We start from the raw sequence: 55913 nt of genomic DNA, 5'->3' as shown, positions 1-55913 counted from the left end.
GCTGGAGGTCATCAGCTCCACGTATTGCGGTGATGGTTACATGGTGCGGGTCACCACGGGTGAAAACACGCTGACCGCACGATCACTCGTTGCTTTCGCCCCCGGCCAGCGTGTGGACCTGCATATCGAGAACGGGTCCTTGTTCGTATATTCGGATGCGGGCGCGGGCACCGGCCCCGTGACTGACTTCTTCGTTGAAAGAGACAGCGTGGCCGAGGGGGTCTCAGAGTGATCTCCACATTGGAGTTGGAGGAATACCTGCGCGACGCCGCCGACTTGCGAGTTGCTCTCGGCATTCCAGTCGGTGTCGAACTCCCTCTCACGCCGATCGGACAAGGCGAATACAACGCGAATTTCAAGTTCACGCATCCAGTGAGCGGCCAACATCTTGTGCTGCGCGTCAATATGGGTAGCCAGATGCATCTGGACGACCAGATCGGTTACGAATTCAAGGCGCTACAGCTGCTGGAACACAGTGGCCGCACGCCACATGCTTACTACGTGGACGGATCACGTTCGCGTCTGCCGTATGGCGTGCTTGTGATGGAGTTCCTGCCCGGCAGGCCGCTCGTGTACGAGACGGGCATCGTGCTGGCAGCCGAAATCCTTGCCGACGTGCACAGCGTGCCCGTGCCGGCCGAGTGCCACCTCGTGCGTCCTGAAGACCTCCCTGACGCGATAGTCCAAGAGAGTCGTGACATGCTCGCCGTCTACACGGACTCGCCCTTCGCGACTCCGCACATCTCGGCAGCACTCGAACAGCTCGCGAAGAAGGCCGGCCGACTCGCGCACATGGCAACTGGCCATGGCATTCCCGAGACGGAGCGGCATGTCGTCAACACGGAACTCAATGCGGCGAACTTCCTCGTCAACGGGCCGGCCCGACCCAACTATCTGGTCGACTGGGAGAAGCCCATCCTAGGCGATGTAGCGCAGGACATAGCTCACTTTCTCGCTCCCACGACGACGCTGTGGAAGACCGAGACCGTCCTGACTCGCGAACAGATGGCCGAGTTCCTCGGCCTGTACTGCACCGCGGTCAACGGACGTTTCTCCACCCATGCGCTCGAATCGCGCTTCGAACAGTATCTGTCCATCACCTGTCTGCGCGGCATTGCCTGGTGTGCGATGGCATACGTCGAGTACCAAGACCCGCGGCGCACACTGCGCAACGAGTACACCTACGAAAAGATCAAGGCGTATCTCGCACCCGAATTCCTCGATTGCATCGATACCGAGTTCTTCGGATGAAGAACGCGGTGGTGAGCATCGGAGCCTACGCGCGGTTCTCCATCTCGTCGACAACCTCGGTCTTGATCTTGCGCACCAGTTCCTGAAGCGCCCCGAACACGTGCTCTCGGATGTCTCCAGCCACCAGCGCGTACATGATGTCGTCGCCCACCTGAAGCGTGCCGCTGTTCACCCATGCGCGCACATACGCAACGCCATCCATATGCGAGACCTGTTCAATCACCTCACCGAGGCGATCCGGGTTGTACGACAACTCCATCCCTGTGACGACAGCGCCACTCCGGGAGGTTCCCCTCACAATACCGTTGTGTATGAGGCACATGCCAACACCCGGCGCTTCAGGTCCAGTTTTGACTTCGGCAAGCCACGCGTCGACAGAAGGTCGCTCTCTCTGCATCATCCGCTCCATTCCTTCATTCACTCCGTTGATTGCGGCCGCTCATGTGCCACGGCCACGTTGCTCCTGCACGTCTGTCGGCTCTCTTAGTCTTCAACGCGGTCCAATTCGAGCACCGGCCGGATGACCGCCTGCATCGCCTCCGCTGTGGGCGATGCGGCGAAGTGCTCGACGAAAGCACGACCGCTGTCGCATGCGTCCGCGATCTGAGGATCCATTGGAATCGCCCCCAAGAATCGGACACCCATATCTTGAGCAATCTCCCGGCCACCGCCGGAACTCAGGATTGTCGTGACCTCACCGCAGTGAGGACAAGCGAATCCGCTCATGTTCTCCACGATCCCAAGCACCGGAACCTCAAGCTTCCGACAGAATGTGATGGATTTCCGCACATCGACCGAGGCTACCTTCTGTGGTGTGGTGACTATCACCGCCCCGTCGATATCTCCGATCATGTGGCAGATTGACAGCAACTCGTCTCCCGTTCCGGGAGGAGTGTCGATGATGAGATAGTCCAGATCCCCCCACTCGACATCGGCAAGGAACTGCCTGATGATCCCTGTCTTCACAGGGCCTCGCCATATGAGTGCATCGTCGTGATTACGCAGCATGAAACCGATGGACATCACTTTGATCCCGCCCGCATCGACAGGCAGCAATCCATCCTCTGAACCGATAAGGGTGGCTCCTTCGAGACCCAGCATCGTTGGAACGCTCGGGCCGTGGATATCTATGTCGAGCAGGCCGACGCGCTTACCCGCCAGCATCAAGGCGACGGCCATGTTCACGGCGACTGTGCTCTTGCCTACGCCGCCCTTCCCTGACAGGACGGCGACTTTGTGTTGCACGCGACAGAGCCTCGCCTGCAACTTACGCCGGTCCTCGAAATCCTTGTCTCCCTCACCTTGCACGCGTTTGTTGGCAGAGCATGTTGCATCGCTGCATGAGCCGCACGATCCGGCTGTGGCACTTGCAGCCTCCTCTTGGGCACCGTCTTCCACGGTAAGCCTCCTTTGACTCAGTCGAGTCACGGCGAGTACCGTGACGTTCTTGCTCTAGACTAACCGATTATCCCAGCATGAATTGCGGCGTGTACAGCGCATCCGGCGCCGTTACGTCAACCCCAGATGACTCTCCAGTGCGCCCCACGCGATTTCGATTGCGCGCATTCCCTCTCCGTTTGCCGCCGGAATTGCTACGGCAGGTTCGAACGCCATGCGTTCCAACGCGCGACCCAGCGCAGCGTCGAAGGGAATCTCGGCAAGGAGCGGAAGTTCGTGCTTCTCCGCCAACGCTCGAATACGATCCGCGCCAGATGTGGAGAGGTCAGCCTTGTTGAGCACAACCACCACAGGCACGCCGAGTCGGCTCGCTAGATCAACCAGACGCGACAAATCGTGCTCGCCTGAGATCGTAGGCTCGGCAACCGCCACCAGCAGATCGGTGTTCGTGATCGCGGCAATGACGGGGCATCCCACGCCGGGAGGGCCATCGACGATCAGAAGCTGTGCGCTCTCCCGCTCAGCGATTTCCTTTCCGAGCCGGCGCACCTCGGTCACGAGCTTCCCGGAAAGGTCTTCGCCCGGGCCGAGTTGCCCATACGCGATCGGACCCGCCGCACTCTCGCCGAGACACGCTATGCCGGCGCTCGAAGAACACATTCGGACGGCCTCGGCCACGCAGACGCGCGCACAGTAGCCGCATCCCTCGCATGCCCACGGGTCAACCACTCGCAGAGCGTTGGCTCCTTCAGAGATTGCCCCGAACCTGCAGACGCTGTCGCACAGCCCGCAGCTGCGGCACAGGCTCGAATCAATCTCGGCTCGCGCCCCTCCAACAAACGGCTCACGCATGATTTCGTGGGCGTGCAGAGCGAGCGGAAGGTTCGATGCCTCAACGTCGGCGTCGGCAACAGCCACCACCCGTTTGCGCGCAGCAAGGTGGGCAAACAGCGCAGCCAGTGTAGTCTTCCCCGTACCGCCCTTGCCGGATGCCACAACGATTGTCTTCATCGAAGCACTATCTCTCGGTTCGCGTGCGACTTCGCGCCAGCATGCCTGCGTATGCTCCTGAAGGCTTCCGCCAAGACCTCACGCACGCCGGGCACGACATCTACCACAAGCGCGCCGCGGGCGTAGGTCTCGGCGATCCGCCGGTCGAAACGCAAACGACCCAGAATCGACGCGCCATAGCGCTCAGCCAAGCGGTCAAGAGCGTCGGATGGTTCGCCGGCGTCGCGGTTCAAGAAGACGCCCATCGGCAGTCTCAGATCGCTCCCTAGGCGCAAGCTCAACTCCAAGTCGTGCAGTCCAAACGGCGTTGGCTCGGTCACAAGCAGCAATGCATCCGCGTTGCGCATGGAGGCGACCGCCGAACAAGCCACGCCAGGCGGCGCATCCAGCACCACGAACCTGGCGCCGCACGAACGGCCGGCCTCGCGGGCTGCTCTAATCACCAGCGGTGCCTTGACCTGTCCCACATCAAGCCGGCCGGTCACTACCGTTAAGCCGTCCCTAGCGGTGGGTACCCCAACACACACTTCGCCCACACGGCGCGCCACTTCGTGCATCGCCCCCGTCGGGCACATGTCGACGCAGAGCCCACAACCGTGGCACAACTCGTCGAATACGATTGCCGAAGGACCGAAGATGCGCGACGCTCCATAGGCGCAAGCATTTCGGCACACGCCGCACGCCGTGCAGGCCGTCGAGTCGACCTCTGCGACCAACGCGTCGACCCGCAACGTCACCTCGGCGCTCACGTCGAAGAAGAGGTGGTCGTTCGGCGCCTCAACATCGCAGTCGACAAGCGTCGTCGCGAGTCCGCTGGCGGCGACCATTGCAGCAAGATTGCTCGAGACCAGCGTCTTGCCGGTACCCCCCTTGCCCGAGGCCACCGCCAGCGTGAAATGATCGGCTTGGGCGCTCATGCTGCCTCTCACAGCAGCTAGTGGTTTCCGCCGCCGCAGGCGTTGTCCAGCTCCATGACCGGCAACTCGCCTTGCAGAACTCTACTCACGACATCGCCCACGCCCGGCGTCTGGTTGTCGAAGAACACCCTGATGCCCACGTCCTTGAATCCCATGAGTGGACGCGCACCCATACCGCCGGCCACGAGCGCGTTGACGCCGTGGGAGGCGAGAAGATTGACAGGTGCCAGGCAGCCACCCTCGACATGAGGGGGGTTGCCGACAACGGAAACCTCGACTATCTCGCCATTCTCCATGTCGATCACGGTGAAACAGTCGCAGTGCCCAAAATGCCCCGAGCGCTCCGCCTTCAATCCACCTTCGCCAACCGTCGGAACAGCAAGCCTGATTCGGTCACTCATGCGCATATCCTCTCATCTGTCGGTCCGGAGCCATCAGTGGTCCGGCTGAGTTACCCAACGAACTACATCCCCACATGGCTTTCGCCCTCAGAAAGCGGTTCGAGCGAGGCCGAGTTGAACCGATCAATGGCCTCCCTCACGGTCAGGGTTGCCGCGCCATAGCCCCGTACACCTGCCGCTTGCAGGGCCTTGTACGCATTCGGCCCGAGATGACCGGTCAGCACGGCCTCAGCCCCGTGTCCACATACGGCCTCCGCTGCGCCGAAGCCGGCGCCTTTGAGCGCCTGCTGGTTCACTTTGTTGTCGAGGACCTCCAACTCAAGCGTTTCTGTGTCGACAATCAACAGATGCGCTGCCCTGCCAAAGCGTTCATCGACTCTCGACTCGAGTGTGGGCTCCAACGCGCTGATGGCGACCTTCATTGCTGAGCACTTTCTGCCGATCGGTCCCCGTCGTTCTCGACGAGCCCGCTCTCCAGCAGACCAGCAAGCAGGCCCGCCACCGTCTCGCGCTCTCGTAAGTGCTGAATCCAATGCCGCGCAAGCTCAAGACCCTCGCTTGTGAGCTCATAGTCACGACGCCGTGGGCCCGAACCCTCCTCACACCATGCCGATACTGCGTAGCCCTCACCCTCAAGTCGGCGCAACACGCGGTATAGTCCCCCCGCGTCCGCATCGACTTGGCCATCGGTCATCTCAAGGATGATCCGTTGCAGGTCATAGCCGTGGCTCCCCCCGGTAAGGAGGGCCGCAATCGCAGCCGGCTCAACAAGCGTGCCATGCCCTCCACCGCCGCCTGCATGGCCTCGGCCGCAGCAGCGTCGACCCGCACGCTCGTTGTCCTCAACTTCGCAGCATCGCAGATCCTCACCAGTCATACTGTGCGCTCCTAATCCGTCGTGATCCTGCATCCACGCTAGATGTCGACTACTTGCGAGGCAATCAAGCCGTCTTCACCGGATCACAGTATCTCACCCAGCCGCTGGCGATGCGTCCCAGGCACGCCCCATACACTCGTGAATCTCCTCTTCGCTCGGAAGCTCGCCTGAGTAGAAACTCAGAACAGCGGTCCGAGGTACTACCCTGCCAACGACGACGTCGTCGTAGAGTTCGCGCAGACGCGGCATCGCGTCATCCGACCCCACCGGTGAGGCAAAGACAACCCGGGAGGCGCCGTGACGCCGCATGTACTCCGCTGCGGACTGTGCAACGAGATAGGTCTCGGCCATGTCGTCGACGACTATCACGTTGCGTCCTTCGAGGTCCACGAACTCACGGCCTCCTCGGCAGCGGTCGGTCTCACTGCGAAGGTGCTGCGCCAGTTCGCCTCGTGATCTCGTCAGCTCATATCGAGTGAGCTGAGTGTGCGGATCGACTGTAGCAAAGCCGTCGGGATCTATCGCACCCAGCGTGAGTTCGGGAAAGCATGGGACGCCTATGCGACAGACTGGCACGCACTCGTAAGCTACGCCCAAGCCTAACGCGACTGTGGCGCCCACCAAAGCGCCGCCTTTCGGGATTCCAACGACGACGGTGCCGGTCCGGTCCGTTATTTGCGCCAGGGTGTGTGCAAGCCTCTCACCGGCGACGCTCCTATCGACTGACATAGCGCACCTCCAATCCGTAGAACCTGCTGTCCGATTTGTGCCTCTCGATCGACAGGACATCGGTCGATCTACATATAGCTGTTATATGCATTGTATGTTCATCGCATGTATATGTCAACGTTCACGCTTCGCCCCGACTCGCCCTTTCTTGCATGCGGCATCCCCCGGGACCTCTTGTAGTTCCCTAGTGATGTGGCGTGAACAGCTGGTGCGTGTACCATGAGCCTCGAGTAAGACAGCGCTGCGGTGCGGCCCACACAGACCACAAGGGCGAGCCATGCTGCAACCGGAGTTGTCGTCTCCCGTAACCTTGCTCTGCGTCGAAACGTTACCCCCATAGGAACCAGCAGGCAGGAAACCATGTGACGGAGAAGAAGCTCACGCGGCTGATCGCCAGAGCCAAGAAGGGCGATAGCATCGCCTTCGGCAGACTCTACGACGAATACGCCAACAGGGTGTACGCGTTCGTACGATCGCGCACGAGTTCGGCACACGATGCCGAGGATGTGACTGCAACCGTGTTCCTCAAAGTATGGGAATCACTCGGATCGTACGACAACAACGGAGTGCCGTTCTCGGCGTGGCTCTTCCGCATCGCTCGCAACGCCGCGGTCGATGAGTACCGGCGCGGCGAGCGAAGGCCGATCCCCACCGATGGCGCGCCTGACGATACGGTGTGGGCAGACAGCGCCGAAGTGCTCGCGGTAGCGCGCGCGGATGCCGAGATGCTCCGGAGCGCAGTGCGATTGCTCACAGAAGAACAGGCCTCAGTCATCGCGCTTCGCTACTGGTGGGACTTGAGCATCAAGGAGACGGCCGAGTCTCTCGGTAAGAATGAGAATGCTGTGAAGCAACTTCAGCATCGGGCGGTCAAATCGCTCGCTCGCATATTGCAGGAGGATAGCTCATATGGAAACGCATGAGGATTTCGAGCACATGCCTGTGACAGCGCTCCGAACGGCCGCCGAGTCGATGCCGGATCAGGCACGTGCCGATGTGCGTCGGCGCGTGATGAGCACGATTCAGCCACGAACACGGTCTGGCTTCTTCTTGGCGCAATCGCGACGCATCGCGGCGGCGGTGACAGCGGCTACCGTCCTATTCGGCGGTGGTGTGGCGTATGCAGCCAACGGGTCGCTCCCCGGCAGCACGCTCTATCCCGTCAAGCGTGCGGTAGAGAACGCGATCGTCGCGGTGCTACCGACAGGTTCGCTGGAGCGGCAGGTGCTCGTCGGGTTGGCGGAACGGCGGGCTGAAGAGGCAGGCGCTCTCGCCCGCCGGACGGGCGCAACCCAGGCCGATGTTGCGGGTGTGCTTGAGCAGTTGCGCGACAGTGTGCACATCGCTGGCGGTGTGACCGGACTTCAGGAACAGGAACTCTTGCGTATACAGAGCCGTATCGGTGAGGTTCCCGATTGGGCACAGACTGCGATCGAGAAGGCCATCTCGGCCGAGAACGACGCTCAGCAGGGCGCCGGCAGCGCGGGTCCTTCGAATGAAGGCGCCGGTTCTTCTGGCGGCAGCGGTACGCCCCAGGAGCCAGCCCCGGGCTCCGGCTCCTCAGGAAGCGGATCAGGCGGCGGCGTCTCAGGATCTGACAGCAGCACCGGCTCAGCAGGATCCGGCGGACAAATTCAGCAGAACGGCACCCAACGAGGCCTCGGGAATTAGCAGGACCACCCGTAACGCGGTAATGCCTCGGCGCGTTCTCTTGAGTGAGAGCACATAACGCAACGAAGGGACACCCCATGAAACGAACACTGTTTGCCGCACTGACGTTGGTCCTGCTGATGTCCATGACGGTCCCCGCATTTGCCGCAGGCCGCAACGGCACAACGGCAGGCACGGGTACCGGAACCGGAATCTGCACGAACCCCATCGGCGACCAAGTCCCTGACTGCATACAGGATCGTCTGCAAGATGGCACTGGTTTGCAGGTGCCGGCGACGGTTCCGGGCGTTCAGTCTCAGGGACAGAATCAGGTTCGCTCGCAGGTAGCAAGTATGCAGCCTGAGCCGGCCATGACCCCCGCCAACCCATCCGCCTATGCCCAGCGCGTGCTCGCACAGAACGAAGTGTGCATCGGAAACGACACCAACGTGCCGGCGGAGATCAGCGCCAGAATTAGCAATCTTTTCAACAACTTCGTTGAGCGCTTCAGGGGGTTGTTCGGCCTGCGGTAAGATCAGGGCCGTTCCTCCGATAGAGGCGTACTCACAAGAAGGGCACCCCACGGGTACCCTTCTTGTTTGATCGGCACGGGATCAGCTGCAAACCGATGTCCCGGTCACGTCCGCCGCACGTCACGCCACCTGACTGCGCGACCGGCGGGGAGAATGATGCCGCTCGCTATGTCGCGATTCTCGCAGATCTCTCATGGGTAGGTAAGACAGGCAGGGTCGCTTGGCTCGGCGGAGAGTGCAACACGCAGGAGGTCATGATGAGTGCCCAGAAGAAGGTGCCCGCCAAGGGCAAGCACGCGGCAGGGATAGGTGCCCGCGAAACCGGTAACGCCGGTGAGTTGCACCAACACGCCGGAGGAGAACACCCTCCGCTAACGACAAACCAAGGCGTCCAAGTGTCGGACGACCAGAACTCGCTGCACGCCGGAGATCATGGGCCGACATTGCTCGAGGACTTCGTCCTCCGAGAGAAGATCATGCACTTCGACCACGAGCGCATCCCAGAGCGCATCGTACACGCGCGTGGCACGGGAGTGCACGGCTTCTTCGAGCTTACGAACTCGCTGAGCAAGGTCACGACCGCGAAGATCTTCACCCAGGTCGGCGTCAAAGTCCCGGTCTTTGCTCGCTTCTCAACCGTCGCTGGCGGATCGGGATCAGTCGACACTCCCCGCGACATACGTGGCTTCGCCGTTAAGTTCTACACAGAGGAAGGCAACCTGGACCTCGTGGGCAACAACGTTCCGGTCTTCTTCATCCAGGATGCCATCAAGTTCCCTGACTTCGTCCACGCCGTGAAGATGGAGCCGGATCGTGGGTTCCCGCAGGCCGCAAGTGCACACGACACCTTCTGGGATTTCGTCTCGCTCACGCCTGAGTCGATGCACGCGGTCATTTGGGCGATGTCGGACCGCACGATTCCCCGCTCCTTGCGCATGATCGAGGGATTCGGCGTCCACAGCTTCCGGTTCATCGACCGTTCGGGCTACAGCACGTTCGTTAAGTTCCATTGGCGCCCCAAGCTCGGGCTGCAGTCCACCCTCTGGGATGAGGCAGTCAAACTCGCCGGCGCGGATCCGGACTTCCACCGCCGCGACATGTTTGACAGCATTCAAGCTGGCGCGTTTCCCGAGTGGGAGCTTTTCGTCCAGCTGTTCACGCCGGAAGAGGCGGACGGCTTCCCCTTCGACCATCTCGACCCCACGAAACTGATCCCGGAGGAACTCGTGCCGCTCACGCCCGTCGGGCGCATGGTGCTCAACCGCTGGCCCGACAACTTCTTCGCCGAAACCGAGCAGGTCGCCTTCTGCCCCGCCAACATCGTGCCGGGCATGGACTTCAGCAACGACCCGCTCCTGCAGGGTCGGCTTTTCTCCTATACCGACACGCAGCTCTCACGTCTTGGCGGAGTGAACTTCCACCAGATCCCGATCAACTCACCCAAGTGCCCCGTGACCAACAACCAGCGCGACGGGCACATGCAGATGGCGGTGCCAAGCGGCCGAACCAACTACGAGCCGCAGTCACTCGAGCCAGATCGGCCCCTCGAGTCCCCCCACGGATTCGCTAGCGCCGCGGTCTCCATCGATCACGGGCTCAAGCGCCGCATTCGGCCGGCAAGCTTCGCCGATCACTACAGCCAACCCCGCCAGTTCTACCGCAGCCAGAGCCCCGCGGAGCAGGCTCACATCGTATCGGCGTACGTGTTTGAACTGTCCAAGGTGCAGACGCCACACGTGCGAGAAGCGATTGTCGGACACCTGCGCAACATTGACGCCTCACTGGCCAAACGCGTCGCCACCGGCTTGAATATGGCTACGCTTCCGGCAGCTCCTCAAGCGGCAGCCCACATTCAAGACTTGGCGAAATCGCCCCCGTTGGGCCTCATTAGCAAGATGAAGGACACGCTCAAGGGTCGTTCAGTGGGCATTCTCATTGCCAACGGATCCGACAGCGCGGCGATTGACGCGATCCGGAAGGCGGCGCACGCTGCCGGGGCCGTCGTCAAGGTGGTGGCGCCCAAGATCGGCGAGGTCAAGCTCGGAGGCGGCAAGTCCGAGGTTATCGAGAACCAACTCGCCGGGACGCCGTCGGTGATCTTCGACGCGGTGGCGGTGATCCTGTCCGACGTAAGCGCGAAGCAGCTTGCCAAGGAAGGTGCCGCGGTTGACTTCGTGCGGGATGCATTCGGCCACCTCAAGGCCATCGCCGCCGACGAAGGTGCCAAGGCACTCCTCAAGACCGCCGGCGTCACTGCCGACGCAGGCGTCATCGACGCCGCCGACCCCAAAGCTTTCATCAAGGCAGCAAAGACTCGCCAGTGGGCGCGCGAGCCGAAGGTACGCACACTGCCGTAGGCGGAGACCCACTTGGTGAATCGCGCCCGTCGAGGAAGAACTCGGCTCGGGTTCATCGGCGCCACGACGAAGCCGTCGCGTAGAATCGATGAGCGCAAAGGCCGGAGGAAGCTCTCCGGCCTTTGCGTGATCACATGCGATGCCCTCTTCTCACGCGAGGGTTCGCGCAACGATGTATGGTCGCCTTCGACGAACAGCGCCAGACTATCCGCCGCGCTCTTGATGCCAACCAGCGCCGGTCCGCTGCCCTCTTGAATTCATTGCTGGATGCCGTAATCGACAAGGCGACATACACCGCGAAGTCCGCCGAACTCGAAACCGAGAGAGTCACTTTGGAACGCCGTCTTTCGGCGCTCTCAGAGAAGCCTGTCGGACTGACTGCGCAGGTTGAAGGCTTGGCTCGGCAAGCGGCATGCGCGCATATCGACTTTTCCTGCGCTGATGAGGAGACAAGGCGCGAGATCCTCGCTGGGGTACTTTGTAACCTGCTCGTACAAGACGGTCACATAGCGTCCTACCAGTGGAAAGACCCTTTCAGCGTCCTCGAAATGGACTCCGAAAGGGCCTTCATTTGCACATGGTCGGGCTGACAGGATTTGAACCTGCGACCCTCTGCTCCCAAAGCAGATGCGCTACCAAGCTGCGCTACAGCCCGAATTGCCCAAACCGCCGACCTCTTGGCGAGGCGAGCATCGAACAGTATAGGGAGAGGGCTGCTCAGGGGCAAATGCTAGTTGACGCCAAACATCCCCATGGCTATCTGGTAGCCGATCTTCCGGGGGTCTCCCGACACCACCAGCATTGGAACCGCTTCAGCGCCGACAGCAATCTCCTGCCCGCTCGAAAGCGTCAGCAGATGCGTATCACCGTCGTGGAGTACCGAGACCACATGATCCAGGTTGACAGTCCAAGACTGCCCGCGCTTATCGGTGAACTTCACGAACATGCTTCGACCCGTCTTCCTGCCGATTTTCCTATCGGCGCAGCATACCATTCCCAACAGGAGAATCGCCGCGGTCTCAGCCGCGCTTGAGCTTGGCGCGCAGATCGCGCAACGCCGCCCCGCGGTGACTGATAGCGCTCTTCTCGGCGAGTGAAAGCTCGGCCATGGTGTGACCGGGGATGGCGTCGGGCAGAAAGAGCGGGTCGTAGCCAAAACCGCCGTCCCCACGTAGCTGAAAGCCAATCTTCCCCTCGCAGGTTCCGTTCGCGACGACCTCTGATCCGTCGTCCTCCACGAGCACCATCGTGCACCGGAAGCGAGCGCTCCTCTCGGCTGCGGGAACCTCCTTGAGCGCGAGGAGCAGGCGCGCGTTGTTCTTGGCATCGGCGGCGCACTCGCCGGCATAGCGGCTTGAGTAGACGCCGGGCTCGCCGCCGAGCGCGTCGACTTCGAGACCGGAATCGTCTGCGAGCGCCGGCATGCCGAAGCGCTCGAACGCCGCCCGGGCCTTGATGCGCGCGTTGTCCTCAAAGGTGGTGCCGGTCTCGTCGGGACTTGGCCACTCATCGGAGAGCTCGTCGGCGGAGACGAAGCGCCAGCCCTCGAAGTTCAGTGCCGAGCGGATCTCGGTAAGCTTGCCGCGATTCGATGTGGCGACGACGACCGTTAGCGTGGAGCCGTCAGGATTCGTAGACATCCAGGTCCTCCGAAAGAACGTGCTGCTGGATCTCCAGCAGCCGCCCGATCCCTCCGGTGGCCAGATCGAGCATCGCGTCGAGGCGCTTGCGGTCGAACGGCGTCTGCTCGCCGGTGCCTTGCACCTCGATGAAGCGCCCGCGGCCGTCCATGACGACGTTCATGTCGACCTCGGCAATGGAGTCCTCAGCATACTCGAGGTCGAGCAGGAGCGTGCCGTCGACCATGCCCACACTTGTGGCGGCGATCTGCTCCAGAAACGGCAGGCGCGCGATCTTGCCAGCCGCCATCCACTCCGAGAACGCGTCGTGAAGCGCGATGTATGCGCCGGTGATCGACGCGGTTCGAGTACCGCCGTCGGCCTGCAGGACGTCACAGTCCACGGTCACCGTCACTTCGCCACCGAGAGCGCCCATGTCGACTGCGGAGCGCAGCGAGCGGCCCACCAGGCGCTGGATCTCCTGCGTGCGGCCTTTGGGGCCGCCGGAGGAGCTCTCGCGGCGTGAGCGGGTGTGCGTGGCCGCCGGCAGCATCGCGTACTCCGCCGTCACCCATCCAAGCCCGCTGCCGCGCCTCCACGACGAGACGCCCTCCTGGATCGACGCCACGCACAGCACGCGCGTGTCGCCGAGCTCGAAGATGCAGCTCCCCATCGCGTGCTTCAGGTAGCGGCGCGTGATCCGCACAGGGCGCAGCGCATCGGGCGCGCGGCCTTCAAGTCGGTTCGTCATCTAGTCGTCCTTTCCGCCCACAGGCGAGATCTCGAACACATCCAGTTCGTTCGCGACGACCACCGGGCCGTCGAATACCGCGGCAGCATAAGTCACCATCGCCGCGCGGTCGTTTGTCGGCCACACGTGGGCAAGCACGAGCGCTCTCACGCCTGCGTCTCGAGCGAGCGCCCCCGCCTGCGATGCCGTCATGTGCGGCCCAAACCCGGCATAGGCCTCCGGAAACGTCGCCTCGGCGAGCAGCAGATCGGCGCCCAGCGATACGGCGAACGCAGCGGGGCCGGGCGCCGTGTCAGCGGTGTAGACCAGCCTGGCACCGTCGGCCTCGGCCACCAGCGCATACGTAGGCTCGATGTGGTCGACTCGGCGCGGTGTGATCGTCAGATCGCCGACAGCCACGCTCTCGCCATCGACAAGCAGCACCGGCACAAACGCGAGAGCCAGATCGGTAGCGATGCGCGTGTTGACGGGGCCGCAGAGCGCCTCCCACAGTCCCTCGGGCATGTAGAGCGCGAGCGGAGGCCGTGGACCCTCGGGGGCATAACGGAGGAGGGAGTTCAGTGCGTAGAGATCAGCGAAATGGTCAGGGTGAGCGTGCGTGACAAAGACTGCATCGAGCGCGAGGGGATCGGTCACCTTCCCGAGGTTCGAAAGCACTCCGTTGCCGCAGTCCAGCAGCACCCGAGCCCCACCCGCCTCGAGATAGTGCCCCGTGCACGCCTGACCGGGTCCCGCGTAGCTCGCCGCCGAGCCGAGTACCGTCAGTCGCATGAGCCCTCTTTCGCCGTTCCCTCGGCCGCTCCCGCAGCCAGCTGCTCGAGCGCGACATGCTCGACCTCGCCGATTGGCGCGCCGAACACCCGCGAGCCCAGCTGCTCGAACTCCTGCACGTCGCCTGTGGTGGCAAACAGGTGCCGAGGCGGACGGCCATCGGCCAGCGTCAGCTGGTCACGGCGCAGGAGCGTCTCGGCCACCTCGCGTGCCGTCTCCTCGGCCGACGAGATGATGCGTACGCGCGGTCCTACCACGGACCCGATCGCCGCCGAAAGCAGCGGAAAATGCGTGCAGCCGAGCGCGAGGGTGTCGATCCCGGTGCGTTTCAACGGATCGAGGTACTGACGAGCAATCGCGTGGAACGCCGGACGGACGAACACGTCGGCCGAGTCCGCCATCAGCCCCTCGACAGCGCCCACATCGAGCCGCAAGCCTTCTTCGACGATGTCGACAAAACGCGGAGCCGCCACACTGAAGACGGTCACACCGGCGTCGAGCGCACGCACCGCGCGGCTGTACGCGCCCGACTCAATGGTGCCGACCGTGCCGATCACTCCGACTCGGCGGTTCCTGGTAGCCTGCACCGCCGCCCGCGCACCCGGCTCGATGACTCCGATCACAGGCACCGAGAACGACCGTTGAGCCAATTCGAGCCCGGCAGCGGTTGCGGTGTTGCATGCGATGACCAGCATCTTGACTTGGCGGCGTTCCAGCCACGCGCCAATCTCAAGCACAAACCGCCGCACCTCGGCCAAGTCGCGCGGGCCATACGGGTATCGCGCAGTGTCACCAAGATAGACGAGCGACTCGTGCGGCAGCGCGCGCGCGATTTCGCGCGCGACCGTCAGACCGCCGAGACCGGAATCGAAGATACCAATGGGTTGAGACTGCATGAGGCCAGTATAGCTTGTCTACCTCGGCTCACGGGACCGGCGGCTTCTCGGGACCGACGAGCACACGACCGGCTTCAACCGCGACCTCATAGGTGCGCAGAGGCCGAGGGTGCCTGACCAGTTCAGAGATGCCGAGCACGGCACCCGTCCAGTCGGTCCAGCGCACTACATGGCCGTCCGAAAGATCGAACTGCGAGTGATGGAGGGGGCATGTCACAACCGTGCCGTCCAAGACGCCCTTTGCCAGATGGCCGTGGAGATGCGGGCAGCGAGCGTCGGAGATGTAGTAGCGCCCCCCGACCAGCGCTACAAGCAGCTCGTGGTCTTCGACCTCTACGGATGTCATCGTACCTTCGACCAAGGGTGCCGCCAGCGGCACTTCGATGTAGCCTTCCATGTTTGAAGCCCCTCCCATGGTCTCGTCATTGGGTCTCACGGTATATGCCCAACAACGCGAAAAGAACGGCCCCTTTTGAGGGCCGCTCTTCTGAACGTTTGCTATGAAGCCGTTAGACTACTTGGCGTAGACCTTGGTGGCCTGCAGCTTGCCGTTCTGGCCAGTGGTGACCTCGAACGAAACGGCCTGGCCCTCTTCGAGGGTCTTGAAGCCGCTGGTCTGGATCTCGGAAAAATGGACGAACAGATCGTCGCCATCCGTACGCGAGATGAAGCCATAGCCCTTGTCAGCGTTGAACCACTTAACTGTACCTTCAGCCATTCTAAACTCACTCTCCTGCCCCGCAGGGCAAAAAACAAAGCGACGCAACATTCCGCAATCTGCGCGAAACGCCACGCCGCGAAACTGGATCCCCTTCGGATCCTGCGGAGAGTATAGCACACGACTCGCCGATGACGCGCAACCTATATTTCATGGTCCCGAAACAGAGCCGTGTTTCACTAAGCCAATGATGAATGTAGCAGATCCTTCGTCCAACGCCACAGTGGGAACCGTTGAACTCGCGGTGCTGCTCGACGTCAGCCAAGCCATGGCGTCGAGCTTCGACATCGATCGCAATCTCAGGCGATCCATGCGAGTCCTCTCTCAAGGCCTGGGTCTTTCCCGCGCAACCGTGGCGCTCATCCATCCCGAGACCCGCGAACTCAGGATTGCGGCGGCTCACGGACTCACGCGTGCCGAAATCGCGCGTGGGGTCTACCGCACCGGCGAGGGTGTGGTGGGCCAGGTCGCGTCGAGCGGCAAGACGATGGCGATCCCCAACGTCGGCCAGGAGCCCCTCTTTCTGAACCGCACCGGCTCCAGACCGGAGCGGGCCGACATCGGCTTCATCTCTGTTCCGATTGTGCTTCGCGGGAGCGTATTGGGGGTGCTCTCGGCTGATCGCGTATTCGCCGATGAAGATGTGTCCCTCGAAGAAAACATCCGTGTGCTCGAGATTGTGGCCTCGATCATTGCGCATGCGGTTCGGCTGTACTGGATCTACCAGCACGAAGTGGAGGATCGCGACCGGCTCCGAGGTGAGTTGCGCGGGCGGTACTCGCTGCCCAACATCATCGGCGACTCCGATGCCATGCAGGAGGTGTTCAGAATCGCGTCGAAGGTGGCGCGCTCACAGGCCACGGTGCTTCTGCGTGGCGAAAGCGGCACTGGTAAGGAACTGATCGCCCACGCGCTTCACTACCAGGGACTCAAGCCCAAGGGTCCGTTTGTGGCGATCAACTGCGCTGCTCTCCCGGAAAACCTGCTGGAGGCGGAGCTGTTCGGCTACGAGAAGGGCGCTTTCACCGGCGCTATCTCAAGCAAACAGGGCCGCTTCGAACTCGCACGAGGCGGCACCATCTTCCTCGACGAGATAGGCGACGTCCCTCCCTCTCTGCAGGCCAAGCTCCTGCGCGTGCTGCAGGAAAGGACATTCGAGCGGCTCGGCGGCACAAAGACTCTCACAAGCGATGCCCGGATCGTCAGCGCCACGAACCGCAACCTCGAGCAGATGATGCGCAGCGGAGAGTTTCGCGAGGACCTGTACTGGCGCCTGAACGTCGTCCCGATCTTCCTGCCTGCACTGCGTGATCGCCGAGAAGACCTCCCGCTGCTCATCGAGCATTTCCTGAACCGCTTCTCCCAAGCGACCGGAAGCACCATTGAGCTCACACGCGAGACCATGCACATCCTCTTAGAATATGGATGGCCGGGCAACATCCGCGAACTCGAGAACACACTGCACCGTCTGGTGGTCCTAGCCGAGACGGACACAATCCACCCTCGCGATCTGCCAAAGCACCTGCTGCTGCATGACATGGCCGACGAGGGCGGAGATGGGCTTTCGTTAAACGAGGAGATAGAAGCCCTCGAACGCCGTCGCATTCTCATCGCACTGCGCCGACATACCTACGTACAGGCTCGTGCGGCCCGTGAGCTGGGAATCACACCACGCCAATTGGCGTACAAGATGCGCAAGTACGACCTGGAAGGAGCCTAGCCGTGACGCCTTGCAACAGAAGCTCTGCCGTGGACGCTGCGATCGCTCTTATCACGGGCCCCAGTGGCCCGGAATCACGGTTTGCGACGGCCGAACGGCAAGCCGAGTTTGACGCGATCCGCATGATGCTGCTGGCCGAGGCGACGCCCGGTTTCGACCCGGTAGTGACTGACGCCGTAGCTCGAGCTGTCGCCGCGGGGTGTCTCGGCGAACAGCATCTATGGCGCGATCTGGAACTCGCTAACCGGCAGGAGTTGCGAATCCTTCTCGAAACGTGCTTCGAGCCGTTTGCCCACGACAACATCATGGATATGCGCTGGAAGAAATTCATCTACCGGCGGCTCTGCCGTTGGGGCGGGTTCAACACGTGCAAGGCGCCAAGTTGCAGCGCGTGCTCAAGCTATTCGGAGTGCTTCGCCGATGAGGGGTAGCACGCACCGCGAGTTGTGGTCACTCCGGATGCTTTTCGCGTCCGAGATTCGAAGTTCCGAGAGCGGCGGCGACGGCGTTGAGACGCTCTTCCAGTTGGGTAACGCGTCCCGCAAGGCCATCAAAAACGTCGGATGGCCCAGCCGCACCCACCCCGGCCGAGGACGCAACCGTGATCGCGTCCTCCCGTGCAAGCTTGCGTCCGTACACGAACTTCGCATAGCCCAAACCCAGCGTCACTACGAGCGCGAAAACGATGACGATAAACCGCGTGACCGAGTTCCCCGAGAAGATAGTCCAACCCGATCCGTACACCATCGTGAACAACCCGCCGAGCAGTAGTCCGTTTGAGATCACGCGCAGCTGTTCGCTCCGAACCAGAGAGACTCCCATCACCAGGGTCGCAAACAGCACGAGGATGATGCTCGTGCCGCGTGCCCAGTCCTTCATTTCGGCCTGCTGTTTGTTGGTAAGGTCGTCGATCTGCCTCTGGATTGCCTGAACCTTGGCCTGGTCCTCGGCACTCAGCGACGCCCCGCCTGATGATTTCAGGTTGAAGGCCTCCTGATCGCGATACAACTGTTGGATCTGCGTGTTGTACTTCTCATCAGGCGACGGATAGAACGTGTTGACTCCAACGCCAACTACCGCGAGAACCATGAGGCCGAGAAAGAACGAGAAGATGGTCTGCAGTGCGTAGTGCTGACGATCGACTGCTGTGGCCACGCCGTCCTCCTACGTTTTTGGGTGAGCATTAGATCACGTGGCACTATCGTACCCGTTCTCGAGCGCTGTCTCCCCCCAAGGTACAGTAATAGGCGAGCATGAAACCCATCTCCGCTTCAACGGGGCAGCTTCCGCACATGCAACCCCGCTCGGTGACGATACAACGACTCTCTTCATCATCTTCGACGCAGAATGCAAGCCGCTTGTCGCAGTCGACATAGGTCGGACACGAAGGACAGATACAGGCGGATGCCGCCCCTGACTTGTCCACACACGCCTCCCCTGCACCTGCGCCCGTGGTGTTACAGACGCTCAGAGAGAGTGTTCCCGCAACCGGCCGGAAAACGCCGCGTCACTGGCCGCGTTTTGCAGACACGGTGCCGATATCGATCACAAGCACCCGAAAACGTGTATAGACAGCGTCGGCGTCGAGGTGGTTTCGCTCCCAAACCGCAGCCGCATCCTCGGCGGACTCAAGCTGACCGATGAGTGTGCGCATCGCGAGGCGGACATCGTCGGGATCCTCGAGTACGCGCGCCATGCCGGTGAGAACGACCGAGGCGAACGGATGGGCGCACTCGCCGGCCAAATAGCCGAGGTCTTCGACTACCGTAGCGCAAACGCGCGAATTGGCCGCGACTATGTCGAGCTTGCGTCCAATGGGCGCCACGTGGCAGCACAACCGGTGGCGCTCACAATCATAGCCGTAGCTGAGTGTCACGGCGTACGGCTCATCGCCATCGACCATGGCGAGGGTTACGAACCTGCCGGCGGAAAGGATGCGATCAACCTCAGCAGGGTCTGTAATGGCGCGGTCTTGTCGGCGAAGATGGCTCATGAGGGTAGCCTACAGGATCGTCGCCGAGACGTCCAAAACGTCACGACACGGCTTCGAGATAGTCATCCGACAGCCGTGACATAAGCGTTTCGGCTTCCATGTCACGGTCTTGGCCAATGAGCCCGCACGCATCCGCTCGGCATTGGTTGCAGTGCGTCATTTGTGCGAGGTATTCGCCGCACGCCGCGCGCGCAGCATGGATCTGAGAGGGAGACGGCGGCATCACGTCACGGAAGCGCGCCTGCGGAATGAGCGGCAGGATGTTGCCCAAACGCGCGCCCGACTCGGCAGCTAGCAGCGCGAGCGCCGGAAGCTCTGCCTCGTTGACTCCCGGAATCAGCACGGAGTTCACCTTCACGACAAGGCCTGCCGCGACCGCACGCCGCAGGCCATCCCACTGCCGGTCAAGCAGCTCCTCAGCAGCTTCCCGACCTCGCAGCCGTTTCCCGGCCGGGTCTGTGACCCAGGAGTAGACCATCTCCGCAGTCTCGGGCATGACCGCGTTGATGGTAATAGTGAGCGAGCGGACACCCGCGGCGACAAGATCGCGCAGGCGGTCGGGCAGTGCGAGACCGTTGGTCGACACGCACAGAATCGCCTCAGGGTATTCCGCTCGCACAAGGTCAAGCGTCTCGAACGTCGCGTCGTTGGCCAGCGGATCGCCCGGTCCCGCGATGCCCACTGCCGCGATCGCTCCCCCGCCACGCTCTACAACCGCCCTCATACGATCGAGCGCCTCCTCCGGTGAGAGAATCGTGCTCGCCACTCCGGGGCGAGACTCGTTCACGCAGTCGAATTTGCGTATGCAGTAACCGCACTGGATGTTGCACTCCGGCGCAACGGGAAGGTGAATCCGACCCAGTCGCCGATGCACATCCGCCGAAAAGCACGGATGATTCGCCATTACCAGCCGCTCATTTGCCCGAGCGCTGCAAGCTACGTGCGGGATGCCTCCGGTCATCTCTATGCCCTCCGTCCGGTGGCGCTTGACATGTGTGTTGCTTCTCGACACCTATGCTGCAACGTGTACCTGTGCTTTCTTAGCGCAAACTCGCGCGCACGCCCCACATCCGATGCACGCGCCCGGATCGGCGATGCTCATGACCGTGTTGCCGAAGTCGTCACCGTACTCGTCATCGTCGTCGGCCTCGTAGGGCTTGGCGATCGGCGCAAGCACACCCTGCCCGCATACCTTGTAACAACGGCCACAGCCGATGCACGCGTCGTAGTCCACCGAATCGATGTAGCCCGGCCGCCACGACCGTCCGTCCCGCGTGGTAGACGACATCACGCCACCGCCTCGGCGCCGACTTCAAGAGTCCGGATGCGCACTGCCTCGTCGATCACGGAGACGAAGATTTTGCCGTCGCCAAACTGGCCGGTCCGGTTCACGGCGATGATCGCCGAGACAACCTCGTGGGCGGCCTCATCGGGAACGACGACAGTCAACAACCGCTTGGGTACGTAGAGAGCGACCTTGGGCAAGGTGTGCTCGAGTGCGTAGGCCGATGGCGTGGGCCTGAGCTTCACATGGAGTGAGTTGCAGGTTGCACCGTCCTCATCCATATCCTGCAACTGACAGGCGACGTTTCCGCGCTGCTTGCCGCGGCCCTCGACGCTTTGGATGGTCAGAGAGGGGTAGCCGATCTCGGCGAGTGCACTCTTGGTCGCCGGGAGCTTGTCTCGGCGAATGATCGCGGTGATCTCTCTCACAGCCCTGCCTCCCCGGTCCTGATCGTGTAGGCCTCCTCGACCGGCGAGACGAAGATCTTGCCGTCGCCAATGAACCCAGTCCGTGCCTTGTCTTCGATGACGCCGATGACGGCCGCGGTGTCGGCGTCATCGACAACCATCATGAGCAGAGTCTTGGGAAGCTCGTCGTAGTAGATCGGGCCGACCTGCAGCCCCTTTTGCTTGCCGCGGCCAAAGACCGGCATCTTCGTAAGAGAGCCAAACCCGGCGCCCTCGAGAGCCTGAACGATCTCCTGTTCCTTCTCGGGCCTAACGAACGCTCGCACCATCTTCATGTCGGTTACCTCTCTCCGGTCTGGCTGGCGGTTTTTGCTTCGCGCTGGGCATCTGATGCTAGGATCTTGCGCATCCACGGCGCAGGACGGTAACGCATGGTCTCAATGAGATTCTCAGTGAGCAGCTCAATCGAACTCGATCGCTCCACTTTGAGCGGCATGATGCCACGCCGAATCAGCTTCGCGGCCGAGGGGCCGCCTATCTCGGTGAAGTAGACGATCTTGCAGTCAGCGAGTTGATCGACCTTATTGGCAATCGCACTTTCGTGCAGCTCACCCATGCCCCGCGACTCTACGACCGCGACGTCCACGTCTCCCTCTGCAACTCTGCGCAACTCCACGAAGACAGCGGCGTTCGGCGTGATGTCGTAGATAGAGAAGGCGCTGGCTCGGCCGAAGTGCTCGTCTACCGTCGTGCCTCTTGTGCTGGCGAATGCGACTTTCAATTGGATCCCCTTTCTCCGATGACATTCTGGTTTGTTCGATTGGGCGAAAGCAGATTCGCCACGGCATCGACGACCCTTGCTGCGCCCCGGTATCCAACGGAAAGCTGGCGTGACGCGCCATGGGTCTCGAACTGTGGGAACCCGGTCTCAAAGAGAACTGCTCCTGCGGAAGCGGCCGTGCGATGGGCGTGGGAGTTCGATACCAGCAGATCGATTCCCCCGGGTACGCTGGCCAGATCGCCGACCACGACCTCATCGGCGAGAATCCGGGAAGCGACGACGGCTCGCGTCGGGATGATGGCGCATACGGGACGGGCCGCCATCTCGTCGAAAATCGCAGACATGGACATGGCGTGATCGGATTCCAGCGCGAGGCAGACTCGCCTGCCTGAGATGCGCAGGTGTGCGTCGCGCATCGCGTCGATGGCGATGCGCCGATCACGCTCAAAGCGCCCTGCAACCGACCTGCCTGAGAGCAGGACCAGCGCCGCGAGAAGTGAATCGGTCGCTTCGACACCGCACACCGCATCAAACACCGAGAGCGGAGTGCCGAAACGCTCTGCAAGATCGTGAGCGGCTGGTTCGAGCGACGCGCCCAACACCAGCGTGTGCGCAGACGCCGAAAGCCGGCAGATGTCGGCCAGCATGACTCCACCCGCGGCCAGCGCCGAGAAACCCTCCCGACTGCCGTCAAGGGCTGACAGGTCCGGGAGCATTATCGGCCGCAGGCCGAACGACTCCACCATGTCTTTGAGTTCACACACGTCAGCCGGGGAAAGATGCGAACCGGCGAGCACCGTGACTTGTCTTGAGGCCGCTGGTGCCTCGAATGCGGCGTCCTCGGCAAGACGCAGGAGGGAACGGACTGCGGCAAGATAGCCGTCTTCGAGGCTACCGTGATAGTCGGGAGCCCGAATCGCAATGATCGCAGGTTCGAACTGGTGATCGAGTCGGCGCGCCAGTGTCGCGACATCGTCGCCCCGTACCTCGGCCAGGCCGCCGCTGACAAGCGCAATGACATCCGGCCGAGACGAGGCTTCCACAAGCGAGCGGACGACTGTGCTGACGCCCTCGTCGCTACCTAGCACGACATCCTCAGTGAAGAGCTTCGTGGTGGAAAGAGCAATCGGCTCGTTGAAGTGCCGGATAGCCAGGACCTTGCCCAGGAAGGTGCACCCCTGCGCCGCATGCAACACGGGGATTGACCGATCCACGCCCTGCAGCGCCAAGGCTGCGCCCAAAGTCGGAGCGTTTTTGAGCGGATCGATGGACCCGACGCGCTCCTCCGTGCGAACCGGCGTCTGAGCCGCAGGCAAAGAACAGAAGCGGTCACGTCTCTGCCGGTCGTAGAAGGCAACACTCGCCGAAAGATCCCGAGCAAGGTTCACGAGTCCTTCGAAGCCGGCGTAGGCGGTCTCCCGCTCCTGGTTCACGTCGACGAAAGGCCAGCCTTCCTTTGCGGCGAGATAGCGGTTGCGCCCGCCGGCGACCAACAGATCGCCTCGCTCCTCGGCCATGATCTTGCGGATGATGGCCGGCGAGATGTTCTCGATCAGTCGAACGCCGCTTCCTAAGACCTGCTTCACTTTCTCTTCGTCTTCAGCCGAGGACTTCTTGGTGCCGACTGCAAGAATCTCGATGCCCAAATCGGTGAGTGCGGACGCCATCGACCAGCTCTTCACGCCGCCGGAGTACAGGATCGCCCGCTTGCCTTTGAGGGCGCCGACATAGGGCGCCAGACGCTCATCGAGCTCTTCTTGCCGCCGTGCGATGACCTCTTCGACGCGCTGGCGCACACCGACGGCCTCTGGCGACACAAGCTCCAACGCCTCTGCAATCGATCGAAGTGAGCGCACAATCTCGGTCGCCCCGAAGAAGGACACTTCCAGGTATGGAACTGCCCAGCCGCGCTGCAGGCCTACCGCCACATTGATGAGCGCACGGCTGCACACGAGCACCGACAGTCTGGCGCGGTGTGCATGACGCACTTCCTCGAAGGTTGCGTTGCCGGTGATTCGTGACAGAACCCGAATCCCGCACTCATCCAGAAGCGGCTCGATGAGATCGAGGTCACCACCCACGTTGTACTCACCGATGATTACGATATCGGTGGGTGTGGTCACCGTCGGCTCGGCCGTTCCGATGACGTGCTCAAGCAGCGCTTCACCGGCAATCCGATTGCCGAGGTTCTTCGGACCCACAAACCCCGGCGCATTCACCGGAACCACAGAAAGCGCGAGTTCGACCGAAAGTGATCCGCAGACTCCGTCGATGTCTTCGCCAGTGAGTCCGGTCACGCACGTCGAGTAGACGAAGACCGCCTTTGGTTGTTCGCGCCGCACGACCTCGCGGACCGTCTCGGCAAGCTTCTTCTCGGCACCGTAGACGATATCCATCTCGGAGACATCGGTCGTGAATCCACGCAGGTGAAAGTCGCCGGCAGTCGAGTGAACGCCGCGGCCTTCCCACGCGTTGCCGGCGCACGATATGGGGCCGTGGATGACATGCGCCGCGTCTGCGATCGGCATGAGCACAATCGCGGCACCGTCGAACGCGCACGACTCCCCTCCGCGGGAGCGGCACACCTTGTGCTGGGCCTCTGACTGACAGCCGGACTCCAGAAGCTTATCCAGTGAGACTGACATGGGTCCGCTCCTACCGGATCAGATCAAACGACGGAGTATCCATCGCCTTGCGGTCGAGCTCGTCCAGCAGCGTGTTGACGATGTCGGCGAGCAGGTTGATCGCGCCGTTGTACCCGACGATCGGCCTCTTGTGGAGGTGATGGCGGTCAAAGATCGGAAAGCCAACGCGCACAAACGTGGTGCCCGTGTCTCGCCACAGAAACTTGGCGTTCGAGGGCCCAAGCAGCAGGTCGACCGGCTCGGTGAACATGAGTGAGCGCAGGTGCCACATGTCCTTCTTGACCCACACGGTCGCGTCGGAGCCGTAGGGCGAGGATGCCAGAAGCGCATCCGCGGCCTTCTTGAACTTCTTGTCACCGTTGGTCGCGACGATGTGAACCGGCCGGGCCCCCACCTTGAGCAGAAAGCTGATGAGGCCGAGAAGCACGTCAGGATCGCCGACAAGGGCAACGCGCTTGCCGAAGATGTAGGGGTGCGAGTCGAGCATGGCGTCAACCGCACGGCCACGCTCAACCTCCAAACGCTTCGAAAGCTGCCTACCGGTCAGCCGAGTGACCTCGGCAAGCAGCGCGTCGGTAGCGGTGATGCCGATCGGCATCGGGCCGGCAACGAATTCCTGTCCCCACTCGTCGTGCACGAACTCGCCGGTCTTGACGGTCGACCACTGCTGCATCGCGACAGTGGCTTTCGCGTTGCCGGCCTCGCGCACCTCGTTAAACGTCGTGGCACCGGCTGGGTAGAGCTCGTACTCGCCAAACGCCGGGGCGTCAACGACAGCCGAATAGTCGCCGAGCATGGTGTACTTGACACCCATCCAGTCGAGCAGGTGCCGATACTCACGCAAGTTACCTGCGTAGCCATCGAAGCCGGGGATGATGTTGATCGTTTCGTTCTTCTCGGCGGCGCTTCCGCCTGACAATTCCGAGAGGATTCCTCTGGTCATCGCGTCGTAGCCGTTGAGGTGGCTGCCGGTGAAGCTGGGGGTGTGTGCGAACGGCACCGGCACCTCATCCGGAACGGCTCCCTTGTCTTTGGACTGCTTGATGTAGGCGCGCAGGTCGTCACCGATGACCTCGGCCATGCAGGTGGTGGAGACCGCAATCATCTCCGGGTGGTAGAGGGCGTAGGCGTTCTCGAGGCCCTCGGTCATGTTCGAGAGGCCGCCGAAGACCGCCGCGTCCTCCGTCATCGAGCTTGAGACCGCTGCGATCGGCTCCTTGAAATGGCGCGAGAGGTGCGAGCGAAAGTAGGCGGTGCAGCCCTGCGAACCCTGTACGAACGGCAGCGTCTTCTCGTAGCCCAGCGCAGCGAGCACGGCGCCGAGAGGCTGACATGCCTTGCATGGGTTGATCGAAACCGCCTCGCGGGCGAAGTTCGCCTCGCGGTACTCGGCTGACTTGGTCCACTCGGCGACCTCGGCGACCTCGGCGCGGCTCGAACACCCTTCGAACTCGCGCTTGCGCTCGAACTGCTCGATGTACTCGGGCTGTGTGAAGAGATCGTTATGATCTGTCGTTTGCATCCGTGACCTCCTAACCTGCAGCGCGTTCGCTCGCCCACGCAGGCTTGCGTACGAGACCCCACACGGGGCTATTGACGGTCATGTCCATGTCGCGGGCGAATACTTTGAAACCGTCGAAACCGTGGTACGGGCCCGAGTAGTCCCACGAGTGCATCTGGCGAAACGGCACGCCCATCTTATGGTAGGCGTACTTCTCCTTGACGCCGCTGCCGACAAGGTCGGGCTTCAGGCGTTTGGTGAACTCCTCGAGTTCGTAAGGCGTGGCGTCGTCCATGATCACGGCGCCCTCTTTGAGCCTCGGGTGCGTCTTCTTGTAGTCGTCGGCGTGCGCGAACTCGTAGCCGGCGGCGATGATCTCCATACCGAGGTCCTCGTACGCGCCGATGATGTGCCGGGGCCGCAGGCCGCCGACGTAGAGCATCACGGTCTTGCCCTCGAGACGCGGCATGTACTCGGCGATGATGGCGTCCATCTCAGGCCTCATGCGCTCGATGAGCGCCTCGGCGTTGGCCTTGATGGTGTCGTCGAAGTGAGAGGCGATGGCGCGGATCGACGCGTAGATCTTCGTCGGCCCAAAGAAGTTGTACTCCTCCCAAGGCGTGCCCCAGGTCTCTTCCATGTAGCGGCAGATGTAGTTCATCGACCGGTAGCAGTGAACGAGGTTGAGCTTGGCCTTGGGCGCGTTGCCAAGCTCGGCGATCGTCGCGTCGCCCGTCCACTGGGCGATAACACGCAGCCCCATGTCCTCGAGGATGCGGCGGCTAGCCCATGCGTCTCCGCCGATGTTGTAGTCGCCGATGATCGTGACGTCGTACGGCGTCGTCGCGATGTCCGTGCCGACCTTGCCGAATACGTGATCGCGGATCGCGTCATTGGCGATGTGATGACCGAGCGACTGAGACACGCCGCGGAAGCCCTCGCAGCGCACCGGAACGACCGGTTTGCCGCACTCGACGGTCTTGACCTTGGCGACGGACTCAATGTCGTCGCCGATAAGCCCGACCGGGCACTCCGACTGGATGCTGATGCCTTTCGCCAGCGGGAAGAGCGTGTTGACTTCGTCGATGATGACCGCGAGCTTCTTGTCACCTCCGTAGACGATGTCGCGCTCCTGGAAGTCGCTCGTGAAGTGCATGGTGCCAAACGCATCGACCCCAGTGCTGCCGTTGTAGTAGTTGCGGCGAGACCAGTTACTGTATGCCCCGCATCCGACGGGGCCGTGGCTGATGTGAACCATGTCCTTGACTGGTCCCCACACCACTCCTTTGGAGCCGGCGTAGGCGCACCCGCGAACCGTCATAACCCCCGGCCGCGATTTGACGTTGGACTTCACGGCGCAGCTGGAGCACTCCCCGCTGGGATCGTTCGGCTTCACATGCTTTGCGCGGTCTTTGCGAGTCTTCTCGGGATACGCCTCGAGAACCTCGTCTATCAGCTTCTGGGTCTGGTTGATGTCTGGAGAGGGCATGGTGCTAGGCCACCGCCTCAGTCTCGTCGACAGTCTCAGCTTCCATGATGCCGAACTCCATCAGCAGCTCCTCGAGCTCGTCCTGAGTGATCGGCGTGGGAACGACGAACATCTGGTTCTCGGCAATCTTCTTCGCCAACTGGCGGTACTCTTCAGCCTGCACATGCTCGGGGTTGTACTGGATGACGGTTTGACGGCGAAGCTCGGCGCGCTGCACCTCATTGTCACGCGGGATGAAATGGATCATCTGAGTGCCGAGCTTGGCTGCGAGAGCCTCAATAAGCTCGTCCTCGCGATCGGTGTTGCGCGAGTTGCAGATCAGGCCGCCCAAACGAACGCCGCCGGACTGCGCGTACTTCAGGATTCCTTTCGCGATGTTGTTTGCGGCGTACATGGCCATCATCTCGCCGGATGTGACGATGTAGATCTCGCGCGCCTTGCCCTCGCGAATCGGCATCGCGAAACCGCCGCACACAACATCACCAAGAACGTCGTAGAACACGAAGTCGAGGTCCTCCGTGTAGGCGCCTTCCCCCTCGAGGAAGTTGATGGCGGTGATGACACCGCGACCGGCACAGCCGACGCCAGGCTCAGGACCGCCGGACTCGGCACATCGAACGTTCTTGAATCCCGTCTGAAGGACATCGTCGAGTTCGAGATCCTCGACACTCCCGCGCTCGCGGGCCATATCCATGACCGTGGTTTGCATCTTCTGGTTCAGGATCAAACGCGTAGAGTCGGCTTTTGGATCGCAACCGACGATCATGACCCCCTTGCCCGCCTCCGCGAGCGCCGCCACCAGGTTCTGAGTAGTGGTGCTCTTCCCGATACCACCCTTGCCATAGATTGCTATCTGTCGCATGACGCCTCCTTCTCGGTCCGCACCGCGGGGGCAAAATCCCGCATGAGATAGGGGTGTCAAACGCAATCGCCGTGCCAGGACTTACAAGCCCCTGACCTGCGGTTTCATGGAGTTTCAGCAGAGTGTATGCGACACGAATGTAGTGTCATGCGACAACAATGTAGGGTTGTTTCGCGAGCGTTTCCGGATCTGGCTGCTTGGAGCACCGAGACTAGAGCGAACCCGTTTCGAAGCCGGCGATCACTGCGAGAAAAGTCTCCCCATAGCGCTCAAGTTTGACGGCCCCTACGCCGGTGACCTCGAGCAGCTCGTCACGACTTGAAGGCTTGTGCGCTGCCATCTCCGCCAGAGTCGCGTCTGAAAACACGACGTACGCCGGAACCCGCTGTTCGGCAGCTAGTTCTCTGCGACGTTCGCGCAGCCGCTCGAAGAGCCCGTCATCCACGTCCATGCCGGCCAGAGCGCCCGAACGCCGAGGCTTCTTCGCCACCTTGGGCGCCTTGGCGCGCGGGGCGGCGAGGCGCACCGCGACCTCGCCACGCAGCAAATCGCGGGCGGATGCCTGAAGCTTGAGCGCCGAGAAAGCGGCAATGTCCTGCCGCACGTAGTTCAGGTGGATGAGCTGCCGAATGATGCTCGTCCACTCGTCACGTGAGCGTTCCGCACCGATGCCGTACACCGACAACCTCTGGTGGTCCCATTGACGGATCTTGTCGTTGTCGGCGCCCTTGAGTACATCGATGACGTGCCCGATCCCGAACCTCTCGCCCGTGCGGTAGATCGCCGAGAGCGCCTTCTGCGCGTCGACCGTGGCGTCGAAGAGCTGCGGAGGATCAAGACAGACGTCGCAGTTGCCGCAGTCGGCCTCGGTTGGCTCGCCGAAGTAGCCGAGAAGCACCCTTCGGCGGCATGTGGTGGCTTCCGCGAACGCGATCATCGCAGAGAGCTTGTGCAACTCAATGCGGACCTGCTCGGCGTTGGCGCTGTTTTCGATCAGGCTGCGGGCGGTGACGGCATCCTGCAGGCCAAAGAGCAACAGAGCCTCGGCATGGACTCCGTCGCGGCCGGCTCGGCCGGTCTCCTGGTAGTAGCCTTCGATGTTCTTGGGCATGTCGTAGTGGACGACGAACCTGACGTCGGGCTTGTCGATTCCCATTCCAAAGGCGACGGTCGCGACGACAACGCAGATCTCGTCGCGAAGAAAACCGTCCTGCACGCGAGTGCGCTCAGCGGCCGACAGGCCGGCATGATAGGCGGCTGCTGAAACACCGGCCTTGCGCAGCCCGACCGCGACCTGCTCGACCCGCTTGCGCGACAGCGCGTACACGATGCCGGAGTCCCCCGGGTGCTCAGCGATGAAGCGCTCAAGCTGCGCCAACGGCGCGCGCTTATCGGTGACGGTGTAGCGGATGTTGGGGCGGTCGAAGCCGCCGGCAAACACGGGTGCGTCGCCGATACGCAGGCGCTCGCGCACATCGGCTTGGGTCTGGTCGTCTGCGGTCGCGGTGAGTGCCACGAAAGGAACGTTCGGGAACAGGCTTCTCAGTGCGCCGAGCTTCACGTACTCCGGGCGGAAGTCGTGGCCCCACTGGCTCACGCAATGAGCTTCATCGATCGCAAAGAGCGCGATCTCGACCGTGCCCAGAAAGTCGAGGAACCCGTCGAGCATCAGTCGCTCTGGGGCCACGTAGAGCAGGTCAAGCCTCCCTGCGCGCAGATCACGAAGGACACACGCCGCCTTCTCCGGCGTTAGCGAGGAGTTCAGACAATCCGCCGCAACGCCGTTGGCCTGCAGCGCATCCACCTGGTCCTTCATGAGCGCGATAAGCGGCGAGACCACGATCGCCGTGCCCCGCCGATGCAGCGCCGGAAGCTGGAAGCACAGTGATTTGCCACCCCCCGTGGGCATAAGGACGAATGCGTCTCCCCCGCCAATCACGTGTTCCACTATCTCGCGCTGATGCGGGCGAAACTGCCCATAGCCGAAGACCTCGGCGAGCGTCGTAGCAATATCCGTGGTGCGTAGAGTCATGGGATCCCTTCGGTGCGCGTTCGCACACGGTAGCACGAGATTCTGACAACAGGGCCCTTGCGATACCATAGACTCAGGAATGCGATCGCCAACACACGAAAGGCCTCCATGGCACACATGAAGTTCGACCTCGCGAAACTCGAGAAGCTCAACGATCCGGGCCGCTTCGTGCAACTCGATCCTGTGCGCATGTGGGATGCTCTTGGCGATCCCACACCTCGCGTCATCGTTGAGATCGGAGCGGGCACAGGCCTGTTCGCCGCCAGATTCGCCGAGATGGCGCCGCAAGCGACAGTCTACGCAGTCGACATCGAACCCGTGATGATCGAGTGGATGACCAAGAATCGCGTGAGCGTCTTCGGCGAGCGTTTCGTACCCCTGCTTGCAGAGGAGACCTCGATCCCTCTTCCGGACAGTACGGCCGACCTCGTCGTGACCATCAACGTGCACCACGAACTCGCCAACCCTCCGGCGACGTACCGCGAAGCGTTGCGGCTCCTAGCACCCGCCGGGCAGATTCTCGTAGTCGATTGGGCTCCCATTGATACCCCAAAGGGTCCCCCGCAGGCGGTGCGTCTCTCCGGTGCCGAGTTGGCCGAGATCCTCTCGGCGGCGGGTTTCACGGACGTTGTCGTACACAGGCCGCTCGAGTGGCACACGTTGGTGACCGGTCGGCGCCCTAAAGGCTGAGGTCGCCGCGGACCTGAACGTAGGCTTGGCGAGCCGCGTCCACTGCCACGACGTAGTCTGCGACCTCCTCGGCATCGTTGAAGCCTCCGTCGTCGCACACCATGAGCCCGCCATCGAGTGCAAATGTGCCCGAGCGCGTCCCTATGCGCGCAGCGCCTTCTCGGCGGAGCGCGGCCACTTCGATGCCGCCCAGCGCCATCAGGCCGTGGCGCCCAGCCGCCTCCAGCGACGCCTCGAGGTCATCGCCACCCAGGCCCGCCAGATGAACGCCGGAAAATCCGGCACGCTTCAGCGCCGGGTAGAGGGCGCGGACGTCGCCGTCGGAGTGGAAGACGGCGGGTATGCCGGCGGCATGCGCCTCGGCGGCAAGCAGCCGATAGCAGGGCACAAGCGCGTCGAGGACGAAGTCGGGAGAGATCAGAAAGCCGGTTGCGCCCGCGAAGTCGTCGGCGACGACTACCGCGTCTGCCTCGGCGGCAACACCCTCCCGCACCTGGTCGAGAGCAGCATGCAGCTCCTGCGCGAGCGCTGCGGCAAGCGCACCGGGCCCGCCGGCCGTCGCCCGAAGCGCTTCGGCCCACCCGATGCGATCTGCCACCCGCCCGAAGACGCCGGCCACAGACCAAAACGCCGCTGCGCCTGCATGGTGAAGTCGCCGTACCGCCTCGGCAGAGCGCTCCTGGCCAGCCGGGACGAACGCAAAGTCGACATCGAGCGTACTCGCGAGCTCGGTGAGTGCGTACGCAGCACTCGAGGACTTCTTGGGCACCGGTGCCGCGAACGCTCCGATAGGCACCCATGTGACGCCCGTGACGAGTCCCATGCTTTCGCCCCGCAGCACGCCGATAGCGCGCACGCCGTTCACAGCGCGCCCCCAGCGCCGTCCGAGAACGCGTCCCACGCGCGCTTGACCTCAGCGAACCAGAAGGCGCGCGGGTCATCGAGGGCCTCTCGGCCGAGCTCTTGAGCAGCGAAGGTGAAGTAGCCCTCGCCCGGCATCCCCGTGTCGGCCCGGACGACCAGCGACGCGATCATGATTCCGCGTTCGGCGTTCTCAAGCTCGTCCACCTCGCCGAGCAGATCCATCAATGCCGAGGACCGAGCACTCACCCGGCCGTCAAACACCCGTCGCGCAACCTCACCGTACGTGACCGTGGAGTGGCAAACGGCCGTCTCGGCGAGCAGGGTCATGAGGCTACGTCGAGCCTGCGCCCATTCCTCGGGAGCAAATCCCCACGTGCGTTTCATGACACCGCCTTTCGTGCCGGTTGGGATCCTTGTGGGATTGTATCCCACGCTGACTTTCGGGCAGCACGACCAGGAGTTGTACGAGGAGCAAACGCAACAGAAAAGAGCCCGACCGTTTCCGGCCGGGCCCGAATGTATGGTGGAGGCGCGGAGAATCGAACTCCGGTCCACGGTAGCACCCTGGGAGGCATCTCCAGGTTCAGTCACAGCTTGGGTCTCGGTCGGGACGACGCACCGTGACCGGCGTGTCCCTTCCCAGTCAGTTCAGTCTTTCGCTACGGCATACAGACTACGTCCGAAGCGGCAGTCTCCTGAGTTGCGCTTTGCCGATACCGGAGACGTGTATCGGGTCAGCGTCGCTGGCTATTTAGGCAGCGAGAGCATATTTATTGGTGCCAGTTAATTGGCGTTTACCCCTGTTTAACGCGGCGAGGAGACCGCGACCTGCTTCCTCCCTCAGAACTATCGTGTCGAATCCAGTCGCCCCCATATGGGGAGAGATCGACGTATCAAGGTGCCGTGACCGTCAGGTCGCTTTCGAGAGTATACCCGCGCGCGGGGTCCCCTGCGACCACAGATCAGCGAACTGTGTGCCGAGCGGCAGCTACCGTACCTTCGGCAGACGCCCAGAACCTCCCCGCCCCCGCGGCTTCACCGCTTACGCCCCCTTCTGACGTTCCCTGAGCGCGCGCTCCACATCGCGCTTCTGGTCCTTCTCGGCAATGTCGGCACGCTTGTCGTAGTTCTTCTTCCCGCGTGCCAGGCCGATCTCCACCTTCACGAGGTTGGCTGGCGTGAAGTACATCCTCAGCGGCACGAGCGTGAACCCGCGCTCCTTCGTCTTGCCCATGAGGTAGCGGATCTCCTTCTTGTGCATGAGAAGCTTCCGGGACCTGTTGGGATCGACATTTGAACGGTTGCCGTGGCTGTAGGGAGCGACGTGCACGCCGAGAAGAAAGACCTCTCCTTTGCGAATGGTCGCATATGATTCACGCAGCGATGCGTGGCTGTCGCGCAGTGACTTGACCTCGCTCCCCGTCAGTTCGATGCCGCACTCAAAAACCTCGTCCACGAAATAGTCGTGGTACGCCTTCTTGTTGTTTGCGATGAGTTTCTCTTGGCGCTCCATTGCATCCTCCTCGATTGAGCAGATCCATTGTAGCGTCTGAGCCACACACAAAACGGGTCGCCCGATTGGGAGCGACCCGTTTTGTGTTTGTCGAGTGCGGATTCAGCCTACGGCGTGAAGTCCGTCTCCGGCTTAAGGTCGAGTACGAAGCGCGTCAGCAGCGCGACTGCGGCGTCGAGGTCCTTGAGAGAGAGCACCTCGGTCGGCGTGTGCATGTAGCGCAGCGGGATGGAGATGAGAGCGGCCGCTTTGCCGCCGCGCGACAACTGGATCGCGTTGGCGTCGGTCCCGGTACCGCGCGGCTCGGCGCCGAGCTGGTAGGTGACACCGGCGCTCTCGGCGGCTTCGACCAGCAGGTCGAACAAGGCCGGGTTGATATTGGGCCCGCGGGCGATGATCGGCCCGGCGCCGCAGCTGGCCTCGCCGTGCTTGCGCTTGTCGATATCGGGATAGTCGGTAGCGTGTCCCACCTCGACGGCGATGCCCACGACCGGGTTCACGCCGTAAGCGGAAGTGATGCCCCCGCGCAGCCCAACCTCTTCCTGAACCGTGCCAGCGGCGATCAGGTCGCCCGGCGCGCCGCCGGCAGCCTTGACCTCCTCAAGAACGCGCGCCGCAATCCAGGCGCCCATCTTGTCGTCGAATGCCCGCGAGACAGCCAGATCGTCGCCAAAGGTTTCGAGGCCAACGTCGAACGTGATCGGGTCCCCGATCCTGACTACGCTCTTGACCTCCTCGCCCGACATGCCGAGGTCGATAAACAGCTTGTCGAGCTTGGTGATGGTCTTGCGCTCGTCCTCCTCGATAAGATGGATCGGCTTGCGGCCCATCACGCCGAGCAGCGTACCGTCCTTCGTGTGAACGCGCACTCGCATGCCCGGGAGGATCGCAGCATCCACGCCGCCGATCGCCGAGAACGAGACGAAGCCTTCGGCAGAGATATAGTTGACCATCATGCCGATCTCATCGATGTGCCCCGCGAGCATCACCGAAACGCCATTGGTCGCCGTGCCCTTCAAGATCGCGTGCACGGAACCCATGACGTTCGTTTCAATCTTGTCAGCTGATTTTGTGAGGCGGTCGCGAAATACCTTCGCGGCCGGCTGCTCGAAACCTGAAGGCGAAGGCGCCTCCACGAGTTCGCGCAGAAAATCGAGGTCCTGATTATGCATGGACTAGCCTCCGAGTCGACAGTTTGACCAGACCAGTCTATCCTTCCGCGTTCCTGTGAACCAGTACGCCAACAGTCGTAGCCGTTACCCGCGCTTGCGAGGTTCCCGTGGCGGCTGCGGTTTGGGCTGCGGCCTTGTCGCGGATGCCCCTGCCGGCTCCATGTCGATCCGAGAGTCGCCGGGCGACACACTGACGATGCGCACCCGGACGCCTTGTCCCAATCGAAACGTCTCGGACCGCTTCTCCGAGAACAGCGCATGCCGCTCGGCGTCATAGCGGTACGGCCCTCCCGGCAGCGAGTCGACATGCACGAGTCCCTCGGCGGTGTTTTCGAGCTGGACGAACAACCCGAAGTTGGCCACACCCGTGACCAGCCCGTCGAACTCCTCGTCGATGTGATCGGCCATGAGCTCGCAGAGCTTGAAGCGCGTCGAGTCGTTCTCGGCCATCTCGGCTTCGCGTTCCATCTGCGAGGAGTGTTCGGCGAGCCAGGTGAGTTCCGGCGCCATGCGCGAGGCGGCGGGGTCGGTTGCGAGCGTGCCGCGCAGCTGGGCCTTCAAGAGGCGGTGCACGATGAGGTCGGGGTAGCGGCGAATGGGGCTGGTGAAGTGAGTGTAGGCCTCGCTCGCGAGCCCGAAGTGCGGGCCGAGGTAGTCGACGTAGCGCGCACGCTCGAGGGCGCGCACGAGCAGCGAGTTCACGAGGTACTTCTCGGGACGTCCGTGGGCGAAAGTGATGATTCGCTGGAACGTCGCCGGAGATGCACCGTGAATGTCCTTCATGGGGTAGTTGAACTCCTTGAGGACGAGTGCGATCTGGCCAAGCGCCTCAGGGTCCGGATCCTCGTGGATGCGGTAGATCATGGGCGCCTTCGCGTCGCGCATGTGTCGCGCAACCGCCTCGTTGGCGGCGATCATGGCCTCCTCGATCGAGTTGGTCGCCACCGTGCGTTCGCGCAGAATCACCTCGAGGGGCTTGCCGTCCGAATCGAGCCGGACCTTGGCCTCGACCGTCTCGAAGTCCAGCCCTCCGCGCGCGATCCGGCGTTCCCCGATCTTGGCAGACATCCGCGCGAAGTCGCGCAGAGCGTTCTCGCTATCCGCTTCGGGGAAAGGCTCCTCGCCGGAAAGCCAGCGATCGACCTGGTCGTAGTCAAAGCGCCTCTTGGAGCGAATGACCGAGGGAAAGAACGTAGCCGACTCCACCACGCCGTCCTTTGACAGCATCATATCGACAGAGAACGCCAAGCGATCCTCGTTGGGATTGAGCGAACAGATACCGTTGGAGAGCTCCTCGGGAAGCATCGGCAGCACGCGATCCACGAGGTAGACGCTGGTGGCCCGCAGCCGGGCCTCGTTGTCGATCGAGGAGTCCCATGGTACGTAGTGGCTCACGTCCGCGATGTGCACGCCCATGCGCACCCGCCCATCGATGTGCTCGATCGTGATCGCGTCATCGAAGTCGCGCGCATCGACCGGATCGATCGTGAATGTGAACCGGTCGCGAATGTCGATGCGATCCGGCTCGCGGGCAAGCGCCGCTTCTACATCGAGCCGCAGGCGCGCAGCCTCATCGGCGACCGCCTGCGGAAATTCGGTGCGCAGGCCGTGCTCGCGGATGATGACTTCGATCTGCATTCCGGGGTCGCCATCGCGCCCGACGATCTCCTCGATGTAGCCTTGCGCCGAGTGTGCGCGGGACGGATACCCCGTGAGCCGTGCGACAACGATGTCGCCGGTGGTGGCGTCACCGATTCCGGTCGAGGCAACGAAGATGTCATGTCGCATGCGCGCGTCGGCCGGCGTAACGATGCCGATGGCGCCGTGCCGATCGAATCTGCCGACCACGGTTGTGTTGGCACGCTCCAGAACGCGAACAACCACCCCCGAGCGACCGAGGCGCATGCGGTTCTTGTCAACTCGCAATGAGACGGTATCGCCGTGCATTGCGCCGTCGGTGTCGCGAGCAGCCACAAAGAAGTCGCCCTCGGGCGCGCCGACAAACCCGTACCCGTGCCGCGTCATCGAAATCCGCCCGGTGAGATAGCCCCCCGCTTTCCCCCGTGTACCTGACTTACCCTTGCCGCCGCTTCGCTGCCTACCCACGTTGAGGTCTCCTCCCGGCGCGAAAGAATCGTCACTCCAGAGTCTACCGCAGTCTTGCCCCTATCATCCTCAAGCCGGCGCCGAGACGATCTCGGCATGGCGGGTGCTACAATCCGTCAAACGAACTTCTTTGTGCACCCATATACGGAGCCGCCCGATGGATTCTCGTCTCAACTCAGACCTCGCACCATGCATGATCGGCAGCGGAACGCTTGCAGGTCCGCGAGACATGCTGCGTGCGCTGGAAACGCTCGACAACCTCGAATACCGCTTCGTCGTCCATGGCGAGACCGTGAATGAAGGACGCGCCGCCCTCGTCAAGCTGCTCGCCGACCCCGAGTCGGCCACACTGGTGGTCAACGGCTGCCTGTTCCTCAACGTGATGTCGTTCCGCTTCGTCGATTTCGAGCAACTCGCCGATACCCCCGAGCGCTGGCGCTTCATGCTTCACGGCGACAGCTCGACGCTCGAACTGATCTCATTTCCGGACACCGATGACGAAACAGGCGCAACAAACCGTCCACATCTTCTCTCGGAAGAGACGATGCCCAGTTTCGAGTCGCTGATCGCCTTGGACGACGACGAGGACGACGACTAGGACGTGCTAGATACGACTCCGTCCCATCGTGATCCTTGTCAGCCAACGCCTACCCAAGATCCGTCTCGATCTCAAACGCCTCATGAGCGCGAACTGCCCCTACTGGCGCCGCACCGCCGAACGGCAGACACAACACGTATTCGCTGGGAACGCCCTCGTAGGTGAGACCGGGGTAGGAACGAAAGCCGAAGCGCCCGTAAAACTCCGGATCCCCAACCAGCACGCAACCGCTCGCACCCCGCGCACGAAGCTCATCAAGCCCAGCTGACACCAGCGCAGAACCGATGCCCTCGCGCTGGAGCCCGGGAAACACCGCTACAGGACCGAGTAGGAACCATCCTTGCTGCCCCGACTCTCCTATGACCGCTTCGGAGAAAGCGATGTGCCCCACAGGACCCCCGTCCAGCACGGCCACGAGCGAGATTGTCAGAGCACTGTCTGCACGCAGAGCTTCCACTATCAGGTGCTCAGTCTGATGACTGTATGGATGGATCAGGAACGCGGCGACGTTTATCTCCCGAATGGCGTCGATATCCTGCGGGGTTTCAGAACGGATCACGGCTTCAGACATGCTGTCCCCCTCTGTTGCGCCTGACGTCTTTGCGCGTCAGTTTCAATACGCCACTGCATGCGCCTGCGACAAAGGTTACCGCTCTCGCGGCGTGTTGTCTGCCGGACGTGCAGGTTAGCAGTCAGCGCAAGCCTGTCGTATCCGGAACCTGCCTGCGAAGCCTAGCTCGATCGTCCTTCTGCATCTGATGCATGAAACACGGCGGTATCAGGTGGCCGCGTGGCGGTGACGAGCGCTCCTGACCAGCCTGAACAGCAGACTCGCCATGCCCATGATCCAGCCAACGGGATAGGGCAGGACCAAGACACCCCACCACATCGAATGTCCACTCGTCCCCCCGATGCCACCGACGGCGCTCAGGGCAACCATGGCCGCCACGCCCAAAGCGATGAGAGCGAAGACGGCAGCCCAGTAGAGCAGCACGCGGCGCTCCTCCTGACCGAGGAGTATCCCGAGCAGCACCATCGCGCTGCCGACGAGAATGACCACCGAACCCTCGAGCGGATCGACCGCGCCGAGGAGCATCCCGATCCCACCAACGACGACAAGGATGCGAGACCACAGGCTTCGAGCCCTCATGTCGCCTCCTCTCTTTCGATGAATCCTCTCAAGACTCCTGCACGCTCTCTCTGACCGAAGCCACCACCGATCGAATCGTCTCGCTTACGAGGCCTGGTTCGCTGATCTGTGGGAAGTGCCCGCTCTTACCGGCTATCAAGTGTTGACCCAATGGCGAAAGAGCAACCAGCCCCTCTTGATTCCGAGCACGCGCAGCGCGGACAGCAGGAGGAATGCCTCGAGCGGGTCTGCCTGCGCTGACGACCACGACTGGCACCGGCGGGAAGGCGTTCGCGCGCGCGATTATGTCCACGGTCTTCGGAACGCATGCTGCCTCGCCGAACTCGTCTCGCCCGAACACCGCATCCGCCACTCGTTGCGCGAGACGCTGAAGGCTGGTGCTGTACTCATCGACCAGCGTGGAGTCCTCGGGTGCCGCGGAATCCAGGAAGACGACGGCAGCGACCTCCAGCGGATACGTGCGAGCGAACAGGTTGACGTACAGTCCTCCAAGGGAGTGACCTACGAGAACGTAAGGCGGACGCAGGCCCAGCCCCTCGAGCAGCGCGTGGAGCGTGCGGACCACGACGTCTCCGGTCTGCGGCTCCGAGGGCTTACTGCTTCGACCGATGCCGAGACGATTGTAGGCTACGACGGTGCTGACAGCCTCGAGCGGCGCAAGGACTCGAACCCATCCCTCCAACGGGCCTCCGGCGCCGTTGAGCAGAACGATGGCGGGCGTGCCGCTGCCAGCAACGGCATACTCGACTGCCACGCCGCCAATGGCCGTGACACGCTTACCCACGATTCTCCCGCCCACCGCTCGTTGATCCTCTCGGCCGCGGTACATGCCAACATCTGAGGTCCGAGTAGACGCGCATAACCTCTCCGGTCAGTCTACCTCTTGGCGCTCTGCGCGAAACGCTCGTCAGCCCGCTTGGCGCGGGTCGTGAATCGCAAGGAACTGCTCGATATCGCCGAGAAGAGCCACCACCGCATCCTCAATCCGCGCGGTGAGTGCTTCGGAATCATCAAGTGCGAACCCGCATGCAACGTTGTACTCGACGATCGCGTCGACGCCGGCGGCGGGTTCGACGACACGGTAGTCGGGCCAGCTGCTTCCTCTGAACAGCTCCCAGTACTCCCGCTGTACCTTGCGATTGCGCGCGGCAAGCCACACCTCGAACCCGAACGACTCGTAGTCGAACACGATTGCGAGTTTAAGGTCACGAGACTTGAGGGCGGGCGGGAACAGCGCGAAGTAGGTCATGTCGAAGTAGCCCTGGTACAGACTCGAAACCGCCCGCTCACCTTGACTGCTCGCGAAGTGCGTTCGGAGCCGTGCCATATACCCGACGATCGCCGCATAGGCCCTCTGGATCGAGCCCTCGCCGAGGTAATCGCGCAACTCACTCAGATCGCTGTCGAGTGTACCCACCGTTATCCTCCTGCGAGCTTGCTCCATGCCATGGTCAGAACGCCCGTTCCTCGATAGCGGCAGGGCCGGCAGTCGCAAGGCCCGTGGCCGCATCGAGTGCGCGAACGGCCGGGAGTGACCAAGCTACGAGCCCCATCACCGCTATAAGCACGCCCGAGATCGCGAACCACGGAGCCACGCCAACCTGTTCTGCCAGCGGGCCTGCGACCAACAACCCTACTGGTGCCGCAAGCATCGCGATCGTCATATAGAGCGACATCACACGCCCCAGCTTCGCTGGATCGATGAGTCCCTGGAACATGGCGGTGATCGGAGCGCCGAAGAGCGGAACCGAAAACCCCATCAGCACGCACATCATCACGAAGACCCAGAACGCGGATGACGGCAGCATGCCCGAGACGGCAAGCATTCCGCCCACGAGAAGGATGCCTGCGCCGACAAGCTGCACGCCTGAGAAGCGCCGCGACATCACGCCGATCATCATCGACCCAACGAGCATACCCGCACCGAACGCCACCTCAACGTAGCTCGCAGCGGCCGCATCACCGCTGAAGTGCGAGAACGTCATCAGCGGAAACAGCGCGTTGAGCGGCATATACAGGAGCGTGACCATCGCGAGCACGAGCGTCAGATCCAGTAGCCCTCGGTGTCGGATCAGCTCCCGCCAGCCGTCGACGAACTCGGCGACGAAGTCGATGCGCCCTGATTCACTCTCGTCTCTCTGGGGATTGGGGATGCGGACTATCAGGAGCGATGCGACGGCGATCCCGGCCCCAACGATGTCGACAGCCATGACCGCCGAGATCGACGTGGCCGCCATCATGAATGCCCCCAGGACAGGTCCCGCCATCGCTACACCGGAGCTCATGAAGAAGCTCCATCCAGCGACTCGCATCAGCTGGTCCGCCGGCACATACATGGGAACCGCCGCTTGGCTCGCCGGAGTGTGAAACGCCGCGCCCGCGGATCGAAGCGCGATGACGAGCATGATAAGCGTCACCGAGGGCGCACCTTCCGCGAACGCGAGCAGAAGCCAAACACTTGTTGCCGCGATCATCAGATCGGCGACGATCATCGTGAATCGTCGATCCCATCGATCGATGAAGGGGCCGGCGATCGGCCCGAGAACGGCCTGCGGCAGTATTGCTGCTATTGAAGCGTAAGCAAGGAGTGCTGCGGAGCCGGTCTCGGCGGTCAGCCACCACACGAGTGCGAAATTGACCGCGGAACTCCCCAGAAGGGAGAAGGTCTGCCCGGTGAAGATGATAAGGACCGTGCGGAGCCAGCCATCGCTGCGAGTCTTCATGCCGTCTCCAAAACGAAGACACGGACAGACGCGCTGTGGTGGGCCGACGGAATGATGTTCAACCCCTTGCCATCGGGGTCTCTGTGTCGTCGGAAACGAGCAGACTGCATTCGGACTCCTAACTAGCGCGGCACTGGGCACTCAAGCAGCCAAAGCGATGGTACGCGAGTGGCTCGGTCTCGTGAAGGCTGGCTCCCGTCGTCGTCCTAAAGTGTTGCGCATGAGCAGACGCTCACACGCCTTCAGGCCGGTCTACTTCCGACGTTCTGCTCGATGCCTTGTCAGGCCGACGGCATACTGTCCCTGATACGCACCAGTCGATTGCCTTCGCGTGAGAGCCCCGCGCTGCTCGCAAGCAACGACAGGAACTCCTCACGCTCTGAAGGCGAAACGAGGCTCATCCCAATGAAGCCCTCATCGACTCGAATCGCGAGCCTGTCCAGCGACAGCGCAGGAGAAGCCAAAGGATTGCGTGTCGGATGAACCTCGCGAATATCACTCAGTGGGATACTCCTTCGGACGACGCCGAAGCGGATGATCAGTCTATCTTCCGTGATCCCGTAACGGATCGGGATCAACAGCAGGCCGTAGATCGCCGCGACAAGCCCGCTGCCCATTGCCATCGCAGTGGCCGCTTCACGGTCGCCAGCCAGTAGGGCAGCGGCCAGACCTCCAAGTTCGATGAATGGCAACACTACAAGGATCAGTCCGATCCACCAGTCGATCTTGGATCGGAACCATGTGGCTGAAGCGTCCGACATGAAAGCCCTCGATTCATGCGATGGACAAGCACACGTCCGACCTAACGTATCGTCAGGTGGCGGGACGATAGTGCATATATACCATGCCGTTATCGAAGCGACGCTCATCCACAAGCTCGAGTTTGAGTCGAACCCCGTCAGGGAGCGACCGAATGCCACCTCCAACAATGACCGGCGCAACGAACAGCTGGTACTCGTCCACCAAGCCGGCACGTATTGCCTGGGCAGCGATACCGGGCCCACCCACAGAGATGTCGCCCACGACTTCCTCTTTCATTCGCCGGATCGCAGCAGGGTCGAAATCCCGCTCGATCCTCGTTCGCGCGCTAGACACGGAGTCAAGCGTTGACGAGTAGACAATCTTGTCGGCGGCCCGCCAGATCTTAGCGAATTCCTTGATGAACGACGGCTGATCAGCAAGCCCGTCTAAGGTCTCCCACACGACCATTACCTCGTACATCCGACGGCCGAACAGATAGGTGCCGACCGGGCGCTCAAGTTCGTTGATGAACGTGTGCACCGCCTCATCCGGCTCAGCCCAGTCAAACTTGCCTGCTGGATCCGCGACGTAGCCATCGAGTGACTCAACCATCGAGAAAATCAACTTGGCCATCGGAGCCTCCCTCGACGTTCTGTTGGTCCGGCGCGCGGCCTCCGAACCGACATGGACCAGACTGCCGCGTCGCGGTAGTCCACCAGCTAGTGCGGGACGCTCAGCTGGTCATTGAGCTCAGTCACGGCCTGCTCAAGATCCTCGGCCGTCCGCATCGAGGTGGCAGTCGGGACGCCGGTTGTGATGAAGTGCTGCGCATAGGGGAAGCACGCCGCCTCGAACGGCGTCGTGTCCAGCAGGCCGGCGCCGAAGGTGTTGGTGCACAGCGAGATACCATCGAGCGGAAGCTTCAGCGCCTGAGTCATCTCATTCGGGTCGAACACCAAGCTGAAGGGCTTGGTACACTGTTGCAGCTCACCGCCGTAGTCGACCGACAGATTGCCCTCGACCCACAGGCGCTGATCGAGTTCGGCGAGCACACTGTTGTTCAGGTCAGCGACGAGGGCAAGACTGTTGGCGGACTGCGCGCTCACAACATCAACGATGACCTCACCCCGATATGACGTGGTGACCACAGAATGGGACGTGCTCGGGTCGATGAAGCCCCGGCTCGGGTCGTAGCTGGGCGCGTTGCTCTCGTACTCATCAATGATCCAAGAGAGGAGTCCGGTCCTGCAATTCTCCGCGATCAGGTAGAACTCCACGCGACTCCCCCAGAAGACGCTCGTGTGAACGTTGAAGGCGCTGATGATCGCGCATGGCCGCTTCGCGGTATTGCCGAACATCGCCGACGGAAACAGGCTGTAACCCGGCGGCAAGAGCCGTGTGGCCGCATCGGTATCAACGATCTCAAACGCCAAGAAGACGCCATACGGCTCAACGACGAAACTCATGTACGGGTTGGTTCGCGCTCCCCTATTGACTATGTAGCGCTGAAGTCCCAGAGGTAGTCGGCGGAGCATGCCGATGCCCTGCATTGTCGATGCGACTTTGGTCGGGACCACCATCTTCTCGGTGTTCTTGATGTAGCGCCTCAGATCCTCGATCCGCATGTCGTCTCCTCGTCATGCCGGCAGGTCCGGCCTCATGGCGTCTTGCTCAATGCCTTTGTCATGCCTGCTACAGCAGACGGCTATCATACGCCCAGTTCAACAGGGTTTGGCGCTGCTTCGGACGACAGCTGTCGTCCCCGGGCAGACAATGCGCGCGCACCTGACCTGCGTGCCGACGAAACGCGCGCCATCGCCCAATCTGCCGCAGGTCTTGGTACGGTAGCCTGCGACCCATCCAGTACCGACAATACCACTGAAACCAGCCCCTCGGATCTTCGGGGTAGATCCATCCGCGGCGCTGCCACTCGGCAAGCGGCAGGCTGGCGTTGACGCCGAAGAAGTTGAGGCCCGGGTCGTGTCGATCGTGGCAGAGCTTGGCGCCCTCATACCAGGAGTCGGGGAACTCGTCGCGACAATCAGTGAGATATCTGCCGCCGAACACACCGAGGCGCAGCATTTCCTGCGGAGTGAGTTCGGGTTCAAAACGCGGGTCGAACCCCTTGCCCTGCGGCTCAAGCAGCAGGTATTCATAGCCTTGCTGCATGAGATCTCTTACGACCACGCGCTTCGGTCGTACTCCATCATCGTGCATGCGTTCCCCTCTCACGCAGACACTCGTCCCAGGAGCGCCACCACGTTTCATCGCCTCTACTGCGAATGCGACCGCAAGCAGGCACCCGAAATGCGACCATAGCCGCACCGATGAGATCGGCCGATGACCCAAATCCGTTGAGCGCACCGAGCACGACTACGAGCGGCGGCGCAACGCCGAAGATGAGTCCGGCGAGCAGTGGGACGACCGACAGGATGAGAAACGGTGCGACCCCGACCACGATCTGCCGACCTCGCGACAGTTCACCTTCATAGGACACATACGGCGTGAACGCCTGCGGCCAGAATCCGAGCGTGGTGGCAGGGCCAAGGCCGAATTGCGGCAGCGAGAGAACGTGAAGAAACTCGTGCGCGACGACCATGGCCAAGAGCGCAAGGAGAGCCGCAAGAGCCCCGCCGGTGGTGATGGCGAAACTGACCTCGCCTGTCGCACCGTGCATCTGGCCGATGAGGCTCCACGTGAACAGAAGGCTTGCGGCAATCCCCACCGCGAGCGGTATCGAGAGTACCATCAGCCAGCCGAGTGACGGCTCTTTCAGCCTAGTCCAGCCGCCCACTTCAGGACAGAAGCCGGGGTCATCCGGAACGGGACCCACACGAAACCTCACAAGCCCTCCCCATCGTGCTGCTGGTTCCGGAGTAACGCCTAGGGCATGGGCAGACGCGCTCACGCTCCTAGGTCAGTCTACCCGCGAGTCTGCCCGATTGCGCATGCCTTCGGATTCTCGAGATACTGACCAACCCTCATTGAAGACGTGTTCGTCGTGAAGAGGATGCGTCTTATGCCTTCCCTCCTCCTTGGCGCAAGCATGGCCTTGGAGTTTGGGAAGCCGTCTTTGTCGATGGAACTGACGATCGAGACACCCGCTCCGTCGATCAACTTGCCTATTGTCTTGCTGGTATCCCTCACCCTCAGTTCCCGCCCTCTCCATCTAACGCGTTAGGCACGAGCAAACGCGCATGACCTCTCCGGTCAGTTTACCTCTTGGCGTTCTGCTCGATGCCCTTGCTGGGCGGCCCTGAGAAATCCCGAGGATGGCCGCAAACGCCGCAGTCCGGGAGATGGACGCATAGAAGGGAACCACACTCCGGACACGCCCATCTCAGCCTCTCATCGGCAACGAAGGCCTCGAGGCCGGTCTCACGAATCCGGAGAAGATTCTCCGTCATGCTCATCCCGTACTTGGTACGGTATCGCTTGTCGAGCTGACGTAACCGAGCGCAAGGGAAGGTCGTGCACTCGTAACAGAACGAGCCCGCACCACTGGCGACGGTGTCACACTCTCTGATCTTGCACGTTAGACAGTATCGCGGCTTCGCCGCATCATCCCCGTTGCAGCCGGGGCAGCGGTTCTTGTCTCTGAGATGACCTCTGCACAGACCGCAATTCATGCCGCACGGTGCAATCAGGTCTGGAGTCAGTGATCCGGGTAGAGCCTCCTGAACTGTTCGCACGGTCACTCCGTTCGATAGCCCGATGTCACGCTTGCCTAGCCCCCAGCGTCTGAGGCACGAACAGACGCGCAACCCTCTCCGGTCAGTTTACCTCTTGGCGTTCTGTTCGGCCCGCCCGCTCGGCAGCACCCCCGACCGGACATCACGATCGCCAGTAGAGCACAGCTGCGAGCCCCAATGAAACGAGAATGTCGGACAACGACTGGCGTAAGCCGCACACGTCCCTTCATCCCGACACGCTGTACCACCACGCCACCTCCTCTGACATCCACCCCCAAATCAAGTCGGCCGCGACTGAGTCCCCAATGACGCCGGTCAGCCCAACGTCTGAGACATGAGCGGCGGTCATGCACCGTCATTTGCGTACCGCTTTCGCCGCCCGCTCTCGATGCCCTTGTCGACGAATCTGCCGATTATCCGCACCCCATCAGAAAGCGGGTGCAACCAGGCCTCACCGCTTCTTCCAGAAATCGAACTCGCCCTCGTATCGTACGCCACCCAAGTCCGACACCTTCTCCTGGAAGAATACCTGAGCATCCGCGATCGCCTGATTGTAGATGCTCGGTCCGATCTCCCTAGTGCAGAAATCGAGAACACGCATCGCTTTGAGGTCGCCGATCTCCTCGTCCATGTCCTCGACGAAGAAACGTTTGATCGAATCGAGCAGATACCTCTCTGTTTCCTTCTCAAGCTTCATGGCAATTCTCTCTCGGACATGGAGTGTTCTCTCCGGTTGGTGACCGATACCAAGACTGGCGGCCAGATCGAAGTATCGAGCAACTTCAACCTCATCGCCAAGCAGCTCGTACGACCCGCCTAATGTCTGGGGCATGAACAGCGGCCGCGCCGCTCTCGAAAAAGTAGCGCTTTCGCCGTCTGCTCGAACGTCTGTTAGCAACTCCCCGTGATACCATCGTGCCAATCCGGCTCAGAAGATGACACTGGAAGCGAGGTGCAGGGCAGCATGAATGACGAGAACAACCAAACAGGTGTTCCGATCGATTTCGGCGCCGTGAGCTGCGCGCTTCGCACCGAGTTGGCCGAGCGCGGCTATCAGTCCTCAAGCGACACTACCGGAATGCATCGAGCACTCTACATAATCGGACTCGGCGACAGAGCCCGAGCTCTCTTCGAGTTCAAGCCGAGTGCAGACGACGCCGTCTACGATCTGGTGTATCAGGGGGCGTGGGTTGCGGGCATGCCACCGCGATTCGTTGTGCTACCTAGAGAAGAAGCATCAAGCCCCTCGCTTGACACCCTCGAGCAGATGAAGGCAATCCCGCTGCTGTTCGACGTCGGGGAGGATACGATCACATTCCGAGACCTCGATCGCATGCAGGAGCTCATCGACGCGGACTGACGGGCACCCGAAACCGGAAAGGGCGTCTGGGAATGGCGGTTTTGGGACTCGCGCTGGCCGATTGGCTAAGCTCTCGCATCATCGCAAACTAGAGACTATCAGTCCGTCGAACGTCTACGGCTCAACTGATGTCCCTTGGATCTACAACGCGTCGAGAGTAGCGAAAATGCCGTCAAGCGAGGCGAACTCGAACTGAACACTGGCGATATGCATGAACCTGATTGTACCTGAAGCGTCTATAACGAAGTTGGCGGGCCGGGCGATATTGATGGATTCGAAGTTGGCCTTCACGTACACACCCCACTCTCTCACCACAGTGCGGTCAGCGTCCGCCAGAACAGGGAAGGAATACGGCGTTTCCTTGAGGTCGTCACGCATTCTGGCGGGTCTCTGGGCCATTATTGTCACGACTCCGGCCCCCCGCCTCTTCAGTTCCGGCACGTGCTCCTCTAAGATGCTCATCCACTTGCGGCAGGTCGGGCACCAAGTGCCCCGAGCAAAATAGACCAGCAGAGGCTTGCCCAACAGGCTGGTCAGCGTGACAATCTCGCCGGTGAGCGCATCAGGCAGTGAAAAATCAGGCGCCTTATCGCCCACTGACAACACCGTATTCTGCCTGACCATACTGCGCTCCCCTCTTCTCTCTGCCCAACCTCTGACGTTTGACGTTTGAGCTGCGAACGTAACGTTTTCGGAACGCGACGATTATCTGCGAGTCAGCTTGTGACTTCTGCCAAGTGTACAAAGCCTAGCCATCCTACAATATTCCCAACGAGCCCAACGCCCTTCCGATTCCGCCTTCCGCTAGGATCGCGAACACGGTTCCTCATGTTGAATAGGCAGCCGCAAGGTCAGGTGACTCGCAGTGTGGGCTCCAAAGTGCCGGCGATTGTGCTGGCTGAACCGTCACCCGATCGGGCAAGCGTCATGGTGCTATTGCTCGAGACCTGTACCACTACAGGATGCGCAAGTCCTTCTCCCGGTTGCCCCACAGGCAGAACACCCGATGTTTCGTGCACCGTTGCACGAAACGCATTTCATGAATATGTCCCCATTGCAGGCCTCGAGGCACGGCCGCTGAAGTCAGCGTACTTCGTCAAACACACGCGAATCGATTCCTGAAAGCTCATGGCGTTTTCTCCGTCTAACGTGGTGCATCAGCGGCTCGGCGCATCGGGATGAGTTTGGCTCACGGTCGAGAGACTCAGAACTCTTTCGTCCGCCCAACGTCTGACGTTTGAGCGGCAGGCGTGTTGCTCTCGAAAGGGTACCCCTTCGCCGTCTGCTCGAAACGTTGTCAGGCAGCGACACCGCCGTCAGGACTCAGCGCAAAGCGCCGCGAGCTTCCTCGCCGTGTTGACGTTCCTCGTGGTCATCCGAGAGTAGGAGCTGTGTCCCGCGATTCTGGTGATGTGGCTGCGATTGTAGTTCTCTCGCTTGATGTTCCAGACGATGGCCCCGGGCGTGTAGAAGATAGTCAAGTACTCCATTCTGACCGGCAGCTCCGACATGAGATCCGGCTTGTCGACATCACTGAACAGATACGCGACATAGGTCTGTTCGCCCTCGCCGTTTCCCCACTCGCTCGGTATCGAGTCCGCTATCGCGATCACATCCGCCGACGTCTTCACCAGAGTCGGGATCTTCGCGCCGAACGCTCGCTCAAGCTCGTCTTCGAGCACACACGCAAGATCAAGGGCACTCAGAGATGAGCTGAATACTACATTGCCCGAGTTCAAGTAAGTGACAACGTCGCGAAGCCCGAGACCCTCGAAAAGAACCTGCAGGGTCTTCATGGGCACGCGAGCACCCTTGCCGACATTGATCCCGCGCAGCAACGCGACGTACTTCACGAATGCCAACCCCCTACTCAAGCGACAAGGCGCTGTCTGACAGGAACACCCAAATGCGCCAGCCACTCCGGCCCCGCCCTCGTCTGCCCAGCGTCTGAGGCATCAGCGGCGGCGATGCACAGTCATCAGAGTAGCGCTAGCGCTCTCAGAAGGCGCAAACCTTCTGCGAGTCAACTCGAAACGTTTGTTAGAGTCAAGACCGTCCAACCTCATCACCGATCGCTCAAGGCCAACTCCACGGCCAAACCGGCGAACACGACAGCGAATGACCGCTGGAGCCAGCGCATCGCTTGCGAAGTCCCGCTGAAGATCAAGCGCGCCGCACTCGCAATGACGGCGTAGAGGGAAAAGACGACAAACGTCATGACCATAAACACCGCACTCAACCCCGCCAGCTGCTGCATCGCCGATGAGCCGGGAGTGATGAAGTTGGGCAGGAACGCGAGAAAGAAGATGGTGAGCTTGGGGTTGAGGAGATTAAGTGCCACACCCCGCCACGCCACTTCTGCCAGCCCGCGCTCAACGGTATCCCCTTGAGCTGAGAACCGGCCTGCTTCTTTCCACGTCTGCCATGCCAGATAGAGCAGGTAGCAAGCCCCGGCAAGCTTGACTCCCGAGAAGACCTGAGCTCCCATGTTTATGATCGCCGAGAGCCCCAAAGCGCTCGCCAGAAGATGCGGCACGATCCCGATCGTGCACCCGAAAGCAGCAGCCACCCCAACGCGTGAGCCGCGGGCAATCCCGGTCGAGATCGTGTAGAGCGCTCCTGTACCCGGGATCAGCACAACCACGAGTGCAGTCAGCAGGAATTGCGCAGTGAACACGTAAACCTCCCAAGTGCGATTCGGTCTCCCCGCAGGCGAGGGGCACTCCACCGTCTGTCCAAGTGGCGCTTCAGCTGCGCGCCACTCAACTTGCAGGATACGCCACCGCCTAGCGCGTCAGCTGGAAGACTTGCCGGGGCAGCGGCCCAAGCGCTTGCCACGTCAATCATGGCGATCCACATCACGCCGGGCGACCGGGATGATAGCGACTCTGCCCCCTACGTCGCTGAAGGGCGTTGCGGCGATGGCTTGGACGCTCTGCGGTAGAGCCATGCGCCTGCCGCTGACGCGAGAATCGCTGCGCCCAACGTCAAAGCCCCCAGCAGAAGAACGTCCGCTCCGAGCTCAGCGAACCCCAGTGCTACCCACTTGACGCTCTGGAGAGTAGCCAAGAGCCACCAAGCGACACCGACGATGGCCGCAGTCACCGGTCCCGCTCCATACCGAGGGGTGATTGCCGAGAATAGCCAGACCGCCCATATCCCCATAGTAAGATCGACGACATAGAAGACCTCGCCACCAAATGCAGGATAGGGTGCGCTCCCTTGCATCAAGGGCACGAAGTCAGGTGCAAGGACCGCAAGGAGCACCGCCGAGCTCAGATTCCAGACCGCACCGGCCACGAGACCGCACAGAACCAGCCGGAGCCAATCGTAACGCTTCATGGGCGCCCCCTCAGTGTGTCTGCCCAACGTCTAACGTTTGAGCCAGCGCGCGTAGCGCTTTCAGAGCACGAACGCTATCTGCGAGTCTGCTCGAAACGTTTACTTGAACTTACGCCCTCATTGTCACCCTTCTGAACTAGATTCGTTGACGATCACGGGCAGTCTGCCCTCCCACCTGTCCCACGATTCAGGATCAGTTGCTAGGTCGCACATGAAACTCGCAACGTTCGCCATGTTCGTACTGCCCGGCTTGAAGAGGCTGCTCACTAGGTTCTCGTGAAGCGAGTATGCCGAAGCCTCACCCTCTATGAGAGTGTCCGGGCGAACCGTGACCCACCGCACGAATGGATTGCTCGCCCCATCTCGCCATGAAGGAAGCCCGCAGCTCGCTGGTTGTCCCTTGACGGAGGGACCAACCCGCGGAGAACCCATAGGAGCACCTCTTCCATCGTGCCGCGCCGCTCATCGGGCGCGTCAGGGTGATCGACTGAGACGCTGCTCATGAGGATGTATTTCACGGGCGCATCCGGCTGCGAATCTTGAATCGCCTCACAGAGTCGCGCCGTGGCCCGTGTGACTAGATCATACGGTGGACCAAGCACTCCCTTGACGCTGATGACGTGACCGAGACACGAGATGACTGCATCACAGCCGCGAACGTGCTCAACAAGATCCTCGGCGCTAAGGGACAGGAGGTCGGCCTCAACAACCGTCAGTCGCGGATCATCCGCAGTCCCCTCCGGAAGCCTCCCAGCTGAACGCACGATGGCGCGCACCCGACCCCCTTGTCTCGCTGATGGGTCTGACGTTTGACGTTTGAGCAGCGGCCGCGCCGCTCTTGAAAGAGTAGCGCTTTTCGGAGAGCGACGACCATCTGCGAGTCAGTCAGCCTAACGTCTGAGGCATGAGCAGACGCGCATAGCCTCTCAGGTCAGTCTACTTCTTGGCGTTCTGCTGATGCCTTTGTTAGCCGTTTCCCGCACTTCTAAGCAAGTCGATATCGCCGCCGACAATGGCCTCCAGATTGTCCGAGATCCTTGCGACGTCCCAGTCCCACCATGCGATCTCCTGTAGTGCATCAATCACGTCCTGCGAGAAACGCGGCCGGATGGGCCGAGCGGGATTGCCCCCGACGATCATGTAGGGCTCGACGTCCGAGACGATCACAGACCGAGCGGCAACGATCGCACCGTTGCCGATGTGCACGCCGGGCATGACGAGCGACTCGTATCCGATCCATACGTCATTGCCGATCACGGTGTCGCCCTTTACGGGCAACTCATCCATTGACGGAGTGACGCGCTCCCACCCATTGCCGAAGATGCTGAACGGATATGTCGATAGGCCACTCAACTTGTGGTTGGCGCCGTTCATGATGAACCGAACACCGGTAGCCAGGGCGCAGAACTTGCCGATGATCAGCTTGTCGCCCATGAACGGGTAGTGGTAGAGAACATTGCGCTCGAAATCCTCCGAGTCCACAGGGTCATCATAGTAGGTGTAGTCCCCGATAAGGATGTTGGGACTGGATACCGTGTTCTTGATGAAACAGACCTGTGGAAAGCCAGCCATCGGGTGCTTGGTGTTTGGATCCGGTCCCAGCAATGCTGACCTCCCAGCAATACGGCTAACATCTGACATTTGAGCTGCGAGCCTAGTGCTTCGGGAATCGTACCTCTTTCGTCGCCTGCCCGAAGCGTCCGCCGGCCTCACCGCTGGGGTGGCTTGCCGGTTTGCCTGTGGAAGTCCTTGGCCGCTTTCTGGATGACCTTCCACTTCCGAACCTCCTCAGCCCGAAGGCGGCAGTCGGTCTTCATCGCAGCGACCTCTGCTTCACGCATCAGCTTGTGATAGTTCGCCAAGCGACTCGCGGGCAGTTTGCCCAACTCAACGGCAGCCCGAACTGCGCAGCCCGGCTCGTCGTTGTGAGTGCAATCCCGAAAACGACAGGAGCGCGCCTCCTCCTCGATCTCTGGGAAGGTTGCGGCGATACCGACTTCTGAACCGGTCAACGCAAGCGCGCGCAACCCCGGGGTATCAATAAGGATGCCCCCACCGGGCAGCTGAATCAACTCGCGTACGACCGTTGTGTGCCTACCTCGATGGTCGCTCATGCGAACTCCGCACGTCTCCTGACGCTCTTCGCCGAGGAGCGCGTTGGTCAGCGTCGACTTGCCCGCCCCAGAAGGCCCCAGCAACACCGCCGTCTTTCGATCTTCCACGTAGCGGGGCAGCAAGTCCACGCCGAGGCCACTTACGGCACTTGTGACAAGAACTTCACACCCGATTGCCACGGCCTGGACTGCCGCAAGAGCAGCGTCGGGTGCGGCAGATGCGTCGGCCTTGGTCAGAACAACTGCAGGAACGGCTCCCGAATCCCAGACCAGCGACAACTCGCGCTCGATGCGACGGAGATTGGGTCCCGCGTCAATGGGATGGACGAGGAACACGGTATCGACATTGGCAGCGAGGATTTGGGCGACAGAGGGCTCTCCCGGATCACCTCTGGTGATTGCGCTCGTGCGCGCCAATACTGCCTCGATGAGAGGTACGTCGATACCTTGCGGGGCATGAACTACAACCCAGTCACCAACGACAGGCAAGTCGATAGAGCCGCGAGCAGCTTTCACTAGAGCGGTCGAGGGCTTCGCACGGCATATGCCGTCCGATGACGCGATCAACGCGCTTCCTCGATCAGCACGGACTACGCGGGCCGGATATGTGTCCGTGCCGTCGAATTGAGCAAATAGCGCCTGCCAGCGCGGCGAGTAGCCGAGGAGACACAACGCAGGGGTATTGAGCATCGCGGGTCCTTCCGACGAGGTGCCCGCAGTCAAGTCAGATGCGGGGCACCGGAATGGAGGCATACGAATACATGGGCGCTGTGAACGCCGATGACCCTATGTGATGCATCCGTCGCCTCCTTTCAGTCGGCCGAATTTCCTAATCGTAGCATTCAGCGACAGGTTCCAACAACGAAAGCTACGCCGAACCCGGAACTCGCTCATGGGTTGAGCTAACGTTGGGCGGATAACCTGCGAGCGTAGCGAGTCAGGTTGATCCGTTGGACAGCTTACCGTGCCGTCTCGAAGCGCCGCTCGATCAGGTCGACGGCTTTGGTGATCCCGTCCTCTGCCCGAATCTGCTCGCCGAGATTCGCCGACCTCGCGCGCATCGCGCTATCGCTGACGGCGGCCTCGATCGCCCGGCTCAGACGTTCGACGGTGAGTTTGCGCCGAGGGACCGCCTTGGGACCGACCCCAAGGCCGCTGACACACCCCGCCCAGAAGGCCTGGTCCCCCATCACGGGTGTCACGATCGAAGGTACGCCAGCCGACAACGCCGCAGCCGTCGTTCCAGCGCCGCCATGATGGACGATTGCCGTCATGCGAGAGAAAAGCCAAGCATGCGGGATTGAACCTATCATGCACACGGAGTCGGGGAGATCGTTCTTTGTTAGCCCGCCCCATCCGGAAGAGAGAACGCCGCGCTGCCCGGTCCGTCGCAGGGACTCCAGCACCAGATCCGCCGTCGCCTCCGGGTTCTTGCTCCCCATGCTTCCGAACCCGACGTACACCGGCGGCGGACCCGCCTCAAGGAAGGCAACCAGTTCTGTCGGCGGACGCCACTCCAAGGAAGGCTCAAGGAACCAGTAGCCCGTGACATGATTCTGGGGCGGCCAATCATGCGGTACCGGGATCACATGCTCGCTGTATCCGTACAGGCTCAGTTGGTCCTCGCCAGCCAGTTCGCCGAACGGACCCCAGAAGGCCGACGGCTTGAGACCCAGGACCTTCACCCGGACGGTGGCGTCCGCCGATCGAGTCGTCTGCCACAGCATCTGCCGGGTGGCGCGATGTGACGGAGCGTTCGCCCAAGACGTGAGCGGTGTCTGAGGCACTGGCGTGAGCACGCCGGGAAACTCGCGGGTTGGCGAGAACGGATACAGGTAGGCCTGTACGAACGGAACACCAAGCTTCTCCGCGAGCGCGTGCCCGACGAACAGCCCGCCCAGGCCACTCAAGATTACGTCGGATTCTTTGCACGCCGCGAGACCGTTCGTCGCAGCCTGGACCGCCACCCGTTCTGCCGAAACACCCATCGCGGTCATGATCTTCAGGAAATTTCCAGCTTCCAGGAGGTCATGCATCTCGTTGGCGATGGCCTCGGTACTCACCCCTGTGTCACAGAATTCCAGTTCGTGAGCCCGGACGAGATCCCCGAAGTCGCTGGAAGTCACTACTCGAACCGAATGCCCCGCCCGCCTGAGTCCCACCCCGAGCGCAACGTGCGGCTGCACGTCACCACGGCTACCCAGCGCGATGATTGCTACTCTCAAGTGGCCCAATCTCGTGTTTGGTCTGTCCAACGTCCAGTGTTTGAGCTGCGAGCGTAACGCTTTCAGAGTGCGACGACTATCTGCGAGTCAGCTCGAAACACGTGTTAGATCCACCAGCGCACACATTTCATCCGAGCTGAACCGTTTCGCGGCATTTGGGATAGTTGACACACCCGTAGAATTGGCCCCCCTGCCGCGCACCCCGGCCAGCTGTTCGAAGCACCATCTGCACCCCGCACTTGGGACAGACCGGAGCGCCATCTGCCGAGGACACAGCGACGGGCGGCGTAACTGGCACAGTGCGCCCGGAGTCCCTTAGGAACGGCGCGAGTTGGGCCGCGATCTCACCGACGCTATAGCTTGATCGAACCTGAATGTGAAGCAACGGCAGTCCCGCTGCTTGAAACACCGAGTCAACCAACTCATCGCGCTGCTGCCGATCCTGCCGAGCATGACTCGAATCGTCCAACTCCAGGCCGAGCACTGGACGCAGCGTATCTGACTCACAGAGCAGGAAATCGACATGCTTCTGGCTGATGCGTCCGCGCGCAGCCATGTTCTCATTGGGACGAACCACGAAGAAGACGTCACACAGGTTCACCTTTGGGCAGATAACCGCGCGACCGTCGACCGCATTGTGAAGAACGCGATAGAACGACAACTCCGCCTTAGAGAGAAAGTCATCGCGCATACGATACGGAAGGCTATCTGCGGAAGGTCCGGATGCCGCGCGGATTCCAAATATGCGGAGAATGGCGCCGAGACACCCAGGATTCTGGCTATTCCCCTCAACCATTCGATTCCCCCTTTGTTGGATCTAACGTCTGACGTTTGAGCTGCGAGCGTAGCGCTTTCAGAGAGCGAAGACTATCTGCGAGTCAGCTCGAAACGTTTGTTAGGCCGCGCGAATTCAGATACTAAACGCAACACCCCCACCGGAGGGTGGGGCGATCTGGGACACTTCAGGTTCCTCCCTACCGCCAAGCAAAGGGGAACCGATGCATGCCCAGATCACCCAAGAGGAACGAT

General features: G+C 61.7%; 66 protein-coding genes, 1 tRNA gene and 1 other RNA gene (1 of these 68 running past the window's edge). 11 read left to right on the top strand and 57 right to left on the bottom strand.

The window, feature by feature from the left end; translation table 11 throughout:
* A protein-coding gene (locus HGA39_07460) for an ABC transporter ATP-binding protein (GenBank protein NTW29183.1) crosses the window boundary here: on the top strand, positions 1 to 232 show its 3' portion. Its footprint begins 860 nt before the window's first position; only the last 232 of its 1092 coding nucleotides appear in the window; the start codon falls outside the window, past its left edge; it ends in the stop codon at positions 230 to 232.
* Entirely contained in the window at positions 229 to 1251 is a 1023-nt protein-coding gene (locus tag HGA39_07455; GenBank protein ID NTW29182.1) for an aminoglycoside phosphotransferase family protein, read from the top strand. Before HGA39_07460 ends, HGA39_07455 begins: the two co-directional genes overlap by 4 nt.
* Before the next feature lie 25 nt (positions 1252 to 1276).
* Here HGA39_07455 and HGA39_07450 read toward each other — a convergent pair whose 3' ends face one another.
* From HGA39_07450 to HGA39_07415, 8 genes are all read right to left on the bottom strand, one after another.
* Positions 1277 to 1651, bottom strand: a complete 375-nt coding sequence (locus HGA39_07450) for a molybdenum cofactor biosynthesis protein MoaE (protein NTW29181.1) — start codon at positions 1649 to 1651, stop codon at positions 1277 to 1279.
* A gap of 83 nt (positions 1652 to 1734) precedes the next feature.
* Complete coding sequence (locus HGA39_07445) at positions 1735 to 2649, bottom strand: Mrp/NBP35 family ATP-binding protein (GenBank protein ID NTW29180.1); 915 nt, start codon at positions 2647 to 2649, stop codon at positions 1735 to 1737.
* Between the two features lie 111 nt (positions 2650 to 2760).
* Positions 2761 to 3660, bottom strand: a complete 900-nt coding sequence (locus HGA39_07440) for a P-loop NTPase (protein NTW29179.1) — start codon at positions 3658 to 3660, stop codon at positions 2761 to 2763.
* Positions 3657 to 4577 (bottom strand): P-loop NTPase, encoded by a 921-nt coding sequence (locus HGA39_07435; protein NTW29178.1) that lies wholly within the window; start codon positions 4575 to 4577, stop codon positions 3657 to 3659. Before HGA39_07435 ends, HGA39_07440 begins: the two co-directional genes overlap by 4 nt.
* Positions 4578 to 4594: 17 nt before the next feature.
* Entirely contained in the window at positions 4595 to 4978 is a 384-nt protein-coding gene (locus HGA39_07430) for a dinitrogenase iron-molybdenum cofactor biosynthesis protein (GenBank protein NTW29177.1), read from the bottom strand.
* Between the two features lie 62 nt (positions 4979 to 5040).
* Complete coding sequence (locus tag HGA39_07425; protein ID NTW29176.1) at positions 5041 to 5400, bottom strand: dinitrogenase iron-molybdenum cofactor biosynthesis protein; 360 nt, start codon at positions 5398 to 5400, stop codon at positions 5041 to 5043.
* Positions 5397 to 5855 carry a PadR family transcriptional regulator gene (locus tag HGA39_07420; GenBank protein NTW29175.1) on the bottom strand — a complete coding sequence of 153 codons (459 nt, stop codon included), beginning with the start codon at positions 5853 to 5855 and terminating at the stop codon, positions 5397 to 5399. Before HGA39_07420 ends, HGA39_07425 begins: the two co-directional genes overlap by 4 nt.
* Before the next feature lie 93 nt (positions 5856 to 5948).
* Complete coding sequence (locus tag HGA39_07415; GenBank protein ID NTW29174.1) at positions 5949 to 6584, bottom strand: hypothetical protein; 636 nt, start codon at positions 6582 to 6584, stop codon at positions 5949 to 5951.
* Positions 6585 to 6946: 362 nt separating this feature from the next.
* Here HGA39_07415 and HGA39_07410 point away from each other — a divergent pair, with 362 nt between their 5' ends.
* The 4 genes from HGA39_07410 to HGA39_07395 all read left to right on the top strand — a co-directional run bounded on the left by HGA39_07410 (position 6947) and on the right by HGA39_07395 (position 11124).
* Complete coding sequence (locus HGA39_07410) at positions 6947 to 7507, top strand: sigma-70 family RNA polymerase sigma factor (protein NTW29173.1); 561 nt, start codon at positions 6947 to 6949, stop codon at positions 7505 to 7507.
* Complete coding sequence (locus HGA39_07405; protein ID NTW29172.1) at positions 7494 to 8255, top strand: hypothetical protein; 762 nt, start codon at positions 7494 to 7496, stop codon at positions 8253 to 8255. Before HGA39_07410 ends, HGA39_07405 begins: the two co-directional genes overlap by 14 nt.
* A gap of 77 nt (positions 8256 to 8332) precedes the next feature.
* Positions 8333 to 8767 (top strand): hypothetical protein, encoded by a 435-nt coding sequence (locus HGA39_07400; protein ID NTW29171.1) that lies wholly within the window; start codon positions 8333 to 8335, stop codon positions 8765 to 8767.
* A gap of 257 nt (positions 8768 to 9024) precedes the next feature.
* The gene (locus tag HGA39_07395; protein ID NTW29170.1) at positions 9025 to 11124 is read left to right on the top strand and encodes a catalase; all 2100 of its coding nucleotides are present in this window, start codon (positions 9025 to 9027) and stop codon (positions 11122 to 11124) included.
* Positions 11125 to 11702: 578 nt separating this feature from the next.
* Here HGA39_07395 and HGA39_07390 read toward each other — a convergent pair.
* The 8 genes from HGA39_07390 to HGA39_07355 all read right to left on the bottom strand — a co-directional run bounded on the left by HGA39_07390 (position 11703) and on the right by HGA39_07355 (position 15879).
* A tRNA-Pro gene (locus HGA39_07390) sits at positions 11703 to 11779 on the bottom strand.
* Between the two features lie 75 nt (positions 11780 to 11854).
* Positions 11855 to 12064, bottom strand: coding sequence for a hypothetical protein (locus tag HGA39_07385; GenBank protein ID NTW29169.1), 210 nt, complete (start codon positions 12062 to 12064; stop codon positions 11855 to 11857).
* A gap of 79 nt (positions 12065 to 12143) precedes the next feature.
* Entirely contained in the window at positions 12144 to 12764 is a 621-nt protein-coding gene (gene rdgB, locus HGA39_07380) for an RdgB/HAM1 family non-canonical purine NTP pyrophosphatase (protein NTW29168.1), read from the bottom strand.
* Positions 12748 to 13494 carry a ribonuclease PH gene (gene rph, locus HGA39_07375; protein ID NTW29167.1) on the bottom strand — a complete coding sequence of 249 codons (747 nt, stop codon included), beginning with the start codon at positions 13492 to 13494 and terminating at the stop codon, positions 12748 to 12750. Before rph ends, rdgB begins: the two co-directional genes overlap by 17 nt.
* Positions 13495 to 14265 carry an MBL fold metallo-hydrolase gene (locus HGA39_07370; protein NTW29166.1) on the bottom strand — a complete coding sequence of 257 codons (771 nt, stop codon included), beginning with the start codon at positions 14263 to 14265 and terminating at the stop codon, positions 13495 to 13497.
* Entirely contained in the window at positions 14256 to 15161 is a 906-nt protein-coding gene (locus HGA39_07365; GenBank protein ID NTW29165.1) for a glutamate racemase, read from the bottom strand. The genes HGA39_07370 and HGA39_07365 overlap by 10 nt, the downstream gene beginning before the upstream one ends.
* 28 nt (positions 15162 to 15189) lie before the next feature.
* The gene (locus tag HGA39_07360; protein ID NTW29164.1) at positions 15190 to 15558 is read right to left on the bottom strand and encodes a Rieske 2Fe-2S domain-containing protein; all 369 of its coding nucleotides are present in this window, start codon (positions 15556 to 15558) and stop codon (positions 15190 to 15192) included.
* Positions 15559 to 15675: 117 nt separating this feature from the next.
* A complete protein-coding gene (locus HGA39_07355) occupies positions 15676 to 15879 on the bottom strand; it encodes a cold-shock protein (protein NTW29163.1) in 204 nt (67 codons plus the stop codon).
* 190 nt (positions 15880 to 16069) lie between these two features.
* Between HGA39_07355 and HGA39_07350 the strand changes: the two genes are divergently transcribed.
* Together HGA39_07350 and HGA39_07345 are read left to right on the top strand one after the other, a co-directional pair.
* On the top strand, positions 16070 to 17599 hold the full coding sequence (locus HGA39_07350) for a sigma 54-interacting transcriptional regulator (GenBank protein NTW29162.1): 1530 nt from the start codon (positions 16070 to 16072) through the stop codon (positions 17597 to 17599).
* Between the two features lie 29 nt (positions 17600 to 17628).
* A complete protein-coding gene (locus HGA39_07345) occupies positions 17629 to 18030 on the top strand; it encodes a nitrogen fixation protein NifQ (protein ID NTW29161.1) in 402 nt (133 codons plus the stop codon).
* A gap of 19 nt (positions 18031 to 18049) precedes the next feature.
* Here the strand turns inward: HGA39_07345 and HGA39_07340 are convergent, their stop codons facing one another.
* The 13 genes from HGA39_07340 to recQ all read right to left on the bottom strand — a co-directional run bounded on the left by HGA39_07340 (position 18050) and on the right by recQ (position 30594).
* Positions 18050 to 18754, bottom strand: a complete 705-nt coding sequence (locus HGA39_07340) for a hypothetical protein (GenBank protein ID NTW29160.1) — start codon at positions 18752 to 18754, stop codon at positions 18050 to 18052.
* Between the two features lie 43 nt (positions 18755 to 18797).
* Complete coding sequence (locus HGA39_07335; GenBank protein NTW29159.1) at positions 18798 to 19025, bottom strand: DUF2769 domain-containing protein; 228 nt, start codon at positions 19023 to 19025, stop codon at positions 18798 to 18800.
* An 81-nt stretch (positions 19026 to 19106) separates the two neighbouring features.
* Positions 19107 to 19592 carry a hypothetical protein gene (locus HGA39_07330; GenBank protein NTW29158.1) on the bottom strand — a complete coding sequence of 162 codons (486 nt, stop codon included), beginning with the start codon at positions 19590 to 19592 and terminating at the stop codon, positions 19107 to 19109.
* Between the two features lie 40 nt (positions 19593 to 19632).
* Positions 19633 to 20496, bottom strand: coding sequence for a radical SAM protein (locus HGA39_07325; GenBank protein ID NTW29157.1), 864 nt, complete (start codon positions 20494 to 20496; stop codon positions 19633 to 19635).
* A 108-nt stretch (positions 20497 to 20604) separates the two neighbouring features.
* Entirely contained in the window at positions 20605 to 20880 is a 276-nt protein-coding gene (gene fdxB / locus HGA39_07320) for a ferredoxin III, nif-specific (protein NTW29156.1), read from the bottom strand.
* Complete coding sequence (locus tag HGA39_07315) at positions 20880 to 21305, bottom strand: P-II family nitrogen regulator (protein ID NTW29155.1); 426 nt, start codon at positions 21303 to 21305, stop codon at positions 20880 to 20882. Before HGA39_07315 ends, fdxB begins: the two co-directional genes overlap by 1 nt.
* On the bottom strand, positions 21302 to 21619 hold the full coding sequence (locus HGA39_07310; protein NTW29154.1) for a P-II family nitrogen regulator: 318 nt from the start codon (positions 21617 to 21619) through the stop codon (positions 21302 to 21304). The genes HGA39_07315 and HGA39_07310 overlap by 4 nt, the downstream gene beginning before the upstream one ends.
* A 5-nt stretch (positions 21620 to 21624) precedes the next feature.
* Entirely contained in the window at positions 21625 to 22065 is a 441-nt protein-coding gene (locus HGA39_07305; protein NTW29153.1) for a nitrogen fixation protein NifX, read from the bottom strand.
* Complete coding sequence (nifN, locus tag HGA39_07300) at positions 22062 to 24710, bottom strand: nitrogenase iron-molybdenum cofactor biosynthesis protein NifN (GenBank protein NTW29152.1); 2649 nt, start codon at positions 24708 to 24710, stop codon at positions 22062 to 22064. The genes HGA39_07305 and nifN overlap by 4 nt, the downstream gene beginning before the upstream one ends.
* Positions 24711 to 24720: 10 nt before the next feature.
* Positions 24721 to 26232: a nitrogenase molybdenum-iron protein subunit beta gene (nifK, locus tag HGA39_07295; GenBank protein ID NTW29151.1), complete on the bottom strand. Its 1512-nt coding sequence runs from the start codon at positions 26230 to 26232 to the stop codon at positions 24721 to 24723.
* Between the two features lie 10 nt (positions 26233 to 26242).
* Positions 26243 to 27700 carry a nitrogenase molybdenum-iron protein alpha chain gene (gene nifD, locus HGA39_07290; protein ID NTW29150.1) on the bottom strand — a complete coding sequence of 486 codons (1458 nt, stop codon included), beginning with the start codon at positions 27698 to 27700 and terminating at the stop codon, positions 26243 to 26245.
* A 4-nt stretch (positions 27701 to 27704) separates the two neighbouring features.
* Positions 27705 to 28562 (bottom strand): nitrogenase iron protein, encoded by an 858-nt coding sequence (gene nifH, locus HGA39_07285; GenBank protein ID NTW29149.1) that lies wholly within the window; start codon positions 28560 to 28562, stop codon positions 27705 to 27707.
* A gap of 211 nt (positions 28563 to 28773) precedes the next feature.
* The gene (gene recQ, locus HGA39_07280; GenBank protein NTW29148.1) at positions 28774 to 30594 is read right to left on the bottom strand and encodes a DNA helicase RecQ; all 1821 of its coding nucleotides are present in this window, start codon (positions 30592 to 30594) and stop codon (positions 28774 to 28776) included.
* A 108-nt stretch (positions 30595 to 30702) separates the two neighbouring features.
* On the opposite strand from recQ, the gene HGA39_07275 reads away from it, so the two are divergent.
* Entirely contained in the window at positions 30703 to 31284 is a 582-nt protein-coding gene (locus HGA39_07275; protein NTW29147.1) for a class I SAM-dependent methyltransferase, read from the top strand.
* Here the strand turns inward: HGA39_07275 and HGA39_07270 are convergent.
* The 6 genes from HGA39_07270 to rnr all read right to left on the bottom strand — a co-directional run bounded on the left by HGA39_07270 (position 31274) and on the right by rnr (position 36939).
* The gene (locus HGA39_07270) at positions 31274 to 32149 is read right to left on the bottom strand and encodes a hypothetical protein (GenBank protein ID NTW29146.1); all 876 of its coding nucleotides are present in this window, start codon (positions 32147 to 32149) and stop codon (positions 31274 to 31276) included. The two genes, HGA39_07275 and HGA39_07270, sit on opposite strands and share 11 nt — an antisense overlap.
* A complete protein-coding gene (locus tag HGA39_07265; GenBank protein ID NTW29145.1) occupies positions 32146 to 32532 on the bottom strand; it encodes a hypothetical protein in 387 nt (128 codons plus the stop codon). Before HGA39_07265 ends, HGA39_07270 begins: the two co-directional genes overlap by 4 nt.
* 137 nt (positions 32533 to 32669) lie before the next feature.
* Positions 32670 to 33020: a transfer-messenger RNA gene (gene ssrA / locus HGA39_07260) on the bottom strand.
* Between the two features lie 170 nt (positions 33021 to 33190).
* Positions 33191 to 33661: an SsrA-binding protein SmpB gene (gene smpB, locus HGA39_07255; protein ID NTW29144.1), complete on the bottom strand. Its 471-nt coding sequence runs from the start codon at positions 33659 to 33661 to the stop codon at positions 33191 to 33193.
* 107 nt (positions 33662 to 33768) lie between these two features.
* Entirely contained in the window at positions 33769 to 34833 is a 1065-nt protein-coding gene (locus HGA39_07250; protein NTW29143.1) for a M42 family metallopeptidase, read from the bottom strand.
* 84 nt (positions 34834 to 34917) lie between these two features.
* The gene (rnr, locus tag HGA39_07245) at positions 34918 to 36939 is read right to left on the bottom strand and encodes a ribonuclease R (protein ID NTW29142.1); all 2022 of its coding nucleotides are present in this window, start codon (positions 36937 to 36939) and stop codon (positions 34918 to 34920) included.
* A 157-nt stretch (positions 36940 to 37096) separates the two neighbouring features.
* Here rnr and HGA39_07240 point away from each other — a divergent pair, with 157 nt between their 5' ends.
* Positions 37097 to 37537, top strand: coding sequence for a hypothetical protein (locus HGA39_07240; protein NTW29141.1), 441 nt, complete (start codon positions 37097 to 37099; stop codon positions 37535 to 37537).
* 49 nt (positions 37538 to 37586) lie between these two features.
* Here the strand turns inward: HGA39_07240 and HGA39_07235 are convergent, their stop codons facing one another.
* The 13 genes from HGA39_07235 to HGA39_07175 all read right to left on the bottom strand — a co-directional run bounded on the left by HGA39_07235 (position 37587) and on the right by HGA39_07175 (position 46546).
* A complete protein-coding gene (locus HGA39_07235) occupies positions 37587 to 38108 on the bottom strand; it encodes an N-acetyltransferase (GenBank protein ID NTW29140.1) in 522 nt (173 codons plus the stop codon).
* Between the two features lie 207 nt (positions 38109 to 38315).
* The gene (locus HGA39_07230) at positions 38316 to 38687 is read right to left on the bottom strand and encodes a hypothetical protein (GenBank protein NTW29139.1); all 372 of its coding nucleotides are present in this window, start codon (positions 38685 to 38687) and stop codon (positions 38316 to 38318) included.
* Between the two features lie 28 nt (positions 38688 to 38715).
* Positions 38716 to 39471: an alpha/beta hydrolase gene (locus HGA39_07225; protein NTW29138.1), complete on the bottom strand. Its 756-nt coding sequence runs from the start codon at positions 39469 to 39471 to the stop codon at positions 38716 to 38718.
* Between the two features lie 123 nt (positions 39472 to 39594).
* Positions 39595 to 40104, bottom strand: coding sequence for a hypothetical protein (locus HGA39_07220; protein NTW29137.1), 510 nt, complete (start codon positions 40102 to 40104; stop codon positions 39595 to 39597).
* Between the two features lie 34 nt (positions 40105 to 40138).
* A complete protein-coding gene (locus HGA39_07215) occupies positions 40139 to 41410 on the bottom strand; it encodes an MFS transporter (protein ID NTW29136.1) in 1272 nt (423 codons plus the stop codon).
* Positions 41411 to 41691: 281 nt separating this feature from the next.
* The gene (locus tag HGA39_07210) at positions 41692 to 42171 is read right to left on the bottom strand and encodes a PH domain-containing protein (protein NTW29135.1); all 480 of its coding nucleotides are present in this window, start codon (positions 42169 to 42171) and stop codon (positions 41692 to 41694) included.
* A gap of 52 nt (positions 42172 to 42223) precedes the next feature.
* Entirely contained in the window at positions 42224 to 42784 is a 561-nt protein-coding gene (locus tag HGA39_07205) for a dihydrofolate reductase family protein (GenBank protein ID NTW29134.1), read from the bottom strand.
* 86 nt (positions 42785 to 42870) lie between these two features.
* Positions 42871 to 43776, bottom strand: a complete 906-nt coding sequence (locus HGA39_07200; protein ID NTW29133.1) for a hypothetical protein — start codon at positions 43774 to 43776, stop codon at positions 42871 to 42873.
* Between the two features lie 67 nt (positions 43777 to 43843).
* On the bottom strand, positions 43844 to 44368 hold the full coding sequence (locus HGA39_07195) for a hypothetical protein (protein ID NTW29132.1): 525 nt from the start codon (positions 44366 to 44368) through the stop codon (positions 43844 to 43846).
* The gene (locus tag HGA39_07190) at positions 44358 to 44996 is read right to left on the bottom strand and encodes a DUF3267 domain-containing protein (GenBank protein ID NTW29131.1); all 639 of its coding nucleotides are present in this window, start codon (positions 44994 to 44996) and stop codon (positions 44358 to 44360) included. The genes HGA39_07195 and HGA39_07190 overlap by 11 nt, the downstream gene beginning before the upstream one ends.
* Before the next feature lie 77 nt (positions 44997 to 45073).
* On the bottom strand, positions 45074 to 45298 hold the full coding sequence (locus HGA39_07185; GenBank protein ID NTW29130.1) for a pyridoxamine 5'-phosphate oxidase family protein: 225 nt from the start codon (positions 45296 to 45298) through the stop codon (positions 45074 to 45076).
* Positions 45299 to 45366: 68 nt separating this feature from the next.
* A complete protein-coding gene (locus tag HGA39_07180) occupies positions 45367 to 45780 on the bottom strand; it encodes a DUF3795 domain-containing protein (GenBank protein NTW29129.1) in 414 nt (137 codons plus the stop codon).
* A gap of 514 nt (positions 45781 to 46294) precedes the next feature.
* The gene (locus tag HGA39_07175) at positions 46295 to 46546 is read right to left on the bottom strand and encodes a DUF2164 domain-containing protein (protein ID NTW29128.1); all 252 of its coding nucleotides are present in this window, start codon (positions 46544 to 46546) and stop codon (positions 46295 to 46297) included.
* Positions 46547 to 46807: 261 nt separating this feature from the next.
* Between HGA39_07175 and HGA39_07170 the strand changes: the two genes are divergently transcribed.
* Complete coding sequence (locus HGA39_07170; GenBank protein NTW29127.1) at positions 46808 to 47203, top strand: hypothetical protein; 396 nt, start codon at positions 46808 to 46810, stop codon at positions 47201 to 47203.
* 141 nt (positions 47204 to 47344) lie between these two features.
* Here HGA39_07170 and HGA39_07165 read toward each other — a convergent pair whose 3' ends face one another.
* The 9 genes from HGA39_07165 to HGA39_07125 all read right to left on the bottom strand — a co-directional run bounded on the left by HGA39_07165 (position 47345) and on the right by HGA39_07125 (position 55680).
* Positions 47345 to 47800, bottom strand: coding sequence for an AhpC/TSA family protein (locus HGA39_07165; GenBank protein ID NTW29126.1), 456 nt, complete (start codon positions 47798 to 47800; stop codon positions 47345 to 47347).
* Positions 47801 to 48519: 719 nt separating this feature from the next.
* Positions 48520 to 49056 (bottom strand): DUF1697 domain-containing protein, encoded by a 537-nt coding sequence (locus tag HGA39_07160; protein ID NTW29125.1) that lies wholly within the window; start codon positions 49054 to 49056, stop codon positions 48520 to 48522.
* Between the two features lie 212 nt (positions 49057 to 49268).
* Entirely contained in the window at positions 49269 to 49880 is a 612-nt protein-coding gene (locus tag HGA39_07155; protein NTW29124.1) for a LysE family translocator, read from the bottom strand.
* A gap of 218 nt (positions 49881 to 50098) precedes the next feature.
* Positions 50099 to 50545, bottom strand: a complete 447-nt coding sequence (locus HGA39_07150; protein ID NTW29123.1) for a hypothetical protein — start codon at positions 50543 to 50545, stop codon at positions 50099 to 50101.
* 305 nt (positions 50546 to 50850) lie between these two features.
* On the bottom strand, positions 50851 to 51321 hold the full coding sequence (locus HGA39_07145; GenBank protein ID NTW29122.1) for an SDR family oxidoreductase: 471 nt from the start codon (positions 51319 to 51321) through the stop codon (positions 50851 to 50853).
* A gap of 190 nt (positions 51322 to 51511) precedes the next feature.
* The gene (gene vat, locus HGA39_07140; GenBank protein NTW29121.1) at positions 51512 to 52186 is read right to left on the bottom strand and encodes a Vat family streptogramin A O-acetyltransferase; all 675 of its coding nucleotides are present in this window, start codon (positions 52184 to 52186) and stop codon (positions 51512 to 51514) included.
* A gap of 68 nt (positions 52187 to 52254) precedes the next feature.
* Entirely contained in the window at positions 52255 to 53349 is a 1095-nt protein-coding gene (gene rsgA, locus HGA39_07135) for a ribosome small subunit-dependent GTPase A (GenBank protein ID NTW29120.1), read from the bottom strand.
* A 269-nt stretch (positions 53350 to 53618) separates the two neighbouring features.
* Positions 53619 to 54884, bottom strand: coding sequence for a glycosyltransferase family 1 protein (locus tag HGA39_07130; protein ID NTW29119.1), 1266 nt, complete (start codon positions 54882 to 54884; stop codon positions 53619 to 53621).
* A gap of 127 nt (positions 54885 to 55011) precedes the next feature.
* A complete protein-coding gene (locus HGA39_07125; GenBank protein NTW29118.1) occupies positions 55012 to 55680 on the bottom strand; it encodes a DUF2726 domain-containing protein in 669 nt (222 codons plus the stop codon).
* Positions 55681 to 55913: the final 233 nt, after the last annotated feature.

It is taken from the genome of Coriobacteriia bacterium, from assembly GCA_013336165.1.
Classification (GTDB): domain Bacteria; phylum Actinomycetota; class Coriobacteriia; order Anaerosomatales; family JAAXUF01; genus JAAXUF01.
The sequence above is the reverse complement of the archived record's forward strand: the minus strand, read 5'-3'. Positions and strand labels throughout refer to the sequence as shown.

Excerpts from the sequence above, each read along its gene's own strand:
- HGA39_07430 (NTW29177.1), bottom strand. The coding sequence starts at position 4,978 with ATGAGTGACCGAATCAGGCTTGCTGTTCCGACGGTTGGCGAAGGTGGA.
- rsgA (NTW29120.1), bottom strand. The coding sequence starts at position 53,349 with ATGCTCAATACCCCTGCGTTGTGTCTCCTCGGCTACTCGCCGCGCTGG.
- nifK (NTW29151.1), bottom strand. The coding sequence starts at position 26,232 with ATGCAAACGACAGATCATAACGATCTCTTCACACAGCCCGAGTACATC.
- HGA39_07435 (NTW29178.1), bottom strand. The coding sequence starts at position 4,577 with ATGAGCGCCCAAGCCGATCATTTCACGCTGGCGGTGGCCTCGGGCAAG.
- HGA39_07350 (NTW29162.1), top strand. The coding sequence starts at position 16,070 with ATGAATGTAGCAGATCCTTCGTCCAACGCCACAGTGGGAACCGTTGAA.
- HGA39_07310 (NTW29154.1), bottom strand. The coding sequence starts at position 21,619 with ATGAAGATGGTGCGAGCGTTCGTTAGGCCCGAGAAGGAACAGGAGATC.
- HGA39_07370 (NTW29166.1), bottom strand. The coding sequence starts at position 14,265 with ATGCGACTGACGGTACTCGGCTCGGCGGCGAGCTACGCGGGACCCGGT.
- HGA39_07210 (NTW29135.1), bottom strand. The coding sequence starts at position 42,171 with ATGTCGGACGCTTCAGCCACATGGTTCCGATCCAAGATCGACTGGTGG.
- HGA39_07180 (NTW29129.1), bottom strand. The coding sequence starts at position 45,780 with ATGAATTGCGGTCTGTGCAGAGGTCATCTCAGAGACAAGAACCGCTGC.
- HGA39_07205 (NTW29134.1), bottom strand. The coding sequence starts at position 42,784 with ATGGCCAAGTTGATTTTCTCGATGGTTGAGTCACTCGATGGCTACGTC.
- HGA39_07365 (NTW29165.1), bottom strand. The coding sequence starts at position 15,161 with ATGCAGTCTCAACCCATTGGTATCTTCGATTCCGGTCTCGGCGGTCTG.
- rdgB (NTW29168.1), bottom strand. The coding sequence starts at position 12,764 with ATGTCTACGAATCCTGACGGCTCCACGCTAACGGTCGTCGTCGCCACA.
- fdxB (NTW29156.1), bottom strand. The coding sequence starts at position 20,880 with ATGTCGTCTACCACGCGGGACGGACGGTCGTGGCGGCCGGGCTACATC.
- HGA39_07440 (NTW29179.1), bottom strand. The coding sequence starts at position 3,660 with ATGAAGACAATCGTTGTGGCATCCGGCAAGGGCGGTACGGGGAAGACT.
- HGA39_07235 (NTW29140.1), bottom strand. The coding sequence starts at position 38,108 with ATGTCTGAAGCCGTGATCCGTTCTGAAACCCCGCAGGATATCGACGCC.
- nifH (NTW29149.1), bottom strand. The coding sequence starts at position 28,562 with ATGCGACAGATAGCAATCTATGGCAAGGGTGGTATCGGGAAGAGCACC.
- HGA39_07195 (NTW29132.1), bottom strand. The coding sequence starts at position 44,368 with ATGCACGATGATGGAGTACGACCGAAGCGCGTGGTCGTAAGAGATCTC.
- HGA39_07415 (NTW29174.1), bottom strand. The coding sequence starts at position 6,584 with ATGTCAGTCGATAGGAGCGTCGCCGGTGAGAGGCTTGCACACACCCTG.
- HGA39_07125 (NTW29118.1), bottom strand. The coding sequence starts at position 55,680 with ATGGTTGAGGGGAATAGCCAGAATCCTGGGTGTCTCGGCGCCATTCTC.
- HGA39_07325 (NTW29157.1), bottom strand. The coding sequence starts at position 20,496 with ATGGCGAATCATCCGTGCTTTTCGGCGGATGTGCATCGGCGACTGGGT.
- HGA39_07275 (NTW29147.1), top strand. The coding sequence starts at position 30,703 with ATGGCACACATGAAGTTCGACCTCGCGAAACTCGAGAAGCTCAACGAT.
- HGA39_07420 (NTW29175.1), bottom strand. The coding sequence starts at position 5,855 with ATGACTGGTGAGGATCTGCGATGCTGCGAAGTTGAGGACAACGAGCGT.
- HGA39_07355 (NTW29163.1), bottom strand. The coding sequence starts at position 15,879 with ATGGCTGAAGGTACAGTTAAGTGGTTCAACGCTGACAAGGGCTATGGC.
- HGA39_07250 (NTW29143.1), bottom strand. The coding sequence starts at position 34,833 with ATGCATAATCAGGACCTCGATTTTCTGCGCGAACTCGTGGAGGCGCCT.
- recQ (NTW29148.1), bottom strand. The coding sequence starts at position 30,594 with ATGACTCTACGCACCACGGATATTGCTACGACGCTCGCCGAGGTCTTC.
- HGA39_07265 (NTW29145.1), bottom strand. The coding sequence starts at position 32,532 with ATGAAACGCACGTGGGGATTTGCTCCCGAGGAATGGGCGCAGGCTCGA.
- nifD (NTW29150.1), bottom strand. The coding sequence starts at position 27,700 with ATGCCCTCTCCAGACATCAACCAGACCCAGAAGCTGATAGACGAGGTT.
- vat (NTW29121.1), bottom strand. The coding sequence starts at position 52,186 with ATGTCAGATGTTAGCCGTATTGCTGGGAGGTCAGCATTGCTGGGACCG.
- HGA39_07395 (NTW29170.1), top strand. The coding sequence starts at position 9,025 with ATGAGTGCCCAGAAGAAGGTGCCCGCCAAGGGCAAGCACGCGGCAGGG.
- HGA39_07170 (NTW29127.1), top strand. The coding sequence starts at position 46,808 with ATGAATGACGAGAACAACCAAACAGGTGTTCCGATCGATTTCGGCGCC.
- HGA39_07450 (NTW29181.1), bottom strand. The coding sequence starts at position 1,651 with ATGATGCAGAGAGAGCGACCTTCTGTCGACGCGTGGCTTGCCGAAGTC.
- HGA39_07240 (NTW29141.1), top strand. The coding sequence starts at position 37,097 with ATGGATTCTCGTCTCAACTCAGACCTCGCACCATGCATGATCGGCAGC.
- HGA39_07360 (NTW29164.1), bottom strand. The coding sequence starts at position 15,558 with ATGGAAGGCTACATCGAAGTGCCGCTGGCGGCACCCTTGGTCGAAGGT.
- HGA39_07230 (NTW29139.1), bottom strand. The coding sequence starts at position 38,687 with ATGAGGGCTCGAAGCCTGTGGTCTCGCATCCTTGTCGTCGTTGGTGGG.
- nifN (NTW29152.1), bottom strand. The coding sequence starts at position 24,710 with ATGTCAGTCTCACTGGATAAGCTTCTGGAGTCCGGCTGTCAGTCAGAG.
- smpB (NTW29144.1), bottom strand. The coding sequence starts at position 33,661 with ATGGAGCGCCAAGAGAAACTCATCGCAAACAACAAGAAGGCGTACCAC.
- HGA39_07330 (NTW29158.1), bottom strand. The coding sequence starts at position 19,592 with ATGAGCCATCTTCGCCGACAAGACCGCGCCATTACAGACCCTGCTGAG.
- HGA39_07150 (NTW29123.1), bottom strand. The coding sequence starts at position 50,545 with ATGAAGCGTTACGATTGGCTCCGGCTGGTTCTGTGCGGTCTCGTGGCC.
- HGA39_07405 (NTW29172.1), top strand. The coding sequence starts at position 7,494 with ATGGAAACGCATGAGGATTTCGAGCACATGCCTGTGACAGCGCTCCGA.
- rph (NTW29167.1), bottom strand. The coding sequence starts at position 13,494 with ATGACGAACCGACTTGAAGGCCGCGCGCCCGATGCGCTGCGCCCTGTG.
- HGA39_07400 (NTW29171.1), top strand. The coding sequence starts at position 8,333 with ATGAAACGAACACTGTTTGCCGCACTGACGTTGGTCCTGCTGATGTCC.
- HGA39_07215 (NTW29136.1), bottom strand. The coding sequence starts at position 41,410 with ATGAAGACTCGCAGCGATGGCTGGCTCCGCACGGTCCTTATCATCTTC.
- HGA39_07425 (NTW29176.1), bottom strand. The coding sequence starts at position 5,400 with ATGAAGGTCGCCATCAGCGCGTTGGAGCCCACACTCGAGTCGAGAGTC.
- HGA39_07200 (NTW29133.1), bottom strand. The coding sequence starts at position 43,776 with ATGCGGATCGAGGATCTGAGGCGCTACATCAAGAACACCGAGAAGATG.